Genomic DNA, 46,214 nt, shown 5'->3' on the forward strand with positions numbered 1-46,214 from the left:
TTATTGATTTGTAATTATAAATAGAAGAGTGCCTAAATTTTAATTAAAAAATTTCATAGATAATATGTTTTATACTGAATTTTGCATTAACTATATAATAAATAATTAAATTATTTGATTTTATTAACCTTGAATGATGTATGTAACACCGCTATGAATTTATTTAAACCATCGAAAAAGGTTAATAATGTTTATTTTCGCTTTGGAGAACATCAGTTTGTTTTATTAGCAGTCTTTATTTTTGCTGCGTCCAAACAGAATTGGTCTAAAAGTGACATTAATAAAGTTATAGAAGAAGCTTGTAGCAAGGATTATAAGCATTTAGTACATATACTTAGACATCATTCATAGCTCCTGTCAGATTGAAAAGGGTATAACCTCATATATCCTTTATACAGTACATTTGCAAAATGGTTAGATATTTGATTTTTAATTAATACTTAAAATATATTGAATAAAATAGAGTGGAAGGCTTTATTTTTAGTGGTTTTTTTACTTTAAGTTCATAATAGGTTTATTTTAATCTAAAAAATGAGCTTAAATAAAAAGCAATCATGTAATTGAATTATTTGATAAAAGCTTTTAATCATTAAATTATTTTTTCATTTCACTCTTTAGGTGGCATACAAGTTTTTATGTATTTGACTGCATAAATCATCCCAAGCATACTCTAAAAAGCTATCCATTCATTAATAAATAGGTTTGGTAAAGCTTGTAAATAATAAATTGATAATTAAAAGAGTGTGAAAATTGTTTAACTACAAACCCACTCAAATTGCTGCCAGGAAAATATATGATGAAAAAATTAGGTGTATTTACACATATTGCTTTAGGCCTAGTCATGACATTGGGCACTACTGCTAGTCAAGCAGATTCGGTATTGTCAAAAAAAGATGCAAAAGAGCTAGCTCAATATAGAGAAGCAGAACGTATTGGTAAGGAACATCTCATTAAATTTGATACCTTAGATTTTGATGTTTATAGCAATCAAAAATGGGATCGTTTGAAAGAAAGCCATGCTGCTAATATTCGCGTGCATTATCCAGATGGAAGTACGACGGTTGGAATTCCAGATCATATTGTTGAACTAAAAAAAATGTTCGTTTTTGCACCTAATACCAAAATCAAAACACACCCTATACGCATCGCTTCTGGAGAGTGGACAAGTGTTATTGGTGAGATAGAAGGTAATTTTAGTCAACCTATGCCAATTGGTAATGGCAAAACCATTCCACCTACGGGTAAAGCATTTAAATTTAAAATGGTGACGGTAGGTCATTGGAAGAATGGCACAATGGATGAAGAATATTTATTTTGGGATAACCAAGCATTCATGAAGCAGATTGGTTTAGAAAAATAAGAGTGTATGAACATTAGTAACAACGTTCAATTTAGTATGTTTTACAAGAAATTAGACTTTTGGGCTTAAGTTACTAAAAACCTAGTTTATTCAAATAGACTGGGTTTTTATTTCTATTGAGATTCAAAAGCATATTTGAAGAAACTTTAGTCGACTAGATAAATATAAATAAGTCAATTAATTAACGATATAAAGGTATTGGAGAAAGTTGTGGACGATCCCAAGTTAAAAAGAAAAGTCGGCACACTTGAAATGGTTGTAGCTATGCTGCTTTCAGGGAGTATTGGCCTATTTGTGATTAAATCAGGTCAATCACCAATAAACATTGTATTTTTTCGCTGCCTTATATCAGCACTATGCTTAATACCCATCTGTTTATTCTATGGCCACTTTAAGAAAGTATACTTTGGCAAAAAAGAACTATTTTTAATGGTGACTTCGGGCTTACTTATTATTTTTAACTGGGTTCTGCTGTTTGCTGCTTTCCCTAAAACTTCTATTTCTTTAGCCACGATTGTTTATCACGTAAACCCGTTTGTGATTTTATTTTTAGGGGCTTTGGTCTTTCATGAAAAGCTAAATAAAAATGATGTGCTATGGACCATAGTCGCTTTTATTGGGCTCATCGTAATTATAGGTTTGGGCAGTGCCTCGGTGAACTCTAATCAGTTAGTCGGTTTGGGGCTGGTTTTAGTTGCTACTACACTGTATTCAATATCTGTTCTAATGACTAAAAAACTAACTAACACACCGCCGTTATTAATTGTGCTTATACAAACCTTAAGTGGAGCCATTGTTATGACTCAGTTTATATCGGTTTTTGCAAACCCACCGATAGGCCAACAATGGCTCTTTGTACTCGGGCTTGGAGTTTTACATACGGCATTTCTTTACTATTTAATGTACTCGGCATTTAAGAAAATACCTTTAAATAACATTGCGATCTTATCTTTTATTTATCCTATATCGACCATAGTGATTGATTATTTCTTCTTTGATCATGTGCTGACCAGTACTCAAATTTTAGGTGCAGGTTTAATTTTATTGGGTGTGCTGGGAGTAAAGTTGCATTGGAATGTTTTTGCGTTGAAAAGATTAAAATAGCAATACCAAGAGTTTTGCTTATCAACAAAGTTGCGAAAATGGGTCATCAAAGATTAAATTGCAATTGAGGTGAGCAAAATGAAAAATCAGTGGATAACAGACGAAGATAGATGGCAAGCAATTGTAGATCGAAATACAGAAGCTGATGCATATTTTGTTTATGGCGTGAAAACCTCAGGTATGTATTGCCTGCCATCAAGTACAAAAAGGCTACCTAAAAAAGAAAATGTAGTGTTCTTTGATAGTGCCGCGCAAGCCGAGAAAAATGGTTATCGAGCAAGCCAAAAAATACAAAATAGACTCTCGAATGCACACGATCCAAAACTTGTAGAAAAAATCGAGAAAGCTTGTAGATACATCGAACTACATGAAGAAAACTTGTCTCTATCGGATGTGGCAGATCATGTAGGAATGAGTGCATATCATTTTCACCGAGTTTTTAAGCAAATTACTGGCCTAACACCTAAAGGCTATGCCGATGCCCATAAAAGTAAAAAGCTAAGAGAAAACCTAGATGAAAATATCAGTGTGACTGATGCAATATTTAATGCAGGCTTTAATTCAAATAGTCAGTTCTATGAAAATTCAAATTCGCTATTAGGTATGACAGCGAAAGAGTGGAAATCTGGTGGTAAGGGTGTACGTATTTTTTTCGCCATAGGTGAGTGCTCTTTAGGAGACATTTTAGTTGCCCAAAGTCAGAAAGGAATTTGTGCAATTTTATTAGGCGATGACCCTGAAAAGCTTTTAAAAGATTTACAAGATAAATTTCCAGAAGCTGATTTGATAGGGTGTGATGATCAGTTTGAGCAACTGATTGCACACATTGTTGGGTTTATTGAAGCGCCGCAAATCGGATTAGATTTACCACTAGATATTCAGGGAACTGCATTTCAACAAAGAGTATGGCAGGCCTTGAAAGAAATTCCTGCGGGGCAGACAGCAAGTTATTCTGATATAGCCCAAAAAATAGGTTCACCTAAAGCGGTTCGGGCTGTTGCAGGGGCATGTGCTGCAAATATGTTAGCTGTTGCTATTCCATGTCATCGTGTCGTTCGAAATGATGGTTTTATTTCGGGGTATCGGTGGGGTGTTGAACGTAAACGTGCATTGTTAGAGAAAGAAGCAGAACTGGCACGGAACTAAACTTGTTTTAGTTGACTGTTTTTATAGAGTTAATTTTTTCAAAACAGCAAGAATCAGAGAGTCTCTTTTTATCTGTTTATTCAGAATATCTCCATCAATTTAATAAAGATGGAATTGTGAGTATGACCAGATTAAAAGACAAAGTGGCTATTATTACGGGTGCAAGTTCAGGTATAGGTTTAAGTGCTGCGTCGCTATTTGTAGCGGAAGGCGCGAAAGTTATTCTTGTTGCACGCCGTCAGAGTGTTTTAGAGCAAGTTTGCAATAGATTGAATCAAGATGGAGTCGTTGCGCACTTTATTGCAGGGGATCTTAATGACCCCTCAACCATGCAACAAGCAATTGATATGGCTACGCAATATTATGGAAGGTTAGATATTGCGTTTAATAACGCAGGCCTGTTGGGAGAATATCAACTGACTCACGACACAACCGATGAAAATTGGAATCATGTGATTCAGAATAATTTAACCAGTGCGTTTCAGTCAGCCAGAGAGCAGCTTAAAGTCATGTTAAAGCAAGGCTATGGCTCAATACTGTTTACATCATCTTTTGTTGGTCATCATATCGGGTTTCCTCAAATGGCGGCTTATGCTGCAAGCAAAGCAGGACTCATTGGTCTAACCAAAGTGATGGCAACAGAATATGCAACCTCAGGCATTCGAGTAAATGCACTTTTACCCGGTGGAACAAATACTTCAATGGGTCAAGAAGCGGCACCTTCTTCAGAAGTCTTAGAGTTTATAAAAAGCATACATGCCATGAAACGTTTAGCAGAACCCAGTGAAATTGCCAAAGCGGCGCTCTTTTTAGTAAGTGATGATGCAAGCTTTATTACAGGAAGTGCTGTACTCGCCGATGGTGGAGTGACTATTTGTAAAACCTAAATAAACAATGAATAGATAGGTCGTAAAAAAGTGAGGCTGCTAGAGCCTCACTTTTTATATATAGTTATTTTCCTTTTTTGGTTTTTAAATACTCGGCATAAGCTTCATCTGCGAAGCGTCTTAAAGAGTCACCAATAGCAGCATATTGGTATTCATTTAGATTAGCCAATGACGCACGGGCAGAAGGGTGCTGCACACCAAAACCAGAACCCGGCAATAAAACCACACCTGTTTCATCTGCTACTCTAAACAATAGCTCGGTCGGATTTTTATTTTTCATCACCCAGTCGGCAAACTCATCACCATAGAGAGTGCGTGAGGTGTTTTCAAGGTTAACAAGGGTGTAGTAGTCCACCGCATTTGGATCTGTTGGAACATCAACACCAAGTTGTCGATACAGTGCTGCATCGCGTTCACGTACAACGGACTTAACTGCTTTTTTATAGCTTTGGCGCGAGTCCATCATATTAAACAGTGCAAATAAAACCATTTGAACTTGTTGTGGAGTAGATAGGCCCGCAGTGTGGTTTAAAGCAACATTACGGCTGTCTGCAACTAAACGGTCAATAAATTTAATGCTTGCAGGGTCAGTGGTTAAAGATGAGTAGCGCTCTTCAAGCTCTTTCTTCTCTTTTTTTGATAAGTTCGCAATTTGCTTATCAAGCACATTGTTATTTGAAAGTGCAATGACACCAAGTCGCCAACCTGTTGCGCCAAAGTACTTAGAGAACGAGTAAACTAAAATGGTGTTGTCAGGACAGATTGCAAAAAGTGATTTGAAGTTATCCGCAAACGTACCGTAAACATCATCTGTCAAAATAATCAGATCAGGGCGTTTTTTGACGATATCGGCCAAAATCGCAAGTCCTTCATCACTCATTTTTACCGATGGCGGGTTACTTGGGTTGACTAAGAAGAATGCCTTAATAGATGGATCTTCTAGCTTTCTAAGTTCTGACTCTGGATATTGCCAGCCGAGTTTAGGATCAGCCTCAATGAGCACTTCTTCAAGCTGGTAGTCATTAAGTTTTGGAATTTCCAGATATGGCGTAAAAATAGGACTACCAATGGCAATGCGGTCGCCGTTTTTAATAATTTTATTTTCTTTTAATGAGTTAAAAATATAGGCCATTGCAGCTGTTCCGCCTTCAACAGCAAACAAATCTAAATCTCTTTTTTGCATACCTTGTACGCCCATTTCTCTTAAGACGTACTCTTTAATAATCGTTTCACTTACTCGGAGCATACGGTCTGGAACTGGATAGTTACAGCCTAAAATCCCTTCAACCATTTCAAGTAAAAAAAGATCTGGGTCTAAGCCTAATTGGTCGCGTACATAAGATACGGCTTTACCTAAAAAGACAACGCCCGGTTTATCGCGGTTTTCCAAAATGAAATTATCAAAACGTGACTGGAGTCCAACAGGGCGAGGGAAACCACCTAAACCTTCTGGCATATAAGAAAAAGAAAACTCGGATTCGGTTGCCGAAAACAAACCCAGTTGAAAGAATGCTCGGCGTGGGATAGTCGCAAGAAAGTTCGGATTGCCTCGACCAGCATTTAACATCATGCGGTCAGTTCTGCTTTGAGCTAATTCTATTAAATTATCTTTCAGTTCAAATGGACTGAGTTTTGCGTATTTAGAATAATCGACTTTCCCCATGGGACGTCTCCTTAATTATAGTGAGATGAATAAAATTTCTAATTCAATGTATAAAATCAGGCTAAGCCTACGATCAGTGGTCCGAGTAAGGTTAAGAACACATTTGCTAGGGCATAGGTAATTGCAAATGGAACGGTCGGAATCGAGTTTTCTGCTTTGTCTAAAATTGCACCAAATGCAGGGTTTGCACTGCGTGAACCAGATAGCGCACCAGCCATTACTGCAACGTTGTTGTAACGCAGAACATAACGAGCAAAGAGCATGGAAAGTAGGAGAGGAACCAGTGTGACCACCACCCCAATCATAAAGAGTGAAAGACCACTTTCTTTAATGGTTTGAATTGCTTGCAAACCTGATTGTAAGCCGACGGCAGCAACGAAGCCCGCAAGTCCCAAATCTTTAAGAAGCTGTGAAGCCGCTAAAGGCATATTGCCATGCACCTGATTTCGACTTCGTATCCAACCAAAGAGAAGACCCGATAGTAAAGCACCACCGCCAGCACCAAGTGTTAATGGCACATCACCCAAACGAATCACAAAAAGACCAATCACCAAACCAACGACAAGTCCTGCACCATGAAAAATCCAGTCTGTTTTTAAGCTTTCAGGTAAGGCTTTGCCAGCTTCTTTCACTAAACGATCGAGGTCACTTTTTGTACCGTAGACTGTGACCACATCACCTTGGCGTAAAACGGTGTCATCACTTAAAGCTTGTGGCTCATCGTTACGCTTAATCGCAAGTACATAAATACCGTGCTTTAAATACGCAGGAGTATTGGCCTTAATATCGCCTAAGGTACGGTTGAGATATTTGGAATTTCTCAGGATGACATCGCTGGTATCCATAATCATTTCCATACCTTGCGATGACTGTAATTCGCTCCCAATTTGCTCGGCAACTGAAACTACATTTGCACGGCGACCAACCAGCAATACCACATCGTCAGTCTGTAATGTCAGCTCAGGAGCAACATCAATAAACTGATCTTTACGTTTTAACCGTTCAATCGTAATACTGGCTTCTTTTGCTTCAATTTCCGCAATAGTATGTCCATTGGCTTGTTTAACTTTATAAATACGGCCAACAATTTCCGGCATTGCCAGTTCCTGACCTGGTGCAAGTTCAAAAGCACCTTTAAGTCGTTCACTTTGGGCTTTTAAAGCATCGTCGTGAATTTCTTTACCCATAAACTTAGGCAAGATATTTACACATACAATGATTGCGCCCAACGAACCGAAAATGTATGTCACCGCATAGCCAATCGCGACATTTGCTTGAAGTCTTTGAATTTCAGCCAGAGGCAGATCGAGTCTAGAAATGGCATCTCCAGCAGTACCAATAATGGCTGATTGAGTCATGCCTCCAGCGGCGAGTCCGGCAGCCAAGCCTTTATCGAGATGGAAAATCTTAGCCATGACCAAAACAGTGACTAAACCACACACTGCCATAAATACTGCTAACAAAATTTCTTTTATAGACTGTGGTCCGAGTGATTTAAAAAACTGGGGGCCACTTTCAAACCCTACGGCGTAAATGAAAAGAGCAAACAAAATTGCTTTAACGCCGTTATCGACCGGTACGCCAATAAGACTTAAAACAACTGCGACGAGTAAGGAGCCTGCGACTCCACCAAACTGAAATTTTCCAAACTGGAACTGTCCAATCCAGAATCCGATTGCGAGTGATAAGAACAATAATATTTCGGGGCTGTGTTTTAAAACACCTTGTAACCATTCAATCATTTTGATCTCACTTTTATTATTAGATCTATCTTTAATATATAAATTTATTTATTTTTCATTTTTAAAATACAATATGAAAATTACTTAAGCAAACCTTCAATTTTATTGCTTTTCTTAAGTTTAATTATAAAAATTAATGAGTTTAAAATGCTTCCAATTCAAGGTATGCCGGTAATTCTGAGTAATTAAATTGGTTTTTATTTTTTTAATGTAAGGTAAAATTTACTTACAATAATATAAAGAATATTTTGTGAAAAAATATCGCGTTTATTCTGTATTTATTAGAAGTGATTTTTATTAAGATATTGATATTTAATGTATTTTATTCTTTTTTGTTATAGGTTGGGTTCTTTTTTATAAATTAAAAAACAATCTACTTAAAATTAAATTTCTGTTAAATATGTCACATAAATTAAAATTTAATATATTTAAAGTACATTTAAATTAATCTTTATAATAAGAGTTATTTTAAAGAAAATGTAATTTTAGGATTTTTTATTTGAGATAGATTTATATAAAAATATAAAGCTTCAATATAAAGAAGCTTTATATTTGAGAAAATTTAGCTTATTAAAAATAGTAAGTTGGAGTGATTTACATGAGACGATTAACTGACTGATGTTAAGGTTTTTAAGTAAAGATCAGCTCGCTGTGCATGACCAAAGCACCAATCTTCTGGGCTATTTTGTACAATCACAAACATGACATCCTGCTCTGGAATCTTAAATTTTTGATGGAGCTGTGCTGTTACATGCTGCATTAAATCTGATTTTTGCTGAGCTGTTCTGGCTTTACCAGAAGTGATGTATAGCAGCATAAATTTTTCAGTGCGGGAAGATTCCACCCAGTAATTAGGATCAACATATATATTGCCTTGAGCTAAGTGTTCAAAGAAATGAAAGCAATCATTTGGGGGAGTATCAAAATAACTTTCCATACAAGTCTGCACAATTTTCGATATCTGAGCTTTTTCATGATCTGTATATGCATAACTGGTTGTAAAACGAATCATGGGCATGACCATATCTCCTCTGGCATATGTTCAAGTGCGGAAATGGCAGTAGGTAAGCCTGAATAAAAAGCAATATGGGTAATGGCTTCAATAATTTGCTCTTTGGTGATGCCTTTAGTTAAGGCATTTTTGACGTGCCATTCGAGCTGTGAATAACGGCCTTGTAAAATAAGTGCGGTGATTGTAATAAAACAACGTGTTTGAGTATCAAGCACAGGCCTTTGCCAGATATCTGCAAATAAGTAGTCTTTGCCGAACTCATACAGCTTGGGCGAAATACTTTCTAAGTTATGAATATCAATTTTTCTGAACATTTTAGAACTCAACATTGATGCTGTTGTTGCTAATATGGCAGTTTGTTATAGTTTAAAAAATCAAAACTTTTCTAACTAATGATTCGGTTTTTATGAATGATTATAGTAAACCCCTCATTAATCTTGATTTAGATGCCTTACGTGCCTTTGTTAAGGGAATTGAGCTTGGGAGTTATCAGCTAGCAGCACAACACTTATGTCGTTCACCAGCCGCAATTAGCGCGCAATTAAAAAAGCTAGAGCAACAAACAGGTTGTCAGCTTCTTAGAAAACAGGGGCGGCTATTAGAATTAACTCCAAGTGGTGAATTATTGTTGAGCCATGCAAAAAACATGTTGGCGATTAATGATACGGTGCTTTTAAAGCTGCATCGGACTCAGGCCAGTGGTGTTATTCGTTTTGGTCTACAAGAAGATTTTGCGGAGGGAACCTTACAGCAACTCATCGCTCAGTTTATGTTGCAGCATCCTAATGTACAGTTTCAAATTCAGGTCGACCGAAATCAGAATTTGATTGAGAAATTACAAAAGCAAGAACTAGATTTGGCACTTATTTGGCAGCAAAACCCCGTAATTGAAAGTTTTTATGAACTCAAAAGTGTCGAGACAAAATGGTTGTTTTGCGCCCATGCCCATATTCAGCAAATCATTGAAGATAAAGCTTCCACTCCACTCGTGGTATTGCAGCAACCATGCATTTTAAGGCAAATGGCTATTGAAGCACTGGAACAGGTTGGGCTGTCTTGGCATATTGCTTATGAGTGTAATTCTGTTCAGGCATTGTGGCCTGCTGTACGGGCGGGTATAGGTATAAGCTTGAGATCATGTTTTCAGATTCCTTCAGACATTCATCACATAGAAAGTGATGTATTGCCGGAGCTTAAGCCTTTAAATTTTGGTCTCTATTTCAATTCCACCACACAATCTGTACATATTATTCAGCAGTTTCAACAATATATTGAACAGCACCTACGGTAATTTTTATTCTAAAATTTCCATTGTCTGATATAGCTTTTAGATTGATTTATATTTTAATTTACCTTAGTAATAAAAAGAGTTTTGTGTGACACAGTTAAAACTATAAATCTCAGAGTATAACTATGAAGCTTAAAGAATTAGCAGGTTGTGAGGAGTGCGATACCGTCTATCGTAGAGTCCCGCTTGCTTACGGAAAAAGAGCTTATTGTGTCTGCTGTGGTGCGGAACTTTATCGGCATACCAAACCGTTTACCACGTTGTTAGCTTTAATTTTAACGGCCTTAATTGTATTTGTTATTGCCAATAGCTTTCCGATTGTAAAAATTGAGTTGCAAGGCAACATATCCGAAACCACTTTATTGGGCGCTGTCTGGGTCATGTTTCATTATGATCGGGCTTTTGTAGGTGTTCTCATTTTAATTACTACATTTATAGTGCCGCTTTCATATTTGTTATTAATGGCTTATGTCCTTGGTACGGTGAGTGTATTCAAAAGACGCCCCAAGTTTTTAGTCGGTGCCTTACGTACTCTTTATTTTATGAGAGTGTGGGGAATGGTTGAGGTGTTCCTAATCGGAATTTTGGTCACCCTGGTAAAGTTAATGGGGATGGTGCTCGTTATTCCCGAAATTGCCTTATGGGCATTTGCAGTCTTAAGCCTATTGATGGTTTATATTACATCCATAAAGGTCAGTGACATATGGAATGAAATTGATAGGTCACCATTATGAAAACGATAAAAAACGTGACTGCACCGAAAAATGAAAACACTGATATGGTTCTAAAGCAGTATCCAAGAGCCAAAGATCTTTCGCTTATATTGTGTCACTGCTGTGGTTTATTAAACTCATCAAAAGTAGACAAAACAGTCGCCGGTAAAAAACCTAAAGTTTTACGCTGTGTGAGATGCCATAGCGTATTGCATGAGCGTAAGCCGGGAAGTCTAAACCGTACCTTTGCGCTGGTGGTAGCTGCAACTATTTTGTATATACCGGCAAACGTGCTGCCAATGACGATAACCGACTCACTTTTAGGTAGCCAGCAAGATACCATTATGAGTGGGGTGATTTACTTTTGGCAAAATGGAGACTTTTTAGTGTCGGTGGTCATTTTTATGGCCAGTATTTTTATTCCGATGCTTAAGCTATTTATTTTGTATTTCCTGTTATTGGTTGTATATATACAGTCATCGGCCGCATGGAAATTTACCCCAGAGCAATGTATTAAATTGTACCGTATCGTTGAGTTTGTCGGGCGTTGGTCCATGATTGACGTGTTTGTGGTCGCTTTATTAACCGCACTTATTCAGATTCAATCGCTTGCGACGATTTTAGCAGGGCCGGGTTCTATTGCTTTCGGTGCAGTTGTGGTTTTAACCATGTTTGCATCTTTAAGTTTTGACCCGCGTATTATTTGGGATAATTTTTATGCGTCTCAAAATACCAACAAGCCCAACCGTTTTTCTACGGAAAAAACCACAATTATTCAAGACGAACACTCGCCGTTGAATAATGATTCCATTAATCCCAGTCAATAAAAGAACAATGAGTATGTCTGAAAATAAAACAACCGGCGATACCTCAGATCACCATGAGACAGATGTTGAACTGGAAAACATGAATGATTTACCCGAACCGCAAGAAAAGAAAAATCGGTGGAAACCTCTATTAATTTGGATAGTTCCGCTGGTTGCACTTTTAATTGCACTTTCACTGGCTGTAAAGGCGCTGCTGTCTAATGGACCAACCATTGAGGTGTCTTTTCGCACAGCCGAAGGCTTAGTCGCAGGTAAAACAACTGTGCGCTATAAGCAGGTTGATATTGGTGTTGTACGTCAAATTGATCTAGCCGATGACCGATCACATATTATTGCGCGTATTGATTTGCGTAAAAATGCAAGCAACTTTGCCGCGCAAGATTCACGTTTTTGGGTAGTACGACCGCGTATTGGGACAGGTGGCGTTTCAGGCATAGACACCTTATTGTCAGGTTCATATATTGAAGTAGATGGCGGGAAGTCACCCGAGAAAAAACTTGAATTTACGGGTCTAGAAATACCGCCAGTGATTACTTCCGATGTGCCGGGTAAAGAGTTTTTCTTAACAGCCGATGACTTGGGATCTTTGGATATCGGTTCACCGATTTATTACCGCCGAATTAATGTCGGACAAATTACTGCTTATAAGCTAGCTGACGACGGTAAAAGTGTGCAGCTTCAGACTTTTATTCGTGCACCGTATGATAAGTTTGTGACTACAGATGCACGCTTTTGGCAAGCAAGTGGTATTGATGTAAGTTTGAATGCTTCAGGCTTTAATTTAGATACTCAATCGCTTGCGAGCATTGTTGCTGGCGGTATTGCTTTTGGTTTCCCTGAAAACTCAAATGCGACTACAGCCGCCAATAAGAGCAGTTTTACACTTTGGGATTCAAAATCTGAAGCTCTCAAAGAACCAGACGGGCAGCCTCGTGGTGTGATTATGTATTTTGATCATTCATTACGTGGCTTAGCAGCGGGTGCACCAATCGACTTCATGGGCATTGAAATTGGTAATATTAAATCAATTAATGCAGAGTTTTATAACAACTATAAGCAGATTCGTATGCGTGTTGAGGCAGTTATTTATCCGTCACGTGTTGAAAATGGCTTAGCACTCAATCCAAACAGTACTATCTTCAAAGATTTTGTTGAGCATGGATGGCGTGCACAAATGAGAACGGGCAACCTCTTAACGGGTCAAAACTATATTGCTTTAGATAAGTTCCCTAAAGCGAAACCGGCAAGTTTACAAGTCTTGAAAGATGGCCGTGTAGTGATTCCAACCACGCCAACAGAGTTAAGTGGCTTACAGGCACAGGTTTCTCAGATTGCTGATAAGTTAACGAAATTCCCATTGGTTGAAATTGGGCAGGATGTGCGTAAAACGCTTAACAATATGAACACCGCCATTGAGTCTACAGACAAGCTGGTTAAACAGTTAGACGGTAAAGTCGCACCTGGTTTACAGGCAACCTTAGACGATGTTCGTAAAACTGTAAGATCATCCGAGTCTATTTTGTCGAGCGATGCGCCGTTGCAACAGGACGTCCGTAAGGCACTGCAACAAATGACCCGTGCGGCTGCTTCTTTACAACTCATGTCAGATTATATTGAGCAACATCCTGAATCTATTATTCGTGGTAAGAGACCAGAGGCCAACGATGAAAAATAAAAAGAACCAATTATTTCAGCACTCTAAAGCAGCCAAATGGTTGCTTGGGAGTGGGGTACTTTTAACGGCAGTTGCCATGACAGCCTGTTCTAGTTCGCCAACGCCAAACTACTATACGATTAGCCCTAAAATTACTCCAGCAGTTAGCTCCAGTATTCGAGTCATTGAAGTTTTACCGGTTGGACTACCAGACCGTTTAGACCGTGCGCCTTTGGTGCTCCAAGATAGCAATGGTAAGTCGACTGTACTTGATAATGAGCGTTGGACATCAACCATGAGTACGCAATTACGCGATACCTTATCGGCGGGTTTGCAACAGAAATTAGGGGCAATTGACAGTTATAGCAGCGGGCTTGCTGGAAATAATCAGCCTCTATATCGAGTTTCTACAGACTTCTCTCATTTTGATATTGTAGATAAGCGTGATATCAATATTGCGGTGTCTTGGGTGGTGAAGCGTCAAATACCGCCTACTCAGTTAGAGTCTTCTAATCCAAAAGTCATTACCAATGCTGGATCTCAGCTGAATTGTCGAATTGCTTTTAAGCAGCCGATTGATCAGAAAGCTAAGAAAATGGATGCGATTGTGAATGCTTCAAGTGAAGCGATGACTCAAATTATTAACACAGTGTCCGCTTCAATTGTTGCACTCGATTCGAATAAAAAATCAGTTATTAGCAATGGTGTTTGTTCGTAAAACGAATCGTTTTTAACCAACCCCTTTATTTGTGTACAATATATAAAGGGGTTTTCTATTTTAGTTGCCTCGATAGGTTGAGTAACCGTAAGGGCTAAGTAATAAAGGAATATGGTAGTGATTTACGCTTCCATCCACTTTAAAAATGACAGGTACTTCGGCAAAAAAAGTTTGCTGTTTGTTCTTTTTGAACCAGTCCTCAGTTTTAAAGGTCACTTTATAAATGCCTTGCTCTAGTTTTTTATTTTCTGGATAGAGTGCTGTAATACGACCATTTGAATCTGTCACTTGCTGGTTGAGTTTAACCCACTGGTTATTGGTGTTTTTTTCTAAAACCACTTCAACCTGAGAAGAGGGTAAACCCGTTTCTAAGTTCAACACATGCACACTCAGCGGGTTAGTTTGTGCAAATGTGGCTGAAGCTATAAATAAAGAAGATAAAGCAATGAATGATTTAGTCATGATGAAGCTCCTTATGAGTTAAAAACGGTTTCAATAGCTTTGCTTGCGCATTGATTGTCATTTTGTGCGCCGCCAGCACCTGCAACTCCAATCGCGCCGATCACTTGGTTCTCAAAACGAACAGGTACGCCACCACCTAACAAAAGTAAATTCGCTACGGTGGTTAGATTTTTTGCATCGGGGTTTTGGTTACTGTTTTGGCTTAAAACGAAGGTCGATGTTTTGGTCGATAACGCGGTATACGCTTTTTTCTCGGCAGCCATTAAATTATGCGGGCCTACCAACTCATGCCGCTCGGCAGTTAATGGATTACCGCCACGATCTACAACAACGACCGCAATATTTTGATTTAGTTGTTTACATGCCTGTTTAGCACTATCGGCTAGCAGATGGGCAGTTTTAAGATCTAACGAATAAACTTGATTCAAAGCAGGGGGCTGTGCAAAAGTACTATTTGCAAATAGCACTGTTGTGAGTAGCAGCCAGTTTATTTTGTTCATAATGATTGCCTCTATGTCGCTTTGAAAATCTTAAACAAATTGCCTAATTTCAAGCATGACAATCACATTACAAAGTTGTCATTTTTCTAATGAGTCTCTACAAAATGCGTATTCTTATTATTGAAGACGAGATCAAAATCGCCACTTATTTGGTCAAAGGGTTAAAAGAATCCGGATACCAAGCCGAGTGCGTACATTTAGGGCTACAAGGTTTGGAAATGCTAAAGAGAGATCAATATGACTTGCTTATTCTTGATGTGATGTTGCCGGACATAGACGGCTGGAGCGTATTACAAGTACTACGTCAGTTTTCAAAAATTCCGGTGATTTTCTTAACGGCAAAAGATCAGGTCATGGATAGAGTCAAAGGTTTGGAGTTGGGTGCAGATGATTACTTGGCTAAACCTTTTTCCTATATTGAACTGTTGGCACGCATTAAAAGTTTGTTAAGACGACAGCAATATCTGCAAGAAAATGAGCTAGCTATTAGTGATTTAAAAATGGATGTGGTCGCTCATAAAGTATGGCGTAGTGGCAACTTGGTTGAGCTGAGCAAAACCGAATTTAATTTGTTGCGTTACCTGTTACTTAATAAAGAACAAATTGTGACGCGCAGACAAATTGGTTCCGAGGTTTGGAATATTAACTTTGAAACCGATACCAATTTTATTGATGTCGCTGTACGCCGTTTACGAAGCAAAATTGATGAAGGCTATGAGTTAAAACTCATTCATACCATACGTGGCTTGGGCTATAAAATATCGGTTAGCTTATGAACTTTAAATTTCTACGTTCGCTTGAAGTCCGTATTACATTATTGGTCACGCTTTGTTCTGCCTTAATTTTATGTTCCGTCGGCTTTATGACCTATTTAGGCATTAACCAGATTTTATTAAAGCAGCAAGATAAAGCTTTAGCAGACAGAATTAACCGTTTGGAAATTTTGCTGCAAGATAGCGAAAATGTAGAGCAAATCATTGCGCGCCCTAAGCTGTATCAAAACATGCTCGGCAACCAAGACAACTTATTTCTGCTTATTCATAAACGCAAAACTTTAATTAATATCAATCCGCTCCATATTCAGTTACCTCGGCTTGCAGAGCGAACAAATCTTCAATTTCAGGACTTAGCTAACAACTCATATCCAACGCGCATTGCTTGGAAAACCATAAAAATTAATAACGAGCCCTATTTGCTCATTGCAGGTAAACAATGGTCGGAACGCATCAATATTCTTTTACCTTTTCAAGAAAGTCTTTTGATGTATGTGGTCGGGGGCGTGTTTGCAATCTTTGTACTTTGTATTTTAGTGTGTCATTTAGGTTTAAATTCGCTGCAACAGCTTCGCAAGCAAACTCATTCTATTAACGTAAATCAGCTCCAGAAAAGATTAAACCTCCCAAATTCACCTTTAGAAGTTGAGCTGCTTTCTAAAGATATAAACCATATGCTTGAACGTATTGAAAAGGGCTATACGCAGCTCAATCGTTTTTCTGAAGATATCGCTCATGAGTTCCGTACGCCTTTAAATAATTTGATTGGACAAACCGAGATTGCTTTAACTGGCGAACGTTCGGTTGAACAATATGAAGATTTGCTGGTGTCTCATTTAGATGACTACCACAGATTAAAACGCATGATTGATAGCATGCTTTTCTTGGCAAGAGCCGATCAGAAAATGGTTCTTGTAAACAAACAAGACATAAATATCCAAGACGTTTTAGAAGGGCTATGCCAGATTTTTGAATATCAAGCTGAAGAACAAGACTGTTATTTTAGTTTTAATTTAGAAGCTCAAAAGTTATTTGCAGATCCAGAGCTATTTCAAAGAGCCGTTTATAACCTTGTGTTAAACGCGCTGGTTCACGGTGGTAAAGGGCGGACTATTTATATCGCAACTAAAAATAAGATGATTGAACATAGGCAATGGGTGAGCCTGACTGTGGTAACGGGAGGTGTTTCAATTGCTGAACATCAACTTGAGCATCTTTTTGAAAGATTCTACCAATGCCACTCAAGCCGAACTGATGAGAGTCAGACAGGTGGATTAGGTTTATCGATTGTCGCTTCAATTATGGATTTACATCATGGCTCATACCGTGTTTATAACACGCTCAAGGGTGTGTGTTTTGAGCTTAATTTTCCAGTTTTAAATACATCAAAGACTCTAAATTAACGATTTAATAGCACTTCTTAATTTTTAAAATTCACACTTTGTTCACAACCCTCTAGCGTATGTTTAAACATATGAAATAAATAGAAGAGGGTAATGATGAAATTATTATTTAAATCACTTGTGATGAGCAGCGGTCTGGCCGTAGTTAGTCTAGCAGCCTCTTTGAGTACTTATGCAGGTCTAACGACTAACCCAGTGGCTGTTGATTCTATCGATATTAATCAATACGCAGGTAAGTGGTATGAAATTGCCCATTTACCTATGTTTTTTCAGCGTAATTGTGTAGCCAATACCACGGCAACTTATTCCATTAACGCAGATAAAACCGTGGGCGTTTTAAATAGTTGTACGACTAAAAAAGGCGAAGTGATTTCATCTGAAGGTGTAGCTTATCCGCAAAATGAAGGTAACAGTAAATTAGAAGTAAGCTTTTTACCTTCTGGCCTCCGATGGATTCCTTTTACCAAAGGTGATTATTGGGTGTTAAGAGTTGATCCAGATTATCAAGTCGCTTTAGTGGGCGGACCAAGTACAGACTATTTATGGATTCTTTCTCGTAGTCCTCAAATTGATCAGGCGACATATAACTCCTATTTGCAAACAGCAAAATATTATGGCTATGATGTGTCCAAACTCATTAAAACAAAACAAACGAACTAATGAAGTTGCTGATTATGTTGGTTTTTAGATTTAGCTCATAATCTTGTGATCTTCACATAAAATTCATTGCGCATTTTCTAAATTAATAAATAAAGAAATGCTTTAGATCAGGAAGAATCAATGTCTAAATTTTTTCTACGCTGGATCGATAGCTGGTCAGATTCAGAAAATGCGCAGCTTACTAGTTCGGGTGAATATATCATTGAAAAGAAAATTCAATGGTTAAGAATCATACCTTTTATTTTATTGCATATCGCTTGTTTAGCCGCTTTTTGGGTGGGGGTGTCTTGGTTCGCTGTGGTCTTCATGCTTAGTTTTTATTTTCTTCGCATGTTCGCAATTACTGCTTTTTTCCATCGTTATCTTTCGCATAAAACTTTTCAAACATCACGTATTGTTCAATTCATTTTCATTCTGATTGGAACCATGAGTGCACAGCGCGGACCGTTATGGTGGGCAGCACACCACCGTTATCACCATCACTTTACCGACACAGATCAGGACCCGCATTCAGCGAAAGCAGGTTTTTGGTATTCGCATGTAGGCTGGTTTTTAAATGAACAAAATTTTGCCACTCGAAAAAAAGTCATTAAAGACTGGTTGAAGTATCCAGAATTAATTTTGCTCGACCGATTTAGCTTGCCTATTGTGATTTTGACAGCTTTGACAATTTATGGTTTTGGTTCATGGCTTGCGCAACGTTTCCCTGAATTGGGGACCAATGGTCTACAGCTTTTAGTATGGGGATTTGTGATTTCTACTGTTCTTTTAATTCATGCCACCTTATGTATTAATTCTCTTGCTCATCGTTATGGCTCACGAGAGTTTAATACTCCAGATGATAGCCGTAATAATTTCTTTCTCTCTTTAATTACCTTGGGTGAAGGATGGCACAACAACCATCATTTTTATGCGGGTAGTGTTCGACAAGGTTTTCATTGGTGGCAGATTGATATCACCTTTTATATTCTCAAAGTCATGTCTTTATTTGGTTTGGTATGGGGGTTAAAACCCGTACCGAATAAAGTTTACCAATATAAAAAAATTAAAGATCTACCGATAGAAAAAATTGAAAATGGGGAAGTGTTATGAAGATTGCCATTATTGGTTCGGGTATATCGGGGCTTTATGCTGCTTGGAAATTGTCAAAACAGCATCAAGTTACGGTATATGAAAAAAATAACTATTTTGGTGGTCATACTGACACTCACGAGCTAGAGATAGAAGGTGCTAAAGTCGCGGTAGATAGTGGTTTTATCGTGTTTAATGACTACAACTATCCGTTATTTACCGACATGCTTAGAAAATTAGGCGTCGAAACTCAAAGTAGCGATATGAGTTTTTCGGTAAATAATTTGGTGAGTGGGCTTCAATATAACCCTTCAAAAAAGTGGTCGCTGTTTGCGCGTCCACAGAACTTTTTAAACCGTAAATTTCTGCAAATGCTCTCAGATTTGCTGCGTTTTTATGATGACAATAAAGATATAGACGTGGCAGATATTGATCCTAATTTATCGATTGAAGAATATTTAGACCTCCATAAATATAGTCATGAGTTCCGTTATGAGCATCTTTATCCGATGTGCGGTGCATTATGGTCGGCTCCCGTTGAGCAGGTAGGCCAAATTCCATATCGATTTGTGGTGAGTTTTTTTCAACATCACCGCATGCTACAGCTAAAAGAGCGGCCACAATGGCAAACAGTTAAAAACGGCTCGGCAAGTTATATCCGTGCTATTCAAAAGAATTGCCCATCCATTGAATGGAAATTTGCGGAAGTAAAAGTTGTGAGCCGTTCACCAGAAAAAGTCTTGATCGAAACTTCAGAAGGGCGAGCACAATATGACTGGGTAATTTTTGCCAGCCATGCTGACGATAGCCTAAGTTTAATTAAAGATGCGTCAGAACCTGAACGGGAAATATTAAGCCAATTTGGTTATCAAGATAATCGAATGGTGGTTCACCGTGATCTTTCCATTATGCCTAAAAGCCGTTTGCAGTGGGCAAGTTGGCATGTACATGTAACGCCAATATCACAAGCTCAAAACGATGAGTACGACATACATTATGGTTTTACCTACTGGATGAATAATTTGCAGAACTTACCCTGCAAAACTCAGATTTTTTGTACTTTAAACCCGAATATGAAAATTAAAGCTGAAGACGTCTTGGTTGAGCGTAAATATCGTCATCCTGTATTTGATGCAAAAGCGATTCAAGCTCAATCTCGCTGGCACGAAATTAATGGGCAAAATCGGACTTCGTTTTGTGGAGCGTATTGGGGCTGGGGCTTTCATGAAGACGGCGCCCGCAGTGCGGCACGTGTTGTTGAGCAACTCTTAACGTTATAAGAATAAATAAGGAGCTATCAAATGTTATTAAATAAACTTGCTATCGCTCCTGCGTTTATTCGTCATCGGCGTTATAGCCCCAAACCACACCAATTTACCTCGACCTTAAATTATTTGTGGTTCGATCCAGATCAACTAAATGAAATTACAAAAGATTGTTCACTCTGGTCGACGGATCACTGGAATGTATTAAAACTATCCGAAAATGATTTTTTAAATATGTACAGCGGTTCTATTAAGGAAAAGATAGAAAAAGCATTATTGCAAAATAACAACTTATATATGGGTTCAGATTGGCAAATCAGAGTATTGGCTTTGCCTCGTTGTTTGGGTTTTCGGTTTAATTCAGTCGTATTTTATTTTGTTTTATCCCAAACAGGCGAACCCCTATTTATCTTAAGTGAAATTACCAACACCCCGTGGAATGAGCGGAAAGTCTATGTGCATGAGTGCATAAAACATCAATGTAATGTGGGGGACTATCAGAGTTTCGATTTTAACTTTGAAAAGTCATTTCATGTATCGCCGTTTATGCCCATGGAGTTGACTTACCGTTGGCGATTTAGTTTTTCAGAATTACAAAATGTCATTCATATGCAGCTTTTTGAGGAACAAAAACAAGTCTTTGATGCCACTATGCGCTTTGAACTTGTGCCCATCACATTTCCTTCACAGCAATATCGATATGCTCTTATTAACAGCCTAGCACCTTTTAAAATGCTGTTTTCCATATATTTAGAAGCATTTAAGTTGTGGCGAAAAAAGGTTCCATTTTATCGTCATCCTAAAAAGATCAAGGTAGATAAGACATGATAAAAACATTTCTTTATGGTGAAGATGAGTCGCTACCGTTGCTACTCAAGAGTCTTCTCAAATTACGTCATGGACAGATTACTTTTCAGGGCGCATGGAATGGTACGGTTGGCGAAGTCTCAGACCTGCATGTGGTGGTTGAAGTTCACAATCCTTTGCTGATGGATCTCATTTTAAAAAATGGCGTTTTAGGAGCAGCAGAAGGTTATATCCGTGGTGATTGGAGTAGCCAACAACTTGTTGAACTGATTCAGATCTTGGCGCGTAATAGAGATGTATTAGACCAGATTAATCAGAATGCGATTGCTCAAGCCAGCCAGTTTTTGCTCAAGGCTTGGTATAGAAATAGAAAGAATTCTATAACGGGTAGCCGTAAGAATATTGCTGAGCACTATGACTTAAGCAATGACTTTTTTAAACTCTTCTTAGATCCATCTTTAATGTACTCAAGTGCAGTTTTTGAACATGAAAATATGACACTTGAAGAAGCATCTGACTTAAAAAAAGACATTATCTGTAAAAAGCTCGATTTAAAACCATTAGATCATTTGGTTGAAATTGGAAGTGGGTGGGGTGGTTTTGCAATTTATGCAGCTCAACACTATGGCTGTAAAGTGACCACAATTACTATTTCGCAAGCGCAATATGATGAAGCCGTTACTCGTGTAAATGAAGCTGGCTTGGCACATCGAATTGATGTGCAACTCAAAGACTACCGTTTGCTTGAAGGAAAGTTTGATAAGTTAGTGTCAATTGAAATGGTTGAAGCAGTTGGTGCGCAATATTTGTCGACATATTTTGATCAGTGTAAAGCACTCTTAAAACCGAAAGGTTTGGCATTTATTCAAGCCATCACCATTGAAGATTTTCGCTATAAAAAAGCACTAAATACAGTCGATTATATTAAACGCTATATTTTCCCTGGTAGCTTTATTCCTAGCATAGCGATATTGACCCAAACCGCCTCTGAAAGTGGTTTGAGGTTAAAACATTTAAATGACATTGGTCTAAGTTATGCACAAACAATTCATCACTGGAGAGAGAGGTTTTTAGCAGCCCAAGAACAGGTTTTGGCTCTTGGTTTTGATGAAAACTTTATTCGAATGTGGGATTTCTATTTATGTTATTGCGAGGGTGGCTTTAAAGAAGGCGTGATAAGCAATGTTCACTTGTTGTTTGAAAGTACCAGTTACTAACCCAAACACATCAAGCAAGGAGAATGCTCATGTTATGGAATTTACTGATTCTGGATTTACTCATCATGTTGCTGAGTTGGCTACTCGCCACTGCAAATGGTCGTGCTGGGATTGTGGACGCCGCATGGAGTTTCTGTCTGGCAGTGAATATTATTGTGTCTTCTCTACTTATTTCAGTTGCTCCTGTTGAAGTACGAATTTTTATTGGTCTTTTTAGTGGCCTATGGTTTTTAAGATTATTTTGGCATCTATTAAGACGTTATCAATCTGAACAAAAAGAAGATGGCCGTTACGCGAGTATGCGTCAGGCAATGGGTAAGTTTCAGCATTTGGGTTTCTTCTTATTTTTTATATTTCAAACCTTTTTAGTGCTTTTATTTTTTTTACCGATGTGGATGCTACTCAATGTAGAGGTACCTGCATGGGACAGTGGATATAAAGTTACTCTAGTGATTGCTGCAGTAATCATGGGCGTAGCCTTAATTGGAGAGCAGCTCGCTGATCAGCAATTATACCGATTCAAATTAAACCCAGAACATCAGGGAAAGACCATGGACCAAGGTTTATGGCGCTATTCCCGTCACCCAAATTATTTTTTTGAATGGTTACACTGGTTTGCCTATCCAATCATTGGTTTAGCTGCGGGCCAATATGTATTGTGGATTTATCCGTTATTGATGTGGCTATTTTTATACTACGTCACAGGTATTCCATTTAGCGAAAAACAGGCAATTAAAAGTCGCGGTCAAAATTATCTTGATTATCAACAAAAAACATCAATGTTTATTCCGCGAAAACCCAAAAAATAGGTGCGCATATGGATTTTATCGTTCATCAGTCTTTGAAAATTGTTGAAAGTGGTGTTGTTCCAGACCATGCAATCAGGGCTGCAATTCGTGCTTTAAGCAAAAAGCGTTTAATTCAAGAAGGCCGTTATGACCCTGAGCAAGGGGCACAGCGCTATATGGATGTGCTTAATATGCTGAAGAAGAGCGAAATCGCTGTTGAAACGGACAAGGCAAACGAGCAGCACTATGAATTACCGACTGAGTTCTTTCAGGCGGTGCTTGGAAAAAGACTCAAATATAGTGCATGTTATTTTCCAACTAAAACAACAACTTTAGATCAGGCAGAGGAGCTTGCACTTCAGCTTTATTGTGAACGTGCACAACTCAAAAATGGTCAACACATTTTAGAGCTAGGCTGTGGATGGGGTTCTTTAACTTTATGGATGGCAGAAAACTTTCCACATTCACAGATTACGGCTGTTTCAAACTCTGCAACGCAGAAGAAGCATATTCTTGGGCAAGCAGAATTGAGAGGTTTGACTAATGTTGAAGTGCTCACCTGTGATGTAAATGTACTTGAATTAGATAAAGGCCAATTTGATCGTGTTGTATCGGTCGAAATGTTTGAACATGTCCGAAACTATCAACGTCTATTTGAAAAAATTCAGGGATGGTTAAAGCCTGACGGCTTACTCTGGTGTCATATTTTTTGTCATCGCTTTTTGCATTATCCTTTTGAAGTAAAATCAGACTATGATTGGATGTCCAAGTATTTCTTTACTGGCGGTTTAATGCCTTCAACTTCAACTTTTTTGCATTTCCAAGAGCACCTAGAGTTGGCTCAGCACTGGCAGTGGTCGGGTGAGCAGTATATGAGAACCGCGAATGCTTGGCTTGAAAATATGGATAATCAAGAGCAAGAGCTTAAGCCGCTATTTAAAAAAATCTATGGAAAAGATGCCAATATTTGGTGGCAACGCTGGCGTATTTTCTTCATGGCTTGTGCCGAGCTTTTTGGTTTTGAACAAGGACAAGAGTGGGTCATTGGTCACTATTTATTTAAAAAGCGATCATTGTAATTTTGACAGCCTATCCCGGCGATAAAGATATGATAAGAACTCGAAACGATGGCAAAGCTAGTCATCCATTAGCCCAAATGTTCAATCGATATTATTGGTTGCAGATAGGTCTAATTGCCTTATCGATCGTGGTCGGGTTGGCATGTAGTGCTTGGGTGATTAAAGGCTCTTTACTTAAAACGGCTTTAGAGCAGGAAATGGAGCATTATTGGTTGCGTATAGATCGCAATCCCAATGCAGACCTGCCAGACACTAAAAACTTATATGGATATCGGTGGAATACACAGATCGCTCCTCAACCCTTTAAAGATATGCATTTAGAGAGTGGGGTACATCGAATCTTTATTGATGGTAAAGAACGTATGACCGTATATGGTGAGCGAAACGGCCAGCATGTACTGTTGGTGTTTGGCGAAAGTAATGTCAATAAGTTGGTCTGGTTATTTGGACTTGCACCACTCATGTTCAGTTTGTCTGTTTTATATAGCTTTTTGTGGTGGTCAAATCGAAGAGCGAGGCGCTATTTTTCACCTATTACACGTTTAGCAAATGCGTTAGAAAATATTGATTGGGCACATCAAGACACACAAGCATCTCCATTTAAAGATATAAATACCAATGGCAATATGGAAGCAGAGTACTTAAAACAGGCTCTGGAAAAATATCATCAAGTTTTAAGTGAATTTATTCGACGCGAGCGAGAGTTTACGGGAGATGTCAGTCATGAACTGCGCACGCCGCTCACCATTTTGAAGGGTAATGTGCAACTTTGTCAGACCAAATATGGAGAAGACAAAGCTTTAACTCGTCTTCACAATACAATCGAAGATATGCAATTGCTCGTCGACACTTTACTTGCGATTGCACGTAATACGGTAAAAAGTTTACCGTCTGAAAAGAATTTATTGTCTGAAATTGTGGAGGACTTAGTCGAAAGTTTAGAAGGCGTAAGTGTGAGTAAAGGTATACATATGCATATTCATCCAGATTCAGCCGAACAACCACGCTGGTTATATCCATCTATGACCAAAATGGTTTTAAGTAATATTTTGCGTAATGCTCTAAATTATTCCCAAGGTTCACAAATCGATATTATTCAACAAAAAAACAGCCTAATTATTGCGGATAATGGCATCGGAATTTCGTTACCAAATGATGTGAAGGTTCAGGAACTTAGTGATTCACAACTCTCTTTAAAAGCTAAAGGTCATGGCATTGGGTTACAATTGGTACAGAAGCTTTGCAAACAATTAGGTTGGCGAGTGGAATTGTTTGATCGGCAATATTACTTAGCGACCCATCCTGATCTGGACTTAGAAATGACTACGGGTTTAATAGTTGTAGTTTATTTAAGTTAATCAGCATCATCTAAAGCAATTTTTAAACCGACACCTGCTACCGTGTGTAATAGTTTAGGGTTAAAAGGTTTATCTACCATTTTCCTTAAATTATAAATATGACTACGTAAAGCATCGCTTTCGGGCTCTTCATCTCCCCATAGTTCCATCATAAGTTCTTGCTTGGTAACCACTTTAGGAGACTGGCGCATCAAAATTTTTAATAGTTTAAATTGGATAGGTGGCAATTCGATATTGTTTCCAGCACGAACCACGGTTTGAGTTGCGCTATCAAGAATTAAGTCGTGAATCTGAATTTTATGATTGGCGACTTCACCCGCAGCTCTCTTAATTAAGGCACGAATACGCATCACTAATTCATTAAAATCAAAGGGCTTAACTAAATAATCATCTGTGCCAGCAGTAAATCCTTTAAGTTTGTCGTCTAAAGTATCTCTTGCAGTTAGCATCAGCACCGGAATATCAACTCCTTGTTCGGTACGTAGCCAATTACATAGGTCATAACCAGAACCATCGGGTAAGTTTATATCCAGAAGTAAAAGATGATAGTGCTGTGATTTTAGAAAAGAACGGGCTGCATCTAAATTACGTGCATGATCGATGACATAACCATGCACTTCAAGAAATTCACAAACGGTTGCCGCCAGTTCAAAATGGTCCTCAACCATGAGGATAAAGTGATTACCCATGAGATTTTATTAAGCCATTAATTTAATAGTTGTTGTTTTAATTTAGCATTAAATGGCACGCTACCAAACCAGATTTTAAAATATTGATTTGCATTTGGATTATTTATAGAGCCGAGTAACTTCTGGTTTAATTTTAGCTCCAGTTTTTGATTTTCATGTTGATAAGAGAGACTGTATAAATCTCCGTTTTTAATTGGTCTATAGAGTTCATTAATATGATTAAGCGGAGATTTTGCATCAAATCCACTAATATTTTTCTTCAAATAATGAGTTGCTGCTTGTTTAAATGCCCACTCAGGAATATCTCGGTTATAACTAAAGTCCATTTTTATGCTTTGGTTTTGCCAGCTTTTTAAGCAATCCTCAGCAAAGTAACTGACATTTCCTACTTTTTGACTCGTTACCGTTAAAGGTGCTGAACTACATTTTTTTAGTTCAGCCGCATTTGCGTGAGATGCCATTAAAATACCCAGAAGTATTAAGACTCGACTTTTTTGAATGGTAATATCCATTTATATACTCCTCCAAATACAGGTAAAGAACGATAAAGACCGTTTGCTGGGTCCCAGAAATCTTGCTGGAAAATAATTTTTTGTTGATCATTAATTTTGATTTGGCTAATTCCGTAGGAAGCCATGGTTTTTGAGCGTCCTAGCATTTTAAAGTCATAGCTCATATACCAATGGATATAAGCGCTATCTTGATGATGAGTTGCACTTATGAGTTTGACTGTGACGTTACTGACGCGTGTGTTCATACCCTCAAAGTGTTTAATCAAATCTTTTTTCTGAGAGAACTGTGAGAGTGTATCGTTGATATACAGTTGATCTGCATAAAGATCGCTTGCATTCTTTACAAAAGATGGTGTGCCCAAAGTGTTAAACGCAGCAACAAAGTGATTACCAATCTCTAGTGCTTGCTCATCATTTAATGTAACACCAGTAATTTGTTGTTCGGCTTTACCATAATCACCTGAATAACTAGGCACACTTTTGCATGCTGTTAGACCTACTAAGGTAATCAGCCCTAAGGCAGTAGTTATAATTTTCATGTATAAATCCTAGCCAACTTTATAAGATTAAATTAAAGAGCTAGTCGTGAAGTTTGCGTGAATTCTTGAGTTTTTCACGTTGAAGGGAAAATCACTGATTATTGTTCGCTTGTTTGAAGGTATTTTGAGGTTCTAATATTTTTTAATATTAAAAATAACTAGGCTAAGAAAAGATAAACAGCAATTTTCTTCTAGTCATGTTTAGCTTTATATCGATATAAAGAATAGATCAAATATAAGGACTGAAAAATGAAAACGATTGGCTTATTAGGCGGAATGAGCTGGGAATCTACAACCCTTTATTATCAACAAATAAATAGAACCGTTCAGGATAAATTAGGAAAGTTGCATTCAGCTAAAGTCATTTTAAACAGTGTCGATTTTGAAGAAATAGCCGCTTTACAATTGAAAGGTCTATGGCAAGAGGCAGGCGAATACTTGGCTCAGCAAGCAATGAATTTAGAGAAAGCTGGGGTAGATTGCATAGTGTTATGTACCAACACTATGCATAAAGTTGCCCCTCAAATTGAAGAGGCCATTACGGTTCCCTTTATACATATTGCTGATGCCACAGCAAAAGAAATTTTAAGTCAAAATATCCGAAAAGTTGCACTGCTGGGAACAGCTTTCACCATGGAGCAAGACTTTTATAAAGCCAGATTACAAAACCATGGAATTGAGGTGATTATTCCAAATGAAACCAGTCGCAAAACAGTACATCGTATTATCTATGATGAATTATACTTAGGCGTGATTAACCCAGATTCACAACAAAAGTATATGACCGTGATAGAGGAGCTAATTGCGGAAGGTGCCGAAGGTATTATTTTAGGCTGTACTGAAATTTGTATGTTGATGGGTGATGTTAAATTTTCTGTACCGTTATTTGATACCACCACCATTCATGTAAAAGAAGCTGTCAATTTTGCTTTAGAGCAAAACTCTATTGCTGATAAGTCTGTATCAGTATGACCTAAGCTTTTAATCCTTTTTAAAATAAGAACGGATAACTGTCCAATTTGTTGAAAGCCAGCAAATGAGAGAACCTGCTGTAACCATAGCCGTTCCTTGCCAAAAGCTCATAGATAACTCTGTTTGTAAAACCAACATGGCAAGCAAAGAAGAGATAATGGGTGTAAAGTAAGAAGCAACCACCAGCATGGTTGTGTTGCCATGAATAATGCCAATATTCCATGCTGCATAACCTAGTCCAATTGCAGTGGATGCGAAGACTAGAGATAAAGTTGTATTTAAATCGAGCGATGGTAAAACAGCTTGACCACTAAAGAACAACTTTAGCCACAAGGTTGCAGCAACGCCAATAAAGAAAATAGAAATAGGGTTTTGCCCTTTACCTATTTTCTTAGTCAACACGCAGTAAAAAGCCCAAATAATGGCACCTATAAAAGCCAAAATATAACTTAGAGGATTGCTATAAAAGTTGTCGATAACTCGACTTAGACTAAAATCTCCGTTTCCAGTCTGAATAAAAATAATGCCAAAAATTGAAATAATTAAGCCTAAAATAATAAAAACATTGAATTTTAACTCTTTAAAAATGACAAAAGCTAACACAGTCAAACTTGGCCAAAGGTAGTTCACGATGCTTACTTCAATCGCTTGTTGAGCAGTTTTTGAATAGGCAAGTGCAAACGAAAAACATAGCTCATAAGCAATAAATAAAATGGCACCTAAAATTAAATATTTTTTAGAAATTAATTTAAAATTTGGCACTCTAAAAATAATAAGGAGTAGCAACGCACTTAAGGAGTAGATCAGTGTAATTCCAATATCTGGTCCAATCACGGTCGTAATATGTTTTACAAAACCTACCATAGAGGCCCACATCAGGATGGCACTTAAACCAATCAATGTTGCTAATTTTTTTGACATAAGAAATAAATGAACTTAATTAAACGCCTGAGCTACCGTGAAAGTTAAAAATAGTTAAAGTAGGTCAGGGTAAAGGAATTTTTAATTAAAAAATAGTACATTTAAAAAGCTAACTTAAAAAAATAAATCGTAAATATTTAGAATTATTTTAATTTTTCATAGGTATGAACATAGTCCTTATTTCGTTAGATAAATATAAAACCAACTTTAGTAAAGTTCGGCTGTCATTAAACGTTAAGCTTGTGTCGTGAAATGTAAAGTGGCCCATATCCTAACTGTTGTAATTTTGGTTATTGCTTTTATAGGCACTCAATAAAAAACCAAAATATGGAATAGGACATGACGTTAACGAAAGCTATACGTTTCTATGGAACAGGAACGCCAGAAGTAATGCGCTATGAAGATGTAGAAGTAGGAGATCCAAAAGCTGGAGAAGTACGCCTACGTCATGTGGCAGTCGGCCTAAATTATGCCGATACATATTTTCGTAATGGAACCTATCAAATTCCCATGCCTAATGGCATGGGCGTCGAAGCTTCAGGTGTCGTTGAAGCTTTAGGCGAAGGAGTAACTCAGCTTAAAGTAGGTGATCGAGTTACTTATACAGGTTTTTTAAATACGTTAGGTGCATATAGCACCCACCGTCTAATTCCAGCAAATGCTTTAATTAAATTACCCGAAGAAATTTCTTGTGAAACAGCGGCAGCCATGACCATGAGAGGGCTGACCGCTGCTTATCTGATGCGCCGCATTTATGACTTTAAAGCGGGCGATTCAATTTTATTACATGCAGCCGCAGGTGGTGTTGGGCTGATTGTTTCTCAATGGGCCAAATTACTTGGCTTGACTGTTATCGGGACCACATCTTCAGAAGAAAAAGCTGCCGTAGCACGAGCTCATGGTTGTGATCATGTCATTAACTACAGTCATGAAAATGTTGCTGAGCGTGTACGTGAGTTAACAGGTGGCGTGGGTGTAAATGTCGTTTTCGATAGCGTTGGCCAAGCCACTTTTATGAGTTCATTAGACTCTCTCAAACGCCGTGGTTTGTTGGTTTGCGTAGGAACAGCGTCTGGTCCAATTCCTGCTTTTGATCCGGTATTACTCGCCGTGAAAGGTTCATTGTTTGTCACACGTCCAGCTTTGGCAGATTACATTGCAGATCCTGCCGAGAAGAAAGAACTGGCAAATGAATTATTTGATCATGTTCGACATGGACGAATCAAAATTGAAATTAATCAGCGCTATGAGCTAAAGGATGCCGTGCAAGCTCATCGTGATTTGGAAGCACGTAAAACAATAGGTTCATCAATCTTTGTAATTTGAAGGGATTTCTTATGCAAATTGAACAGTTAACTTGCAATATTGGTGCAGAGCTCAGTGGCGTCAAACTCGCTGATGCGATTTATGATGATGGATTATTTGCTGAAATTCGCACACAACTACTTAAACACCGTGTGTTGTTTTTACGAGATCAGCATTTAACCCGTCAGGATCATGTCGCATTTGCAGAAAAATTTGGACAGTTAGAAGATCATCCCGCGGTAGGCAGTCATCCTGATCATCCGGGTTTGGTGCAGATTTATAAACATCCTGAAAGTCCCGTCGATCGTTATGAAAATGCTTGGCACAGTGATGCAAGCTGGCGCAAGGTTCCACCGATGGGATGCGTGTTGCACTGTGTTGAATGCCCACCTGTAGGTGGCGATACCATGTGGACCAATATGGTGATGGCCTATGAGTCTTTACCCAACGATATTAAGGATAAGATTGCAGACTTACGTGCTTATCACAGCATAGAAGCGAGTTTTGGTGCGGCTATGCCGCTTGAAAAACGCTTGGACTTAAAAGCAAAGTTTCCTGATGCTGAGCACCCAGTGGTACGTACTCATCCTGAAACCGGCGAGAAAATTTTATACGTCAACGCGTTCACAACCCACTTTAGTAACTATCATACCAAAGAGCGCGTCAGATTTGGACAAGATGCCAATCCGGGCGCAGCTGAACTACTGCGTTACTTAATTTCTCAAGCCTATATTCCAGAGTTTCAAGTGCGTTGGCGCTGGAAGCCTAACAGCATTGCCATCTGGGATAACCGTAGCACACAACATTACGCAGTCATGGATTACCCACCTTGCCACCGAAAAATGGAGCGGGCCGGCATTATTGGTGACGCAACCTATTAAGGTTATTGGCTAAATAATTTTATCTATTTGAAAATTCTAAAAATATATGAGGAGATGCACATGCAATTCTTTGACGACTCATTGCACCCAGAAAATATGGAAAAAGTGGTAATCACGGTTGCGCCGTATGGTCCCGAATGGATGCCAGAAGACTTTCCTGAAGATATTCCAGTGACCATGGATGAGCAAATACAAAAAGCGGTTGAGTGCTATGAAGCGGGCGCGACGGTGCTGCATTTACATGTCCGTGAGCTTGATGGCAAAGGCTCTAAACGCTTGTCAAAGTTTAATGAGCTTATCGCAGGTGTTCGTGAGGCTGTGCCTGACATGATTATTCAGGTGGGTGGTTCGATTTCATTTGCACCAGAGAGTGAAGGTGAAGCGGCTCTATGGTTAAGTGATGACACCCGACATATGTTGGCTGAACTTACACCAAAGCCAGATCAGGTCACGGTTGCAATTAACACCACACAAATGAATATTATGGAATTGCTCTATCCTGAGTATTTAGAAGGGACTTCATTGGCACATCCAGCGACTCAGGCAGCATATGCAGAAATGACCGTGCCAGCTGGCCCTGCATGGGTCACTGAACACATCAAGCGCTTATGTAAAAACAATATTCAACCGCACTTTCAGTTAACTGGTATGCATGGTCTTGAGACGCTAGAACGTATGGTGCGTAAAGGATTGTACATGGGGCCTTTAAACTTAACTTGGATTGGAATCGGTGGAGGTTTTGATGGTCCAAACCCATTTAATTTCTTTAATTTTATTCATCGCGTACCCGATGGATGTACTTTGACATCAGAATCTCTTCTCAAAAATGTATTGCCTTTTAACACCATGTCGATGGCAATGGGTTTACATGCCCGTGTAGGTAACGAAGACACGATCATTGATCATCACGGACGCCGTTTTTCATCTGTAGAGCAAATTAAACAAACTGTTCGGATTGCCCATGAATTAGGCCGTGAAATTGCCTCAGGAAAAGAAGCCCGTGAAATTTATCGTATTGGGGTGCAATACAACAGTATTGAAGAAACTCTAATCGCAAATGGTATGGCACCCAATCGTAAAGCAGGGCAAAAAGGCGTGCCGCAGCGTAACTAATATGACAAGGTCTAACGGAATTTAGACCTCAAATGTAGTGCAGCTTATTCGCTTTATTTTTAAAAGTGCGTTGCTGCACTAGCTAAATAGAAATTATAAAAAATACAAGGAGGTCGTATGAATGCACATCAGTATTCAGATCAGATGAGCGATGTTGATACGTCAATCAGTATACCTCGTCGTTATGCATGGCTTGTTTTTGCTTTGACATTTGGTTTGCTCATTTCAGATTACATGTCCCGACAAGTCTTAAACGCAGTTTTTCCTTTACTTAAAAATGAGTGGTTACTCAGCGATAGCCAGTTAGGTTTGCTCAGTGGCATTGTGGCGTTAATGGTGGGTTTATTGACTCTGCCGTTGTCTTTAATGGCAGACCGTTTTGGACGAGTAAAAAGCTTGGCCATTATGGCGGCTTTATGGAGTTTGGCGACTCTAGGATGCGCACTGGCTGAAAATTATGAGCAAATGTTTATTGCTCGTTTTATGGTTGGTGTGGGTGAAGCTGCTTATGGCAGCGTGGGAATCGCGGTGGTGGTAGCTGTTTTTCCACGAGAAATGCGTGCAACACTCGCCAGTGCTTTTATGGCGGGTGGTGTATTTGGCTCGTTTTTGGGTGTGGCTTTAGGTGGTGTACTCGCACAGCATTTCGGTTGGCGTTGGGCATTTGGAGGAATTGCTTTATTTGGTCTCATTTTGGCTTTTCTATATCCAATTTTAGTGAAAGAAAACAGAATAAACGCAGCACCTCAAAATAAAATTCGTAGTAAAACCCAGCACATAAAAAGCCCTTTAAAAACTTTATATTCAAGTCGTTCAGTCATTGCCACTTACATTGGTAGTGGTCTGCAATTATTTGTTGGTGGCACAGTGATTGTCTGGATGCCGAGTTATCTCAATCGCTATTACGGCATGAGTACCGACAAGGCAGGTGTGATGGCTGCGGTCATTTTGCTATGTAGTGCAGTAGGCACAATTCTATGCGGCATGTTGTGTGATTATTTGGGTCGTAACTGTCCAGATCGCAAAGTCAGTTTAGCGATTACATACTGCTTGCTCGGTTGTGTTCTTTTATTCATTGCTTTTACTGTGCCTGCGGGACGTAACCAGTTACTTCTCATCTGCCTTGGAATGTTTATTGCCCTAGGAACAAATGGGCCATCTAGTGCCATGGTGGCCAATCTTACACATAACTCAGTTCATGGTTCTGCATTTGCAACACTCACCTTAGCTAACAATTTTCTTGGTTTAGCGCTTGGTCCTTTAGTCGTTGGCAAAGTATCTGATGTGATTGGTTTACACAGCGCATTTCAACTTATGCCATTGGTCAGTATTGCAGCAGCAGCCGTATTTTTTTATGCCAAACGCCATTATCACAAAGATATCGCACGCTTTGAGCAGCAAGGAATAACTGAGCTTAAAAATCATTCAGGTAACCAAATACAAAAATGCGGGATGAATAACAAATGATGATTCGGCAATTACATATTGATGTATTTTTTGACTTTATTTGTCCTTGGTGTTTGATCGGAAAGCGTCAGTTACTGATCGCTATAAATAGATTTTATCAGCTTCACCCCAGAGTCAAAGTTGTCGTCCACTGGCGAGGTGTTCAGCTTATACCCGACTTGGCAATTGAAGGGGTACCTTTTCAAACGTTTTATTTGAAACGGTTAGGTAGCTTAACAGCAGTTCGTATGAGACAAGAACAGGTCAATAAGGCTGCAAATAAAGTTGGGCTTAAGATCGATTTTGAACAGATTAAACGGATGCCAAATACGGCCAAAGCTCATCGCTTATTTGATAAAGCTTTAAAGATAGGTACTCCTGAGCAGTGCAATGCGTTGTTAGAACAACTATTTGCTGCATATTTTTATGATGGGCTAGACATCGGAAATACCACCACTTTATACAAAATCACGAAACGTTGTGGCTTCTTACCTGAGCTTATCAAAGATTTACTTATTCAAGATCATCAAGATTTTATCTCTGCAAGTACAGGAGGTAATGGCGTGCCTTATTTTATTTTTAATCGGGCTTCTGCCTTAGTGGGCGCGCAATCAGCAGATGTACTTTATCAAGCGATGCAAGAGGCAATGGTGGCACAAGGAGAGTTGATATGACCAACCGATTTGAAGTGCCTTTTGCGAAAATACCGAATTCAGGTGAGCGGGCTTTTTTAAAAATTGGAGATAAAACTCTCGCATTATTTAACGTTGCGACTCAATTTTATGCAATCGATGACAGTTGTCCTCATCAGGGTGCATCGCTATTTAGTGGACGTCTAGAAGGACGAGTGATTCAGTGCTGTGCCCATGGTCTACGCTTTGATTTAACAAATGGCTGTTTAGTTAATTCTGCTCATCTCAAAGTTGCAACCTATCCCGTAGAAGTGATCGAGGACAAAGTATTTATTGTTATGGGCAGTGGGGAAAATCATGAGTAGTTTAGTTTTGAAAAATTTTTCCCAGCGTACAAGAGAATTAGCACCAGGCTTTGTGGTCAGTTCGGTCGTTGCTGCGGCTGCCTGTTTTTTATCAGAGCATTATGGTGCGCCAGTCATGCTATTTGCACTACTGCTCGGCATGAGCGTGAATTTTTTAGCGGCTGAAAGTAAATGTAAGGTAGGTATTGAATTTACTGCACGTAGTGTGCTCAGAATGGGCATCGCGTTACTCGGCATGCGTATAACTTTGGGGCAAATTACCGCACTAGGTTGGCAGCCTGTTGCGTTAGTCGTTACTCTGGTTATTGTCACAATCGCTGTTTCTGTTATTGCCGCTAAAATTTTAGGTTTCCAAAAACTATTTGGCATGTTAACTGGTGGATCAACCGCAATCTGTGGTGCTTCAGCCGCATTGGCACTATCGGCTGCTTTTCCAAATCATCCGCAAAAAGAAAAAGCGACCTTGTTTACCGTGATTGGCGTGTCGGCACTTTCAACATTTGCAATGATTGTCTATCCGATGATTGCGAAGTGGCTAGAGTTATCGCCACAAGCGGCTGGTGTGTTTCTTGGTGCTACGATTCATGATGTAGCGCAAGTGGTCGGTGCTGGTTATAGCATGTCTACTCAAACAGGTGATACGGCGACTGTAGTTAAACTCATGCGTGTGGCAATGTTGCTTCCAGTAATTGTTTGTGCGGCTATGATTACACGTATGCAAGGAGCAGATTCAACCGGGGAGCGACCGCCATTACTACCTTGGTTTGCTGTTGGCTTTCTACTACTCGCTTGTATTAACAGTACAGGATGGGTGCCAGCGATGGTGCAAAATGGAATTAATGATTTATCACGCTGGTTTTTAGTCATTGCAATTAGTGCTTTAGGAATGAAAACTCAGTTAAAAGAATTAGCATCGGTCGGCATTAAACCAATTCTTTTAATGATCGGCGAAAGCATCTTTTTAGTGGTATTGGTTCTTGGACTTATGCGCTTGTGGTTTTAATTTTAAAAATTAGATTTTTAAGGAAGTTCTGAAGTGGTTCTCCAGCTTCCTTACATTTTAAATGACTTCATTTAACGTCAAATAAAGAGAAATTAATTGAGCAGGGTTTTATTATGACTACGCCATGTATTCGGTGACATACCAAATTGGCTAATGAACCAACGCGTAAAAGAACTCGGCATTGAGTAACCTAAAATATCAGACACTTGAGCAAGTGAATAATTTAGATTTTTTAAATAACGAAATACGAGATCTTTGCGTACTTCATTCATTAAATCACTAAAACTCGTCTGAGCTTCTTCTAATCGACGCTGTAAAGTCCGTACGTGAATACCATGTGTTTGAGCGACTTGATCAATCGTAGCGCGTCCCATTGGCAAAAGAAGATAAATACTTTTACGAATATCAAAAATCATGGTCGATTCATTGCTATTCTGTAAAATATCTAAATAACGCTGCGCATGGTTGGCCATAGCCAAATTTGCTTGAGGGTTTGTTGTATCAAGTTCGGCCGCCGTACAAACAATGCCATTAAAGTCACTACCAAACTCTAGTGCACAGCCAAAAATCCGCCGATGCAAAGTTAAATCACTAGGCGGGTTATGTGTGAAGTGTACACTTAACGGCCGCCATTTTTGCATCATGAGTGCTGCACAAAAACGATGGGTGATTCCTAAAGCAAGTTCCGTCGCTTGGCGACTATATCCGCAAGTTGTGGTTATAACTTCTTCTCGAATAACAACCGTATCGTCAATTTCTTCTATATATATTTCAAGTGAGTTATTGAGTAAATTCCTATAACGAACAATCGTTTGTAGCGCTTCTCTCAAAGTATATTGGTAACTTAATAATAAGCTCAGTTCACCAAAATCCGCGATTTCGCGTTGCTCAGCCATATGTAAACCGAATACATCGCAATTACTCATTTGGGCTGAGTCTTCAAGCAAGGTAATGGCTTTATCTACAGGAATACGTTGTTTAAGATCATTCAATTGAGTTTGGCTAAGCCCAACACGTGATAATAAATGGTAGGGATTTAGATCTAATTGCTGAGCAACTGCCAAATAATTTTTTAAAGAGGCGGTATGCGCAAGAGGCACCATTTTATTATCTCCTGTTCTTAATCAGCCATATTCCTTACAGCTCATATCTAGTTATAACTAAAATATCTGCATTACAAAAGCTTTTATTTAAGCGCCTAATCATGATGTCGAATCAATTTTAAACCTGTTCTTTTAATTCACTTGTAATTACAAAAACTATTTTAATTAATTTACTAAATTTTAAAAAGATATGTCGTCAAATGAAAAGTCCGTGACGCCTTATGTACACCATTAACTGAAATGAGACTTTATTGTGAATGGAGTTTTATAAAAATTCTTAAGCCTCCTAGATGGCAAAATTCACAGGCGTCGAAATGGAAAAAATACAAACCAAAGCAACAATTTTAATTATTCCAGGGTTGCGCGATCATGTTCCCGAGCATTGGCAAACGATCTTAGAAACAAAGCTAGCAAAGGTTCGCTCTGTACCACCTGTGCAAACCAATAAACTCAATTGTGAAAATAGAGTTGCTGCTATTCAGGCACAACTCGAACAAATACAAGGGCCTGTCATTTTAGTTGCACACAGCGCAGGTGTGCTGATGACAATACACTGGGCTGCAAAATATCAAAGACCAATTCAAGGTGCTTTGCTTGTGGCGCCACCTGACTTAAACGAAAGCTGGCCAGAAAATTATCCAAGCCCAACCGTACTTCATCAAGAAGGATGGAGTCCTTTACCAGATCAAACACTACCTTTCCCCAGCATTTTGGTTGCAAGCACCAATGACCATTTAGCTCGTTATGAAGCTGTAAGTGAAATGGCAGGAAAGTGGGGTAGTCAACTCGTAAATCTGGGGGAAGTGGGACATTTAAACCCTGCATCTGGCTTTGGCTATTGGCCTTTAGCTGAACAATTCATTCAACAGTTAGATCAGGTCGAACAACCAGCCTAGGGCAAAAAATACCTGCTTATGTAAACCATTTAAAAGCCAATGGATGGCTTTGAGTAATAAGCAATAAATAAGAAAATCATATTGATAGGGAGATAATATGATGGGTCATTACGTCTATTTAAATCAAAGAAATAATCACGTTTTATATATTCAAAAAATAGGTGTTTCATTAAGCCTAATTTTATTTATGTCTAAAGCAAATGCAGCCAGTTTTGATATTGATAAAGATTGGAAGATCGATACAAAAACGACATTAAGCTTAGGAGCCAGTTGGAGTACGCAAGATCCATCCGTTTCATTACTTTATCGGCCTGACGCAAACAAAATAGGCAAACAAGGCGCTAGCATTGATGTGAATGGTGATGATGGGCGTATGAATTTTAGTAAATATGATGCTATTTCACAGATCATCAGAGGTATAACTGAAGTTAAGCTAAATGGAAAACAACAAGGTGCGGTCATTAGCACTAAATACTGGTATGACCATGCCTATGAGACAGGGCAAGGAGACTTTAAACCGTTTAATGATTCAGCATGGCCAAGGCTCGCAAAGTTCAAAGGTATCGATTTATGGAATGCCTATATATGGAAAGATTTTGAACTGGGTGGTGGAAAAAACATCAATTTAAAATTAGGCAAACAGACTTTAAATTGGGGGAAATCTCAGTTTTTTCAAAACGGTTTAAATTCGGTGAGTGCATTTGATTTTGCTGCAATCAATCGACCGGGTGGGGATGCAAAAGAAAGAATCATTCCAACCGAAATGTTTTCATTCGACACAAGCATTAATAAAAATTTGAAAATAGAAGGGTTCTATCAATTTAAATTTAGACCTTCAGTTGTTGATGGTAACGGGACTTTCTTTGAGATTTCAGACTTTGTGCCCGAAAATGCAGGTCCAGTTCTGATTGCTGGAGGTGGAGATAAATTATCGGATACCGCAATTCGTTTACGTACCTATATTCCACGTGCAGAAAGTAGAAAAGCAAAGGATAATGGCCAATATGGTATTGTTTTAAAACAGACATTACCAAGTTTAAACAATGCTGAGTTAGGTATTTACTATGCGAACTACCATAGCCGTAATGCAAACTTTGATGGAACCGCTGTAACAGCAGCAGGACCCGAACATTTTAATAGCGCAAGTTATTTTTCTATCTATCCTGAAAATATCAAAATGTTTGGATTAAGTCTGACTGGGAAAGTTGGAACAACAACCATTTTTAGTGAATTAACCCACAAACCTAATCAACCTTTACAACTAAACGGTACAGACATTGTCTATGCTCAAGTGCTATCGGAAGGAACACCATTTGCGCCGCCGGGAAAAACTGTTGAATTAGGTCAATATATTCAAGGATATGTACGTTTACCCGTAACACAATTTTCGGTTGGAGCAACTGACAGCATTTTCAATATTTGGGGTGCAAATTCGCTGACATGGTCTACAGAGTTTGCCTTAAACCATATTGCAGATATTGGTAATCATCGAATTGGTCGGACAGGCGCATTTGGCCGTAGTGAGCTTTCAACAGGTGCTTATAATCCTGAAACGGGTGACTTAAAATGTACGCCGTATGGTACAGCCCATCTTACAAATGCAGAAATTGATAACTTGAATGAACGCTTTTGTAATAAAAACGGATTTTTTAATGAATGGTCATTTGGTTACCGATTACGTGGCGCATTAAATTATCAAGATATTTTACCTTCTACAGTGATTACGCCAAGTCTTAGTTTTAGACATGATGTTTATGGATATAGCCAAAACTTTCAAGAAGGGCAAATGAGTGTAACAGCGGCGCTATCTATGACGTATCAGCAAAAATATACAGCAGAGATTGCCTATAATAACTTTTTTGGTTCTAATGAATTTAGCACGATAGATGATCGAGATTTTGTATCATTAACATTTAAAGCTAATTTTTAGTTCAATTATTTTATAAAAATATAGAAAGACTCGTTATAAATGAGATTTAGATCAAAAATTGATTGGTGGCTTTTATTAATATTTGTTGTGATCACTGCCAATATTATTTTTAAAATTTATCAAGAAGTTCATCATTCTTCTATAGGCACCAATTTTTCGCATCTCATGATTTATAGTTTAGTCATTTTGGTTATTTGGCTTCCAATCTTTAGCACCTACTATGTGGTAGAAACAAATATATTAGTCATTAAGAGTCTCATTTTCCGTTGGAAAATTAATATTGATGATATTACCCAAATAGAACCTACTCATAATCCACTTTTATCACCAGCGCTCTCATTAGATCGGCTCAAAATTAGTTATATGAAAATGGAAGAATAGCGAAGGTGATGATTTCTCCAAAAGATAAAGAGGGCTTTTTAAATACTTTACATAACAATCCTAATGCTAAGTTTTAATTTGTAGTTATGATTAAGGTGATTTAAGTGCCTAGAAAACACTCGGTTATGTATTAAAATTTTTAAAATATAGACTGTACTGCTCAGCACAGTTAAATAAATAAACTATAAGTCTCTCTCTTAAAGCATTACCCTGTGCATATTGCGAAAAAATAAGAAATGGAGATAAAAGATGCTTACACGTTTTTTACTGCCGATTTTAGGCACAACCGTTGTAGTTCTAATTACTGGGTGTGCTTCATCCTCTCAATATCCGATTGCCGAGAGTTATGGCCCGGAACCAAAATTACCTGAACCTAAATCAAGCTTATTACCGACCGTAAATATAGCACCCGCGCAAGGGTGGCCAAGTGGGGTAATGCCAAAACCGGCAGAAGGTTTAAAAGTAAAAGCATTTGCTAAAGGACTTGAACACCCACGTTGGCTCTATGTACTACCAAATGGTGATGTACTGGTTGCTGAAACGGATGCTCCGCCTAAACCGGAAGACAGTAAAGGCATTAAAGGTAAAATCATGACGTTTGTGATGAGACGGGCAGGGTCATCTCATCCGAGTGCTAACCGTATTACTTTACTCCGTGACACTAATGGAGACGGAGTTGCCGATCAGAAAACCGTATTTCTTCAAAATTTAAACTCACCATTTGGTATGGCGCTAGTCGGTAATAATTTATATGTTGCCAATACGGATGCACTTGTGCGTTTTCCTTATCAAGAAGGCGAGACAAGAATTACTGCTAGTGGCACTAAAGTATTGGACTTACCTGGTGGCTCTTTAAACCACCATTGGACCAAAAATGTCATTGCCAATCGTGACGGGACAAAGCTCTACATTACCGTCGGTTCTAACAGTAATGTTGCTGAAAATGGTCTAGATCAAGAAAAAGGCCGTGCACAAATTATGGAGTTTGACATCGCAAGCGGGCAGTCACGTCCATTTGCAACTGGACTGCGTAATCCCAATGGTATGGCGTGGCAACCTCAAAGCGGTAAACTCTGGACGGTTGTTAATGAGCGTGATGAAATTGGTAGTGACCTAGTACCCGATTATATGACATCGGTTCAAGATGGAGCTTTTTATGGCTGGCCTTATAGTTACTATGGTCAACACGTAGATGTGCGAGTCAAACCACAAAATTCAGCAATGGTCGCTCGTGCAATTAAACCTGACTATGCACTAGGCAACCATACGGCTTCTTTAGGTCTTACATTTTATGCAGCCGAACTGATGCCACAATTTAGAGGTGGGGCATTTATCGGGCAACATGGTTCTTGGAACCGTAAGCCTCACAGTGGTTATAAAGTCATTTTTGTACCATTTAGAAGTGGTCAACCTTCTGGTCCACCGCAAGATATTTTGACTGGATTCCTCAGTGATAAAGGTAAGGCTTATGGGCGCCCAGTGGGGGTGGCAATTGATTTTTCGGGTGCACTATTAGTCGCAGATGATGTTGGTAATACAGTTTGGCGTGTTTCACCTGTTGCTGAAACAACCTATGAGACTCCATATAGAAAATAAATAGCCTATTTCCACGTTCTGAAATAGATAAATATTTATAATAACTAACCAATTGATCTTGTTTTTGGGTTGATTGGTTAGTTTTATTTATATATCTATTTTTAGTCTGAGCTAAATAAGGTTCTTTTTACAATTAATAATTAAATTTTGTTAGCATGCGCGGCATAGAGAATAAGAACTGTTGATATGAATTATGACCGATCAATTAAGAGCAAGATTTGAAAATTTAGAGCTTAATGCAGGTTTAGGAAAAATTAGTGCTTTTATATCCATGGCATTAAGCTTACTTTGCTCATTTGGAGCTTTATGTTTTTTGTTTCCCAGTGTGCTGACAACTCCTGAGTTACGTCCACTTTATGCAAAGCACTATAGTCTTTTTTATTATGGCCTCATTACAGGCATAATCATTAGCGCAGGTTTTGGAGCATTTAGTGCAATCATCCGACAAAATCGATATGGTTTTTATGGTTTATGCTTTGCACTCATAGCAGCAGTATTAGGCTGTGGTGTTATTCATGCTCCAGTCATTCCAAGCGTGCCATTTTATGCAGGCATTGATTATTTTGTACTTACCCTAGTCATCTTGGCTTTTATTTTTATACCCCTTGAAGGCTTTTTTGCTAAAAACCCTGAACAAAAGATCTTAAGAGTGGGCTGGGTGACCGATATGAAATATTTCATGGTCAGCCATATTGGTATTCAACTATTTAGCTTCTTAACGGTTATGCCAATTCAGTATTGGATTACGCATTTGCCTGATAATCCAATTGTGCCATATGTTCAAGCTCAGCCAATTTGGCTGCAATTCATTGAATTGCTCATTGTGGTTGATTTTACGGTGTATTGGTTACATCGAGCCATGCATGAAGTTAACTTTTTATGGCGTTTTCATGCGATTCATCATTCGACTGAATATATGGATTGGTTAGCATCTTCCCGTTTACACGTTGTTGAAGTTTTAATGACTCGCTTTATTGCCACTTTACCGATTTTTCTTTTAGGGTTTCATACTTCTGCTGTTTTTGCCTATTTAATTTTTATTTCGTTTCACGCGATTTTTATTCATTCCAATGTACGTTTTCGCTTTCCATATCTACGTTGGTTTATCGCAACACCAGAATTCCACCATTGGCATCATTCCTCTGAAAAACCTGCGATTGATAAAAATTACGCTGCTTTTATTCCACTCTATGACGTCATTTTTAAAACCGTGTATATGCCAAATCACTTGGCGAGCGTGTATGGTACGGTAGGTTATAAAATTCCAAATAGTTTTATAAAACAGTTTACTTGGCCATTTAAAAAGTATGTAAAACGTTTTTTAAAACGCTGGCGTGACCAGTAAATCTTCATTTTTAGCTTATAAATAAAGAATGCTTAAATAACATCTTTAAGCATTTTTCTTGGTGTCTGCCGCTGCAAAATGAGCCATTTGGTCAGTATACGCTTTTTGAAAAGAAGGGCGTCTAGTCGCTCTCTGAACATATGCGAGACAATGGGGAAACTCTGTTAACCCATCAAATCTATTCACCAAACGTAATACGTCAGCCATAACAATGTCAGCAATAGAAAATGACTCCGTTAGCCATTCTCGCTTAGAAAGAATTGATTCCATATGTTGGAGTCGAGAGAGAAGAAATGCATCAAATTGTTTATGTACGGGAGTATCTGCCTGAGCATTAGAAAATTTTAATAAAGCCCAAGGAAGGCTCGCCATTTCTACTGAATTAAGTGCTGCAAATAACCATTCTATAACTTCATTACGCTGTTTCGGATTTGTAGGTAAAAGCACACTACTACGTTCACCCAAATACAATAGAATAGCGCCACTTTCAAAAATTGAAATATCACCATCTATTAACCACGGAACTTGCCCAAAAGGCTGGTGAGAAAAATGATCATCTCCTCGTTCATAAAAAGATACGCTATTTATTTTATAGGGCATTTTTGCTTCTTCTAAGGCCCATCTTATCCTTATATCTCTTACAAAACCTCGTGGTAATTCTGGAACCCAGTCAAAAGTTGTCAAAATGAAATTATTCATAATAAATTTCCTTATATTTTATAATGATAACTAAAAAATCCTTTTGAGCATTTTATTTATTTAGTATCGACGTTCAGTTTATGAGTGAATTTTGATATTAAAAATAGTGTAACTAATTTCAATAGACATCAATGTAGTAATCGGAAGCTAAATTATTTATTTAAGTATCATTTGTTTTAAATTATTTAAGTCAGCTTCATTTGAGACTGACTTTCTTTTTAACATATCATTATTTACTTTTAATATTTTTAAAAATCATCAGAAGGGCAACAAGTGACAATAAGACAATAAAACAAATATAACTATTTGCTGTATGCATCAGTCCAATCTTACCCACAAAATAGCCAGCTAAAATTGCAGGAATACTAAAAGCCAAATAACTTTCAACGAAAAATGCTGCCATAAGTCCAGCACGTTCTTCTGGAAGAGCCAGCGGCATTACACTACGAATGGCTCCCATAAAAGCCGTACCAAAACCAACGCCAGTAATAATAGAACCTAAAAATAAAACTACAGCATTGGTTAGGTTAATGGCGATGAATAAGACAATGGCACCAATAGCAATCGAGAGCGTACCGGTTAATAAAATACGAAAATTTGTCGACTTTCTAAGCGTTAATATACCTGCCGCACCAGAAAGGGCGAGCGCCATAAACATAATACCGTTTAGCCATGCCGATGAAGTATGGAAAATTTTTGCGAGTAAAGATGGCATGAGTGACAAGAAGAAACCACTAACCATCCAAAGTGCAATATTAATTGGGCTAATACTTAATAACGCGCTTTTCGTTTGCGGAGGAATAGCCATCGTTGGTTTTAAAGAAGCAAGCGCACCAGCTCTTTTTTGTGCAGTCTCTGGGGTAAGAAAACTTAAAATGAGTTCACAAATAAGAAGAAAACATAAGAATTCAAAAACAAGCTGTAACGGGTGAGCGGAGAGCTGCAAAATAGAACAAGTCAGAAAAATCCCAACAGCCATACCTATCATTGGTGCAATACTATTAATCAGTGAGCCATGGAGCTTACTAAAATCTAAAATGGCTGCTCCTATAGCTGAAACAGCAAGCCCTGTTGCGATTCCTTGTAAACCTCGAGCGATAAATAGCATCGAGACATCTGAAGCAAATAAGAAGAAGCTCATTGAAATAATTTGCAGAGAAATGGCGGCAATAATGACTGGTCGACGTCCAATATAGTCAGACAGAGAGCCAATAATCAGTAATGATCCCAGCAGTGTAAAAGCATAAGTTGCAAAAATTAAAGTTAATGTAACTGGTGAAAATTGCCATATCTGTTGGTATAGGCGGTAGAGCGGCGTTGGGGCACTAGATGCAGCCATAAATGTCATAAGCGTAATTGTGTTGAGTGTCAACGCGCTTGCAGCATCTAATTGAAAAACAGCTCTCGACCGTTTTGAACTTGAATTGTTCATAGAACATGAATAACATAAAAGCGAATATTTAGCTTTTATACATTATTTTGACACTAAAGCAAATCCTTAGCTTTAGTGTATTTTGTATATAGATATAAATATTTATAAATTTTTTGATCCCTTTACAGAGTTTATAAATGGCAAAAGTTGTTACTGGATTACGCCCTGGTGGTCGCAGCGAGAGAATACAAACTGCGGTACATAATGCTGTAAAAGAATTACAAAAAGATTTCGAGCAAAGCCAAATTACAATTCCAATGATTGCAGCACAAGCAGGGGTAACGCCTTCAACCATTTACCGTCGATGGGGCGATATCAACCAGCTATTTTCAGATGTAGCTTTAAATGAACTCAAACCAGATATGGAACCCAAAGATTTAGGTTCATTTGAACGAGATATCACAGCATGGGTTGAACAATATTTTGAAGAATATGCTTCCGAAGTTGGGCAAGATTTATTACGAGACGTACTCTATACGTCAAATTCGGATTCTAACAATGCCCGTAAATGTGAAACCTTAATTATTCAACAACTCGACATTATTCAAAATCGAGCAAAATTACGTAGTGAGTTCACTATACCGAACCAAGAAATAATCGAGACTGTAATCGCACCTATGCTATTTCGGATTTTATTTACCAATCAGGAATTAAGCCTAGATTACGTACATGGTCTTTTAAAACGCCTATTTGTTTAAAGTAATAGGCGTAACTTCCTATTTTTTAGCTAAAAAATAGCTTATTTAAATAGCTCATCAAATAGGCTTTTTTTATTAAATAACTATATATCAATATTTCTTATTATTTAAAAACTAAATTCTCATAATTTAAAATAAACATGAAATTGTCTTAATCATTTATTTTAAAAATGATGTTTTTGTTGAATTAAAAATAAAAGATAAAAGCTCATAAAGAGATTGTTAATAGAATTAATTAAATAACAAACAAGTGGTTAGG

Annotated in this window: 45 protein-coding genes and 1 pseudogene; 33 read left to right on the top strand and 13 right to left on the bottom strand. The window is 38.3% G+C overall.

Going from position 1 to position 46,214, the window contains the following annotated elements; genetic code table 11:
* Positions 1–793: 793 nt before the first annotated feature.
* From ACH63V_RS12130 to ACH63V_RS12145, 4 genes are all read left to right on the top strand, one after another.
* A complete protein-coding gene (locus tag ACH63V_RS12130) occupies positions 794–1,360 on the top strand; it encodes an ester cyclase (protein ID WP_396463620.1) in 567 nt (188 codons plus the stop codon).
* Positions 1,361–1,570: 210 nt separating this feature from the next.
* Positions 1,571–2,464: a DMT family transporter gene (locus ACH63V_RS12135; RefSeq protein WP_396463621.1), complete on the top strand. Its 894-nt coding sequence runs from the start codon at positions 1,571–1,573 to the stop codon at positions 2,462–2,464.
* Between the two features lie 78 nt (positions 2,465–2,542).
* Positions 2,543–3,610 (top strand): bifunctional DNA-binding transcriptional regulator/O6-methylguanine-DNA methyltransferase Ada, encoded by a 1,068-nt coding sequence (ada, locus tag ACH63V_RS12140; RefSeq protein ID WP_396463622.1) that lies wholly within the window; start codon positions 2,543–2,545, stop codon positions 3,608–3,610.
* Between the two features lie 122 nt (positions 3,611–3,732).
* Entirely contained in the window at positions 3,733–4,497 is a 765-nt protein-coding gene (locus tag ACH63V_RS12145) for an SDR family oxidoreductase (RefSeq protein WP_396463623.1), read from the top strand.
* A 64-nt stretch (positions 4,498–4,561) separates the two neighbouring features.
* Here the strand turns inward: ACH63V_RS12145 and ACH63V_RS12150 are convergent, their stop codons facing one another.
* The 4 genes from ACH63V_RS12150 to ACH63V_RS12165 all read right to left on the bottom strand — a co-directional run bounded on the left by ACH63V_RS12150 (position 4,562) and on the right by ACH63V_RS12165 (position 9,228).
* Positions 4,562–6,160, bottom strand: coding sequence for a bifunctional aspartate transaminase/aspartate 4-decarboxylase (locus ACH63V_RS12150; protein ID WP_275289752.1), 1,599 nt, complete (start codon positions 6,158–6,160; stop codon positions 4,562–4,564).
* A 56-nt stretch (positions 6,161–6,216) separates the two neighbouring features.
* Positions 6,217–7,902 (bottom strand): aspartate-alanine antiporter, encoded by a 1,686-nt coding sequence (gene aspT / locus ACH63V_RS12155; protein ID WP_396463624.1) that lies wholly within the window; start codon positions 7,900–7,902, stop codon positions 6,217–6,219.
* Positions 7,903–8,509: 607 nt separating this feature from the next.
* Positions 8,510–8,920 (bottom strand): tautomerase family protein, encoded by a 411-nt coding sequence (locus ACH63V_RS12160; RefSeq protein ID WP_367593048.1) that lies wholly within the window; start codon positions 8,918–8,920, stop codon positions 8,510–8,512.
* Entirely contained in the window at positions 8,911–9,228 is a 318-nt protein-coding gene (locus tag ACH63V_RS12165) for a carboxymuconolactone decarboxylase family protein (protein ID WP_343568266.1), read from the bottom strand. Before ACH63V_RS12165 ends, ACH63V_RS12160 begins: the two co-directional genes overlap by 10 nt.
* Positions 9,229–9,320: 92 nt before the next feature.
* Between ACH63V_RS12165 and ACH63V_RS12170 the strand changes: the two genes are divergently transcribed.
* From ACH63V_RS12170 to ACH63V_RS12190, 5 genes are all read left to right on the top strand, one after another.
* The gene (locus ACH63V_RS12170) at positions 9,321–10,205 is read left to right on the top strand and encodes a LysR substrate-binding domain-containing protein (RefSeq protein WP_396463625.1); all 885 of its coding nucleotides are present in this window, start codon (positions 9,321–9,323) and stop codon (positions 10,203–10,205) included.
* Between the two features lie 122 nt (positions 10,206–10,327).
* Positions 10,328–10,936, top strand: a complete 609-nt coding sequence (locus tag ACH63V_RS12175; protein ID WP_396463626.1) for a paraquat-inducible protein A — start codon at positions 10,328–10,330, stop codon at positions 10,934–10,936.
* On the top strand, positions 10,933–11,742 hold the full coding sequence (locus tag ACH63V_RS12180) for a paraquat-inducible protein A (protein ID WP_396463627.1): 810 nt from the start codon (positions 10,933–10,935) through the stop codon (positions 11,740–11,742). Before ACH63V_RS12175 ends, ACH63V_RS12180 begins: the two co-directional genes overlap by 4 nt.
* Before the next feature lie 7 nt (positions 11,743–11,749).
* Complete coding sequence (locus ACH63V_RS12185) at positions 11,750–13,417, top strand: intermembrane transport protein PqiB (protein ID WP_396463648.1); 1,668 nt, start codon at positions 11,750–11,752, stop codon at positions 13,415–13,417.
* On the top strand, positions 13,407–14,114 hold the full coding sequence (locus ACH63V_RS12190) for a membrane integrity-associated transporter subunit PqiC (protein ID WP_396463628.1): 708 nt from the start codon (positions 13,407–13,409) through the stop codon (positions 14,112–14,114). Before ACH63V_RS12185 ends, ACH63V_RS12190 begins: the two co-directional genes overlap by 11 nt.
* A 60-nt stretch (positions 14,115–14,174) precedes the next feature.
* Here the strand turns inward: ACH63V_RS12190 and uraH are convergent, their stop codons facing one another.
* Positions 14,175–14,576 carry a hydroxyisourate hydrolase gene (gene uraH / locus ACH63V_RS12195; RefSeq protein ID WP_000167346.1) on the bottom strand — a complete coding sequence of 134 codons (402 nt, stop codon included), beginning with the start codon at positions 14,574–14,576 and terminating at the stop codon, positions 14,175–14,177.
* Positions 14,577–14,587: 11 nt separating this feature from the next.
* Complete coding sequence (locus tag ACH63V_RS12200) at positions 14,588–15,076, bottom strand: heme-binding protein (RefSeq protein ID WP_396463629.1); 489 nt, start codon at positions 15,074–15,076, stop codon at positions 14,588–14,590.
* Between the two features lie 104 nt (positions 15,077–15,180).
* Here ACH63V_RS12200 and ACH63V_RS12205 point away from each other — a divergent pair, with 104 nt between their 5' ends.
* The 10 genes from ACH63V_RS12205 (at position 15,181) to ACH63V_RS12250 (ending at position 25,497) form a co-directional block, all read left to right on the top strand.
* Positions 15,181–15,852, top strand: coding sequence for a heavy metal response regulator transcription factor (locus ACH63V_RS12205; RefSeq protein ID WP_396463630.1), 672 nt, complete (start codon positions 15,181–15,183; stop codon positions 15,850–15,852).
* The gene (locus tag ACH63V_RS12210) at positions 15,849–17,252 is read left to right on the top strand and encodes a heavy metal sensor histidine kinase (RefSeq protein ID WP_396463631.1); all 1,404 of its coding nucleotides are present in this window, start codon (positions 15,849–15,851) and stop codon (positions 17,250–17,252) included. The genes ACH63V_RS12205 and ACH63V_RS12210 overlap by 4 nt, the downstream gene beginning before the upstream one ends.
* Positions 17,253–17,348: 96 nt before the next feature.
* The gene (locus ACH63V_RS12215; RefSeq protein WP_343568437.1) at positions 17,349–17,912 is read left to right on the top strand and encodes a lipocalin family protein; all 564 of its coding nucleotides are present in this window, start codon (positions 17,349–17,351) and stop codon (positions 17,910–17,912) included.
* Between the two features lie 120 nt (positions 17,913–18,032).
* The gene (locus ACH63V_RS12220) at positions 18,033–19,004 is read left to right on the top strand and encodes an acyl-CoA desaturase (protein ID WP_396463632.1); all 972 of its coding nucleotides are present in this window, start codon (positions 18,033–18,035) and stop codon (positions 19,002–19,004) included.
* Complete coding sequence (locus ACH63V_RS12225; protein WP_396463633.1) at positions 19,001–20,263, top strand: NAD(P)/FAD-dependent oxidoreductase; 1,263 nt, start codon at positions 19,001–19,003, stop codon at positions 20,261–20,263. Before ACH63V_RS12220 ends, ACH63V_RS12225 begins: the two co-directional genes overlap by 4 nt.
* A 21-nt stretch (positions 20,264–20,284) precedes the next feature.
* The gene (locus ACH63V_RS12230) at positions 20,285–21,076 is read left to right on the top strand and encodes a DUF1365 domain-containing protein (RefSeq protein ID WP_396463634.1); all 792 of its coding nucleotides are present in this window, start codon (positions 20,285–20,287) and stop codon (positions 21,074–21,076) included.
* Complete coding sequence (locus tag ACH63V_RS12235; protein WP_396463635.1) at positions 21,073–22,272, top strand: class I SAM-dependent methyltransferase; 1,200 nt, start codon at positions 21,073–21,075, stop codon at positions 22,270–22,272. The genes ACH63V_RS12230 and ACH63V_RS12235 overlap by 4 nt, the downstream gene beginning before the upstream one ends.
* 29 nt (positions 22,273–22,301) lie before the next feature.
* Positions 22,302–23,081, top strand: a complete 780-nt coding sequence (locus ACH63V_RS12240; protein ID WP_396463636.1) for a DUF1295 domain-containing protein — start codon at positions 22,302–22,304, stop codon at positions 23,079–23,081.
* An 8-nt stretch (positions 23,082–23,089) separates the two neighbouring features.
* On the top strand, positions 23,090–24,139 hold the full coding sequence (locus tag ACH63V_RS12245) for a cyclopropane-fatty-acyl-phospholipid synthase family protein (RefSeq protein WP_311069655.1): 1,050 nt from the start codon (positions 23,090–23,092) through the stop codon (positions 24,137–24,139).
* A 29-nt stretch (positions 24,140–24,168) separates the two neighbouring features.
* Positions 24,169–25,497: a HAMP domain-containing sensor histidine kinase gene (locus ACH63V_RS12250; RefSeq protein ID WP_311069656.1), complete on the top strand. Its 1,329-nt coding sequence runs from the start codon at positions 24,169–24,171 to the stop codon at positions 25,495–25,497.
* Here ACH63V_RS12250 and ACH63V_RS12255 read toward each other — a convergent pair.
* From ACH63V_RS12255 to ACH63V_RS12265, 3 genes are read right to left on the bottom strand one after another with little or no spacing between them, the layout of a single operon-like run.
* On the bottom strand, positions 25,494–26,186 hold the full coding sequence (locus ACH63V_RS12255) for a response regulator transcription factor (RefSeq protein WP_396463637.1): 693 nt from the start codon (positions 26,184–26,186) through the stop codon (positions 25,494–25,496). The two genes, ACH63V_RS12250 and ACH63V_RS12255, sit on opposite strands and share 4 nt — an antisense overlap.
* A gap of 17 nt (positions 26,187–26,203) precedes the next feature.
* Complete coding sequence (locus ACH63V_RS12260) at positions 26,204–26,698, bottom strand: chalcone isomerase family protein (RefSeq protein WP_396463638.1); 495 nt, start codon at positions 26,696–26,698, stop codon at positions 26,204–26,206.
* Complete coding sequence (locus ACH63V_RS12265; RefSeq protein ID WP_396463639.1) at positions 26,665–27,237, bottom strand: nuclear transport factor 2 family protein; 573 nt, start codon at positions 27,235–27,237, stop codon at positions 26,665–26,667. The genes ACH63V_RS12260 and ACH63V_RS12265 overlap by 34 nt, the downstream gene beginning before the upstream one ends.
* 249 nt (positions 27,238–27,486) lie before the next feature.
* Here ACH63V_RS12265 and ACH63V_RS12270 point away from each other — a divergent pair, with 249 nt between their 5' ends.
* A complete protein-coding gene (locus ACH63V_RS12270) occupies positions 27,487–28,209 on the top strand; it encodes an aspartate/glutamate racemase family protein (RefSeq protein ID WP_396463640.1) in 723 nt (240 codons plus the stop codon).
* A gap of 9 nt (positions 28,210–28,218) precedes the next feature.
* On the opposite strand, the gene yddG is transcribed toward ACH63V_RS12270, so the two are convergent.
* A complete protein-coding gene (yddG, locus tag ACH63V_RS12275; protein ID WP_396463641.1) occupies positions 28,219–29,130 on the bottom strand; it encodes an aromatic amino acid DMT transporter YddG in 912 nt (303 codons plus the stop codon).
* Positions 29,131–29,469: 339 nt separating this feature from the next.
* Between yddG and ACH63V_RS12280 the strand changes: the two genes are divergently transcribed.
* The 7 genes from ACH63V_RS12280 (at position 29,470) to ACH63V_RS12310 (ending at position 35,875) form a co-directional block, all read left to right on the top strand.
* Entirely contained in the window at positions 29,470–30,456 is a 987-nt protein-coding gene (locus ACH63V_RS12280) for a quinone oxidoreductase (RefSeq protein WP_039247267.1), read from the top strand.
* A gap of 11 nt (positions 30,457–30,467) precedes the next feature.
* On the top strand, positions 30,468–31,316 hold the full coding sequence (locus ACH63V_RS12285; RefSeq protein WP_017385476.1) for a TauD/TfdA family dioxygenase: 849 nt from the start codon (positions 30,468–30,470) through the stop codon (positions 31,314–31,316).
* Positions 31,317–31,376: 60 nt separating this feature from the next.
* Entirely contained in the window at positions 31,377–32,429 is a 1,053-nt protein-coding gene (locus ACH63V_RS12290; protein WP_004791385.1) for a 3-keto-5-aminohexanoate cleavage protein, read from the top strand.
* A gap of 117 nt (positions 32,430–32,546) precedes the next feature.
* Entirely contained in the window at positions 32,547–33,896 is a 1,350-nt protein-coding gene (locus tag ACH63V_RS12295) for an MFS transporter (protein WP_284084067.1), read from the top strand.
* Positions 33,893–34,549 (top strand): DsbA family oxidoreductase, encoded by a 657-nt coding sequence (locus ACH63V_RS12300; protein WP_396463642.1) that lies wholly within the window; start codon positions 33,893–33,895, stop codon positions 34,547–34,549. The genes ACH63V_RS12295 and ACH63V_RS12300 overlap by 4 nt, the downstream gene beginning before the upstream one ends.
* A 14-nt stretch (positions 34,550–34,563) precedes the next feature.
* Positions 34,564–34,872 (top strand): Rieske (2Fe-2S) protein, encoded by a 309-nt coding sequence (locus ACH63V_RS12305; protein ID WP_396463649.1) that lies wholly within the window; start codon positions 34,564–34,566, stop codon positions 34,870–34,872.
* The gene (locus ACH63V_RS12310) at positions 34,865–35,875 is read left to right on the top strand and encodes a YeiH family protein (protein ID WP_004700773.1); all 1,011 of its coding nucleotides are present in this window, start codon (positions 34,865–34,867) and stop codon (positions 35,873–35,875) included. Before ACH63V_RS12305 ends, ACH63V_RS12310 begins: the two co-directional genes overlap by 8 nt.
* 92 nt (positions 35,876–35,967) lie before the next feature.
* Here ACH63V_RS12310 and ACH63V_RS12315 read toward each other — a convergent pair whose 3' ends face one another.
* The gene (locus ACH63V_RS12315) at positions 35,968–36,978 is read right to left on the bottom strand and encodes an AraC family transcriptional regulator (RefSeq protein ID WP_068933205.1); all 1,011 of its coding nucleotides are present in this window, start codon (positions 36,976–36,978) and stop codon (positions 35,968–35,970) included.
* 290 nt (positions 36,979–37,268) lie between these two features.
* Here ACH63V_RS12315 and ACH63V_RS12320 point away from each other — a divergent pair, with 290 nt between their 5' ends.
* The 5 genes and pseudogenes from ACH63V_RS12320 to ACH63V_RS12340 all read left to right on the top strand — a co-directional run bounded on the left by ACH63V_RS12320 (position 37,269) and on the right by ACH63V_RS12340 (position 43,126).
* Entirely contained in the window at positions 37,269–37,874 is a 606-nt protein-coding gene (locus ACH63V_RS12320; RefSeq protein WP_396463643.1) for an RBBP9/YdeN family alpha/beta hydrolase, read from the top strand.
* Positions 37,875–37,974: 100 nt separating this feature from the next.
* On the top strand, positions 37,975–39,804 hold the full coding sequence (locus ACH63V_RS12325; protein WP_396463650.1) for a DUF1302 domain-containing protein: 1,830 nt from the start codon (positions 37,975–37,977) through the stop codon (positions 39,802–39,804).
* 39 nt (positions 39,805–39,843) lie between these two features.
* A pseudogene (locus tag ACH63V_RS12330) lies at positions 39,844–40,262 on the top strand (PH domain-containing protein).
* Positions 40,263–40,434: 172 nt separating this feature from the next.
* Positions 40,435–41,781, top strand: coding sequence for a PQQ-dependent sugar dehydrogenase (locus ACH63V_RS12335; protein ID WP_396463644.1), 1,347 nt, complete (start codon positions 40,435–40,437; stop codon positions 41,779–41,781).
* Between the two features lie 193 nt (positions 41,782–41,974).
* Positions 41,975–43,126 carry a sterol desaturase family protein gene (locus ACH63V_RS12340; RefSeq protein WP_396463645.1) on the top strand — a complete coding sequence of 384 codons (1,152 nt, stop codon included), beginning with the start codon at positions 41,975–41,977 and terminating at the stop codon, positions 43,124–43,126.
* Positions 43,127–43,171: 45 nt separating this feature from the next.
* On the opposite strand, the gene ACH63V_RS12345 is transcribed toward ACH63V_RS12340, so the two are convergent.
* Together ACH63V_RS12345 and ACH63V_RS12350 are read right to left on the bottom strand one after the other, a co-directional pair.
* Positions 43,172–43,825: a glutathione S-transferase family protein gene (locus tag ACH63V_RS12345; protein ID WP_311087352.1), complete on the bottom strand. Its 654-nt coding sequence runs from the start codon at positions 43,823–43,825 to the stop codon at positions 43,172–43,174.
* A gap of 229 nt (positions 43,826–44,054) precedes the next feature.
* Positions 44,055–45,257 carry an MFS transporter gene (locus ACH63V_RS12350; RefSeq protein ID WP_396463646.1) on the bottom strand — a complete coding sequence of 401 codons (1,203 nt, stop codon included), beginning with the start codon at positions 45,255–45,257 and terminating at the stop codon, positions 44,055–44,057.
* Positions 45,258–45,394: 137 nt separating this feature from the next.
* On the opposite strand from ACH63V_RS12350, the gene ACH63V_RS12355 reads away from it, so the two are divergent.
* Entirely contained in the window at positions 45,395–45,955 is a 561-nt protein-coding gene (locus ACH63V_RS12355; protein WP_396463647.1) for a TetR/AcrR family transcriptional regulator, read from the top strand.
* The last annotated feature ends 259 nt before the right edge of the window (positions 45,956–46,214 follow it).

Origin of the sequence: Acinetobacter sp. ABJ-A23_2 (genome assembly GCF_044538765.1) — a bacterium.
Classification (GTDB): domain Bacteria; phylum Pseudomonadota; class Gammaproteobacteria; order Pseudomonadales; family Moraxellaceae; genus Acinetobacter; species Acinetobacter nosocomialis_A.

Bases quoted from the DNA above. Each gene is read 5' to 3' on its own strand.
- ACH63V_RS12130 (WP_396463620.1), top strand. From the start codon at position 794: ATGATGAAAAAATTAGGTGTATTTACACATATTGCTTTAGGCCTAGTC.
- ada (WP_396463622.1), top strand. From the start codon at position 2,543: ATGAAAAATCAGTGGATAACAGACGAAGATAGATGGCAAGCAATTGTA.
- ACH63V_RS12145 (WP_396463623.1), top strand. From the start codon at position 3,733: ATGACCAGATTAAAAGACAAAGTGGCTATTATTACGGGTGCAAGTTCA.
- ACH63V_RS12150 (WP_275289752.1), bottom strand. From the start codon at position 6,160: ATGGGGAAAGTCGATTATTCTAAATACGCAAAACTCAGTCCATTTGAA.
- aspT (WP_396463624.1), bottom strand. From the start codon at position 7,902: ATGATTGAATGGTTACAAGGTGTTTTAAAACACAGCCCCGAAATATTA.
- ACH63V_RS12160 (WP_367593048.1), bottom strand. From the start codon at position 8,920: ATGCCCATGATTCGTTTTACAACCAGTTATGCATATACAGATCATGAA.
- ACH63V_RS12165 (WP_343568266.1), bottom strand. From the start codon at position 9,228: ATGTTCAGAAAAATTGATATTCATAACTTAGAAAGTATTTCGCCCAAG.
- ACH63V_RS12170 (WP_396463625.1), top strand. From the start codon at position 9,321: ATGAATGATTATAGTAAACCCCTCATTAATCTTGATTTAGATGCCTTA.
- ACH63V_RS12175 (WP_396463626.1), top strand. From the start codon at position 10,328: ATGAAGCTTAAAGAATTAGCAGGTTGTGAGGAGTGCGATACCGTCTAT.
- ACH63V_RS12180 (WP_396463627.1), top strand. From the start codon at position 10,933: ATGAAAACGATAAAAAACGTGACTGCACCGAAAAATGAAAACACTGAT.
- ACH63V_RS12185 (WP_396463648.1), top strand. From the start codon at position 11,750: ATGAGTATGTCTGAAAATAAAACAACCGGCGATACCTCAGATCACCAT.
- ACH63V_RS12190 (WP_396463628.1), top strand. From the start codon at position 13,407: ATGAAAAATAAAAAGAACCAATTATTTCAGCACTCTAAAGCAGCCAAA.
- uraH (WP_000167346.1), bottom strand. From the start codon at position 14,576: ATGACTAAATCATTCATTGCTTTATCTTCTTTATTTATAGCTTCAGCC.
- ACH63V_RS12200 (WP_396463629.1), bottom strand. From the start codon at position 15,076: ATGAACAAAATAAACTGGCTGCTACTCACAACAGTGCTATTTGCAAAT.
- ACH63V_RS12205 (WP_396463630.1), top strand. From the start codon at position 15,181: ATGCGTATTCTTATTATTGAAGACGAGATCAAAATCGCCACTTATTTG.
- ACH63V_RS12210 (WP_396463631.1), top strand. From the start codon at position 15,849: ATGAACTTTAAATTTCTACGTTCGCTTGAAGTCCGTATTACATTATTG.
- ACH63V_RS12215 (WP_343568437.1), top strand. From the start codon at position 17,349: ATGAAATTATTATTTAAATCACTTGTGATGAGCAGCGGTCTGGCCGTA.
- ACH63V_RS12220 (WP_396463632.1), top strand. From the start codon at position 18,033: ATGTCTAAATTTTTTCTACGCTGGATCGATAGCTGGTCAGATTCAGAA.
- ACH63V_RS12225 (WP_396463633.1), top strand. From the start codon at position 19,001: ATGAAGATTGCCATTATTGGTTCGGGTATATCGGGGCTTTATGCTGCT.
- ACH63V_RS12230 (WP_396463634.1), top strand. From the start codon at position 20,285: ATGTTATTAAATAAACTTGCTATCGCTCCTGCGTTTATTCGTCATCGG.
- ACH63V_RS12235 (WP_396463635.1), top strand. From the start codon at position 21,073: ATGATAAAAACATTTCTTTATGGTGAAGATGAGTCGCTACCGTTGCTA.
- ACH63V_RS12240 (WP_396463636.1), top strand. From the start codon at position 22,302: ATGTTATGGAATTTACTGATTCTGGATTTACTCATCATGTTGCTGAGT.
- ACH63V_RS12245 (WP_311069655.1), top strand. From the start codon at position 23,090: ATGGATTTTATCGTTCATCAGTCTTTGAAAATTGTTGAAAGTGGTGTT.
- ACH63V_RS12250 (WP_311069656.1), top strand. From the start codon at position 24,169: ATGATAAGAACTCGAAACGATGGCAAAGCTAGTCATCCATTAGCCCAA.
- ACH63V_RS12255 (WP_396463637.1), bottom strand. From the start codon at position 26,186: ATGGGTAATCACTTTATCCTCATGGTTGAGGACCATTTTGAACTGGCG.
- ACH63V_RS12260 (WP_396463638.1), bottom strand. From the start codon at position 26,698: ATGGATATTACCATTCAAAAAAGTCGAGTCTTAATACTTCTGGGTATT.
- ACH63V_RS12265 (WP_396463639.1), bottom strand. From the start codon at position 27,237: ATGAAAATTATAACTACTGCCTTAGGGCTGATTACCTTAGTAGGTCTA.
- ACH63V_RS12270 (WP_396463640.1), top strand. From the start codon at position 27,487: ATGAAAACGATTGGCTTATTAGGCGGAATGAGCTGGGAATCTACAACC.
- yddG (WP_396463641.1), bottom strand. From the start codon at position 29,130: ATGTCAAAAAAATTAGCAACATTGATTGGTTTAAGTGCCATCCTGATG.
- ACH63V_RS12280 (WP_039247267.1), top strand. From the start codon at position 29,470: ATGACGTTAACGAAAGCTATACGTTTCTATGGAACAGGAACGCCAGAA.
- ACH63V_RS12285 (WP_017385476.1), top strand. From the start codon at position 30,468: ATGCAAATTGAACAGTTAACTTGCAATATTGGTGCAGAGCTCAGTGGC.
- ACH63V_RS12290 (WP_004791385.1), top strand. From the start codon at position 31,377: ATGCAATTCTTTGACGACTCATTGCACCCAGAAAATATGGAAAAAGTG.
- ACH63V_RS12295 (WP_284084067.1), top strand. From the start codon at position 32,547: ATGAATGCACATCAGTATTCAGATCAGATGAGCGATGTTGATACGTCA.
- ACH63V_RS12300 (WP_396463642.1), top strand. From the start codon at position 33,893: ATGATGATTCGGCAATTACATATTGATGTATTTTTTGACTTTATTTGT.
- ACH63V_RS12310 (WP_004700773.1), top strand. From the start codon at position 34,865: ATGAGTAGTTTAGTTTTGAAAAATTTTTCCCAGCGTACAAGAGAATTA.
- ACH63V_RS12315 (WP_068933205.1), bottom strand. From the start codon at position 36,978: ATGGTGCCTCTTGCGCATACCGCCTCTTTAAAAAATTATTTGGCAGTT.
- ACH63V_RS12320 (WP_396463643.1), top strand. From the start codon at position 37,269: ATGGCAAAATTCACAGGCGTCGAAATGGAAAAAATACAAACCAAAGCA.
- ACH63V_RS12325 (WP_396463650.1), top strand. From the start codon at position 37,975: ATGGGTCATTACGTCTATTTAAATCAAAGAAATAATCACGTTTTATAT.
- ACH63V_RS12335 (WP_396463644.1), top strand. From the start codon at position 40,435: ATGCTTACACGTTTTTTACTGCCGATTTTAGGCACAACCGTTGTAGTT.
- ACH63V_RS12340 (WP_396463645.1), top strand. From the start codon at position 41,975: ATGACCGATCAATTAAGAGCAAGATTTGAAAATTTAGAGCTTAATGCA.
- ACH63V_RS12345 (WP_311087352.1), bottom strand. From the start codon at position 43,825: ATGAATAATTTCATTTTGACAACTTTTGACTGGGTTCCAGAATTACCA.
- ACH63V_RS12350 (WP_396463646.1), bottom strand. From the start codon at position 45,257: ATGAACAATTCAAGTTCAAAACGGTCGAGAGCTGTTTTTCAATTAGAT.
- ACH63V_RS12355 (WP_396463647.1), top strand. From the start codon at position 45,395: ATGGCAAAAGTTGTTACTGGATTACGCCCTGGTGGTCGCAGCGAGAGA.